This is a genomic window from Paenibacillus auburnensis (assembly GCF_927798115.1).
Taxonomy (GTDB): domain Bacteria; phylum Bacillota; class Bacilli; order Paenibacillales; family Paenibacillaceae; genus Paenibacillus_AQ; species Paenibacillus_AQ auburnensis.
In genome coordinates this window covers 115344-173014 of the sequence record NZ_CAKMMG010000004.1, presented here as the reverse complement: position 1 = coordinate 173014, position 57671 = coordinate 115344, and the positions used below count along the sequence as shown (strand labels likewise).

General features: G+C 47.9%; 49 protein-coding genes (1 of these 49 only partly in view). All 49 read left to right on the top strand.

The window, feature by feature from the left end:
• Positions 1-49, top strand: the end of a protein-coding gene (locus L6H70_RS16395) for a F0F1 ATP synthase subunit delta (protein WP_206102293.1). It extends 503 nt beyond the left edge of the window; the window shows 49 of its 552 coding nt (coding positions 504-552); its start codon lies off the left edge, out of view; the stop codon is at positions 47-49.
• 11 nt (positions 50-60) lie between these two features.
• Positions 61-1572 carry a F0F1 ATP synthase subunit alpha gene (gene atpA / locus L6H70_RS16390; RefSeq protein ID WP_236334942.1) on the top strand — a complete coding sequence of 504 codons (1512 nt, stop codon included), beginning with the start codon at positions 61-63 and terminating at the stop codon, positions 1570-1572.
• A 112-nt stretch (positions 1573-1684) separates the two neighbouring features.
• A complete protein-coding gene (gene atpG / locus L6H70_RS16385; protein WP_206102291.1) occupies positions 1685-2554 on the top strand; it encodes an ATP synthase F1 subunit gamma in 870 nt (289 codons plus the stop codon).
• A gap of 85 nt (positions 2555-2639) precedes the next feature.
• Positions 2640-4037 (top strand): F0F1 ATP synthase subunit beta, encoded by a 1398-nt coding sequence (gene atpD / locus L6H70_RS16380; protein ID WP_236334941.1) that lies wholly within the window; start codon positions 2640-2642, stop codon positions 4035-4037.
• Between the two features lie 103 nt (positions 4038-4140).
• On the top strand, positions 4141-4557 hold the full coding sequence (locus L6H70_RS16375) for a F0F1 ATP synthase subunit epsilon (RefSeq protein WP_206102289.1): 417 nt from the start codon (positions 4141-4143) through the stop codon (positions 4555-4557).
• A gap of 296 nt (positions 4558-4853) precedes the next feature.
• The gene (locus L6H70_RS16370; RefSeq protein WP_206102288.1) at positions 4854-5111 is read left to right on the top strand and encodes a DUF1146 family protein; all 258 of its coding nucleotides are present in this window, start codon (positions 4854-4856) and stop codon (positions 5109-5111) included.
• A 199-nt stretch (positions 5112-5310) separates the two neighbouring features.
• A complete protein-coding gene (murA, locus tag L6H70_RS16365) occupies positions 5311-6672 on the top strand; it encodes a UDP-N-acetylglucosamine 1-carboxyvinyltransferase (protein WP_236334940.1) in 1362 nt (453 codons plus the stop codon).
• Positions 6673-6830: 158 nt separating this feature from the next.
• Positions 6831-7982: a stage II sporulation protein D gene (spoIID, locus tag L6H70_RS16360; RefSeq protein WP_236334939.1), complete on the top strand. Its 1152-nt coding sequence runs from the start codon at positions 6831-6833 to the stop codon at positions 7980-7982.
• Between the two features lie 60 nt (positions 7983-8042).
• Positions 8043-8783 (top strand): stage II sporulation protein SpoIIQ, encoded by a 741-nt coding sequence (gene spoIIQ, locus L6H70_RS16355; RefSeq protein ID WP_236334938.1) that lies wholly within the window; start codon positions 8043-8045, stop codon positions 8781-8783.
• Positions 8784-9022: 239 nt separating this feature from the next.
• Entirely contained in the window at positions 9023-9310 is a 288-nt protein-coding gene (gene spoIIID / locus L6H70_RS16350; RefSeq protein WP_019915029.1) for a sporulation transcriptional regulator SpoIIID, read from the top strand.
• A gap of 128 nt (positions 9311-9438) precedes the next feature.
• Entirely contained in the window at positions 9439-10437 is a 999-nt protein-coding gene (mreB, locus tag L6H70_RS16345; protein ID WP_236334936.1) for a rod shape-determining protein, read from the top strand.
• 49 nt (positions 10438-10486) lie between these two features.
• Positions 10487-11362 carry a flagellar hook-basal body protein gene (locus L6H70_RS16340; protein ID WP_236334935.1) on the top strand — a complete coding sequence of 292 codons (876 nt, stop codon included), beginning with the start codon at positions 10487-10489 and terminating at the stop codon, positions 11360-11362.
• 43 nt (positions 11363-11405) lie between these two features.
• Positions 11406-12227, top strand: a complete 822-nt coding sequence (locus tag L6H70_RS16335; protein WP_236334934.1) for a flagellar hook-basal body protein — start codon at positions 11406-11408, stop codon at positions 12225-12227.
• Positions 12228-12235: 8 nt separating this feature from the next.
• Entirely contained in the window at positions 12236-12466 is a 231-nt protein-coding gene (locus L6H70_RS16330; RefSeq protein WP_236334933.1) for a DNA-directed RNA polymerase subunit beta, read from the top strand.
• A gap of 318 nt (positions 12467-12784) precedes the next feature.
• Positions 12785-13207: a 3-hydroxyacyl-ACP dehydratase FabZ gene (fabZ, locus tag L6H70_RS16325; protein ID WP_054942285.1), complete on the top strand. Its 423-nt coding sequence runs from the start codon at positions 12785-12787 to the stop codon at positions 13205-13207.
• Positions 13208-13254: 47 nt separating this feature from the next.
• Positions 13255-14973 (top strand): phospho-sugar mutase, encoded by a 1719-nt coding sequence (locus L6H70_RS16320; protein ID WP_236334932.1) that lies wholly within the window; start codon positions 13255-13257, stop codon positions 14971-14973.
• A 113-nt stretch (positions 14974-15086) separates the two neighbouring features.
• Positions 15087-17123 carry a DUF5693 family protein gene (locus L6H70_RS16315; protein ID WP_236334931.1) on the top strand — a complete coding sequence of 679 codons (2037 nt, stop codon included), beginning with the start codon at positions 15087-15089 and terminating at the stop codon, positions 17121-17123.
• A complete protein-coding gene (gene csaB, locus L6H70_RS16310) occupies positions 17099-18247 on the top strand; it encodes a polysaccharide pyruvyl transferase CsaB (protein ID WP_236334930.1) in 1149 nt (382 codons plus the stop codon). Before L6H70_RS16315 ends, csaB begins: the two co-directional genes overlap by 25 nt.
• Entirely contained in the window at positions 18248-19009 is a 762-nt protein-coding gene (locus tag L6H70_RS16305; RefSeq protein WP_423802837.1) for a WecB/TagA/CpsF family glycosyltransferase, read from the top strand.
• Positions 19010-19125: 116 nt separating this feature from the next.
• Complete coding sequence (locus tag L6H70_RS16300; protein ID WP_236334928.1) at positions 19126-20253, top strand: glycosyltransferase family 4 protein; 1128 nt, start codon at positions 19126-19128, stop codon at positions 20251-20253.
• Positions 20254-20418: 165 nt separating this feature from the next.
• Positions 20419-24363: an S-layer homology domain-containing protein gene (locus tag L6H70_RS16295; RefSeq protein ID WP_236334927.1), complete on the top strand. Its 3945-nt coding sequence runs from the start codon at positions 20419-20421 to the stop codon at positions 24361-24363.
• Positions 24364-24514: 151 nt separating this feature from the next.
• A complete protein-coding gene (locus L6H70_RS16290; RefSeq protein ID WP_054942279.1) occupies positions 24515-24856 on the top strand; it encodes a hypothetical protein in 342 nt (113 codons plus the stop codon).
• A 512-nt stretch (positions 24857-25368) separates the two neighbouring features.
• Positions 25369-28197 (top strand): Ig-like domain-containing protein, encoded by a 2829-nt coding sequence (locus L6H70_RS16285; protein ID WP_236334926.1) that lies wholly within the window; start codon positions 25369-25371, stop codon positions 28195-28197.
• Between the two features lie 83 nt (positions 28198-28280).
• Entirely contained in the window at positions 28281-28817 is a 537-nt protein-coding gene (locus L6H70_RS16280) for a hypothetical protein (RefSeq protein ID WP_236334925.1), read from the top strand.
• Between the two features lie 162 nt (positions 28818-28979).
• Positions 28980-29252, top strand: a complete 273-nt coding sequence (locus L6H70_RS16275) for an alpha/beta-type small acid-soluble spore protein (RefSeq protein ID WP_236334924.1) — start codon at positions 28980-28982, stop codon at positions 29250-29252.
• Between the two features lie 221 nt (positions 29253-29473).
• Entirely contained in the window at positions 29474-30676 is a 1203-nt protein-coding gene (metK, locus tag L6H70_RS16270) for a methionine adenosyltransferase (protein ID WP_236334923.1), read from the top strand.
• Positions 30677-30887: 211 nt separating this feature from the next.
• Positions 30888-34904 (top strand): Ig-like domain-containing protein, encoded by a 4017-nt coding sequence (locus L6H70_RS16265; protein ID WP_236334921.1) that lies wholly within the window; start codon positions 30888-30890, stop codon positions 34902-34904.
• Between the two features lie 347 nt (positions 34905-35251).
• Positions 35252-37969, top strand: coding sequence for a stalk domain-containing protein (locus L6H70_RS16260; RefSeq protein WP_236335186.1), 2718 nt, complete (start codon positions 35252-35254; stop codon positions 37967-37969).
• A gap of 58 nt (positions 37970-38027) precedes the next feature.
• Complete coding sequence (locus tag L6H70_RS16255; RefSeq protein ID WP_236334920.1) at positions 38028-39185, top strand: sensor histidine kinase; 1158 nt, start codon at positions 38028-38030, stop codon at positions 39183-39185.
• A 4-nt stretch (positions 39186-39189) separates the two neighbouring features.
• Entirely contained in the window at positions 39190-39912 is a 723-nt protein-coding gene (locus tag L6H70_RS16250) for a response regulator transcription factor (protein ID WP_236334919.1), read from the top strand.
• 335 nt (positions 39913-40247) lie between these two features.
• Positions 40248-40658, top strand: a complete 411-nt coding sequence (locus L6H70_RS16245) for a hypothetical protein (RefSeq protein ID WP_236334918.1) — start codon at positions 40248-40250, stop codon at positions 40656-40658.
• Between the two features lie 212 nt (positions 40659-40870).
• A complete protein-coding gene (locus tag L6H70_RS16240) occupies positions 40871-43126 on the top strand; it encodes an ATP-dependent helicase ComFA (RefSeq protein ID WP_236334917.1) in 2256 nt (751 codons plus the stop codon).
• Positions 43114-43989, top strand: coding sequence for a ComF family protein (locus tag L6H70_RS16235; RefSeq protein WP_236334916.1), 876 nt, complete (start codon positions 43114-43116; stop codon positions 43987-43989). The genes L6H70_RS16240 and L6H70_RS16235 overlap by 13 nt, the downstream gene beginning before the upstream one ends.
• A gap of 169 nt (positions 43990-44158) precedes the next feature.
• Complete coding sequence (locus L6H70_RS16230; RefSeq protein WP_236334915.1) at positions 44159-44569, top strand: TIGR03826 family flagellar region protein; 411 nt, start codon at positions 44159-44161, stop codon at positions 44567-44569.
• 104 nt (positions 44570-44673) lie between these two features.
• A complete protein-coding gene (flgM, locus tag L6H70_RS16225; protein ID WP_236334914.1) occupies positions 44674-44961 on the top strand; it encodes a flagellar biosynthesis anti-sigma factor FlgM in 288 nt (95 codons plus the stop codon).
• A 12-nt stretch (positions 44962-44973) separates the two neighbouring features.
• Positions 44974-45474, top strand: a complete 501-nt coding sequence (locus L6H70_RS16220) for a flagellar protein FlgN (protein WP_236334912.1) — start codon at positions 44974-44976, stop codon at positions 45472-45474.
• A gap of 56 nt (positions 45475-45530) precedes the next feature.
• On the top strand, positions 45531-47126 hold the full coding sequence (gene flgK, locus L6H70_RS16215; protein WP_236334910.1) for a flagellar hook-associated protein FlgK: 1596 nt from the start codon (positions 45531-45533) through the stop codon (positions 47124-47126).
• 14 nt (positions 47127-47140) lie between these two features.
• Complete coding sequence (gene flgL / locus L6H70_RS16210; RefSeq protein WP_236334909.1) at positions 47141-48058, top strand: flagellar hook-associated protein FlgL; 918 nt, start codon at positions 47141-47143, stop codon at positions 48056-48058.
• 19 nt (positions 48059-48077) lie between these two features.
• The gene (locus tag L6H70_RS16205; RefSeq protein ID WP_236335183.1) at positions 48078-48641 is read left to right on the top strand and encodes a DUF6470 family protein; all 564 of its coding nucleotides are present in this window, start codon (positions 48078-48080) and stop codon (positions 48639-48641) included.
• 123 nt (positions 48642-48764) lie between these two features.
• Positions 48765-49211 (top strand): flagellar assembly protein FliW, encoded by a 447-nt coding sequence (gene fliW, locus L6H70_RS16200; RefSeq protein ID WP_236334908.1) that lies wholly within the window; start codon positions 48765-48767, stop codon positions 49209-49211.
• Between the two features lies 1 nt (position 49212).
• The gene (gene csrA, locus L6H70_RS16195; RefSeq protein ID WP_236335181.1) at positions 49213-49455 is read left to right on the top strand and encodes a carbon storage regulator CsrA; all 243 of its coding nucleotides are present in this window, start codon (positions 49213-49215) and stop codon (positions 49453-49455) included.
• 233 nt (positions 49456-49688) lie between these two features.
• Positions 49689-51353, top strand: coding sequence for a flagellin N-terminal helical domain-containing protein (locus L6H70_RS16190; RefSeq protein WP_236334907.1), 1665 nt, complete (start codon positions 49689-49691; stop codon positions 51351-51353).
• 124 nt (positions 51354-51477) lie between these two features.
• Complete coding sequence (locus L6H70_RS16185) at positions 51478-51867, top strand: flagellar protein FlaG (protein ID WP_236334906.1); 390 nt, start codon at positions 51478-51480, stop codon at positions 51865-51867.
• Positions 51868-51883: 16 nt separating this feature from the next.
• Positions 51884-53494 (top strand): flagellar filament capping protein FliD, encoded by a 1611-nt coding sequence (gene fliD, locus L6H70_RS16180; protein WP_236334905.1) that lies wholly within the window; start codon positions 51884-51886, stop codon positions 53492-53494.
• Between the two features lie 27 nt (positions 53495-53521).
• The gene (fliS, locus tag L6H70_RS16175) at positions 53522-53914 is read left to right on the top strand and encodes a flagellar export chaperone FliS (protein WP_236335179.1); all 393 of its coding nucleotides are present in this window, start codon (positions 53522-53524) and stop codon (positions 53912-53914) included.
• On the top strand, positions 53907-54242 hold the full coding sequence (locus L6H70_RS16170) for a flagellar protein FliT (RefSeq protein ID WP_236334904.1): 336 nt from the start codon (positions 53907-53909) through the stop codon (positions 54240-54242). Before fliS ends, L6H70_RS16170 begins: the two co-directional genes overlap by 8 nt.
• A gap of 227 nt (positions 54243-54469) precedes the next feature.
• The gene (locus L6H70_RS16165) at positions 54470-54667 is read left to right on the top strand and encodes a cold shock domain-containing protein (RefSeq protein ID WP_019915069.1); all 198 of its coding nucleotides are present in this window, start codon (positions 54470-54472) and stop codon (positions 54665-54667) included.
• Between the two features lie 503 nt (positions 54668-55170).
• Positions 55171-56595, top strand: a complete 1425-nt coding sequence (locus L6H70_RS16160) for an S-layer homology domain-containing protein (protein ID WP_236334899.1) — start codon at positions 55171-55173, stop codon at positions 56593-56595.
• A 254-nt stretch (positions 56596-56849) separates the two neighbouring features.
• Positions 56850-57401 carry a ribosome hibernation-promoting factor, HPF/YfiA family gene (gene hpf, locus L6H70_RS16155; RefSeq protein WP_236334898.1) on the top strand — a complete coding sequence of 184 codons (552 nt, stop codon included), beginning with the start codon at positions 56850-56852 and terminating at the stop codon, positions 57399-57401.
• Positions 57402-57671: the final 270 nt, after the last annotated feature.

The window sequence follows — 57671 nt, the reverse complement described above, 5'->3', positions numbered from 1 at the left end:
TAAGCTTGCGCGTCTCGAGAAATCTTTTAACGATAAGCATAGAAGATAGGGGTGAGGGTATTGGGCATCAGACCTGAAGAGATCAGCACTTTGATCAAAAGCCAAATTGAGCAATATAAAACCGATATCGAAGTGGCCGAAATTGGCACCGTCATTCAAGTCGGAGACGGTATCGCCCGTGTCTACGGTCTGGAAAACGCGATGGCAGGGGAACTGCTGGAGTTCTCCAACGGCGTAGTAGGCATGGCGCTCAACCTGGAAGAAAGCAACGTCGGTGTTGTTATCCTGGGTGAGTACACGGAAATCCGTGAAGGCGATCAAGTAAAACGTACAGGACAAATTATGCAGGTTCCGGTTGGCGATGCTATGCTGGGCCGTGTAGTAAATGCACTGGGACAGCCGCTTGACGGCAAAGGTCCAATTGCAACCACTGAATTCCGTCCTGTGGAACATAATGCTCCCGGTGTTATCGACCGTAAATCAGTTCATGAACCAATGCAGACGGGTCTGAAAGCGATTGACGCCATGGTGCCAATCGGCCGCGGACAACGTGAGTTGATCATTGGTGACCGTCAAACGGGTAAGACCGCAATCGCAATCGATGCGATTATCAACCAAAAAGGCAACGGCATGAAATGTATCTATGTTGCCATCGGACAAAAGCAATCTACAGTAGCACAGGTAGTGGAAACTCTTCGCCGTCATGGTGCGCTTGAGTACACAATCGTTGTAACAGCTTCGGCTTCCGAGCCGTCTCCGCTGCTGTATATCGCTCCATACGCAGGCTGCGCAATGGGCGAATACTTCATGTACAAAGGCGAGCATGTCCTCGTTATTTATGATGACCTTTCGAAGCAAGCTTCCGCTTACCGCGAATTGTCCCTGCTGCTCCGCCGTCCACCGGGCCGCGAAGCGTTCCCTGGTGACGTATTCTATCTTCACTCCCGTCTTTTGGAGCGTGCGGCTAAGCTTAGCGATGAGCTTGGTGGAGGTTCATTAACCGCGCTGCCATTCATCGAAACACAGGCATCTGACGTATCAGCTTACATTCCTACGAACGTAATCTCGATTACTGACGGCCAGATCTTCCTGGAATCCGACCTGTTCTATTCCGGTCAGCGTCCGGCGATCAACGTTGGTATCTCCGTATCCCGTGTAGGTGGTTCTGCGCAGATCAAAGCAATGAAGAAGGTTGCCGGCTCACTCCGTCTGGATTTGGCCCAATACCGCGAACTTCAGGCGTTCTCCCAGTTTGGTTCCGATCTGGATAAATCTACGCAAGCCCGTCTGAACCGCGGTGCACGTATGATGGAAATTCTCAAGCAGGGTGTTAACCAGCCGCTGTCTGTAGAACACCAGGTAATCAGCTTGTATACAGCTGTCAAAGGCCATCTGGATGATATCCCTGTCAAAGACGTAAGACGTTTTGAGAAGGAATTCCTGGCTTTTGTGGACACCAGCGCTGCCGGAATCGTTAAATCCATCGCGGATACTAAAGATTTGACTGCAGATAACGAAGCTGCCCTCAAAGAAGCTATTGATAAATTCAAAAAAGGCTTCGCGACGAGCTAATCGTTATACACATACAAAGTTAGTCTGAACCGGAGCTTTGGCGCTGCCAAAGCTTTGGGATATGCTTACGAAGATAGCTTTGACTTCGTCAAAGCTCTAAGGTGGTGAAATCATGGCAAGAAGCATGCGTGATATTAAACGTCAAATCAAGAGCGTTCAAAACACCAGACAGATCACAAAGGCAATGGAGATGGTAGCCGCCTCGAAACTCCGTAAAGCGCAGGAGAAAGCGGAAGCTGCCCGTCCTTACTCGCAGAAGCTGAAAGAGGTCGTCTCGAACATTGCTGCCGGTACACAGGGTGTTACCCATCCGATGCTGGTGAGCCGTCCGGTGAAGAAGACCGCCTATCTAATTGTTACCTCTGACAGAGGCCTCGCCGGCGGATACAATGCCAATATTCTGCGGAAGCTCACGTTGCTGCTGGCAGAACGGCATGCATCCAAAGATGAGTATGCTTTGTTCGTAATCGGCCGGAAAGGCCGTGACTTTTTACGCCGCCGTGAATACCCGATTGTAGAGGAAATCACCGAGCTGTCCGATACGCCGAAATTCTCCGACATCAAGTCGATTGCTTACTCAGCGGTTCAGCAGTTCGAAACAGGCGTGTATGATGAACTGTATATTTGCTACAACCGCTTCGTTAATGCCATCAGCCAGGTACCGACGGTTGACCGTCTGCTGCCAATGGATGCTGTAAGCGGAACGGATCACCACGAAGCAAGCGCAAGCTACGAATACGAGCCTTCACCGGAAGGTGTACTCGGAGTGCTGCTTCCAAAATATGCGGAAACGCTGATTTACAGTGCAGTTCTTGACGGCAAGGCCAGTGAGCTGGGAGCGAAGATGACAGCGATGGGCAGTGCCACGAAGAATGCGTCAAAAATGATCGGTGAACTCAGACTTACGTATAACCGTGCCCGTCAGGCGGCAATTACACAGGAAATTACCGAGATTGTGGCCGGAGCGAACGCGCAGTCTTAAGAATTAAGAAACGGGTGCCGGATCAGAAGAGAAGGCATTTCCGTTTCTTCTCAATGCAACAGCTTTCGAGGAGGGAAATATTAAGATGAACAAAGGACGCGTTGTAAGCATTATGGGTCCGGTTGTCGATATTGAATTTGAACGCGGCCAGTTGCCCGAGATTTTCAACGCTATCAAGATTGAAACCAGCTTGGAAAACGGCCGCACTATTGATTTGACCCTTGAGGTTTCCAATCACCTGGGTGACAACCTGGTTCGTTGTATCGCTATGTCGTCTACAGACGGACTGGTACGCGGGCTTGAGGTTGTTGACCAGGGCGGACCGATTTCCGTTCCGGTTGGCGCAGCTACACTTGGCCGCGTATTTAACGTGCTGGGCAATCCTATTGATAACGGCGCTGAGGTAGTTGCAGAACGCAACCCGATTCACCGTCTTGCTCCGACATTTGATGAACTGTCGACGCAAGCAGAAATTCTGGAAACAGGAATCAAGGTTATCGACTTGCTCGCCCCTTATGCTAAGGGCGGTAAAATCGGCCTCTTCGGCGGTGCCGGCGTAGGTAAAACCGTAACCATCCAGGAACTGATCAACAACATCGCACAGGAACACGGCGGTATCTCCGTATTTGCCGGTGTTGGTGAACGTACCCGTGAAGGTAATGACCTGTATCATGAAATGACGGACTCCGGCGTTATCAAGAAAACGGCAATGGTGTTCGGACAAATGAATGAGCCGCCGGGCGCACGTCTTCGTGTAGCTCTGACCGGTCTGACCATGGCGGAGTATTTCCGTGATGTGGAAGGCCGCGATACGCTGCTCTTTATCGATAATATATTCCGCTTTACCCAAGCGGGTTCCGAAGTATCGGCGCTGCTTGGCCGTATGCCGTCTGCGGTAGGTTACCAGCCTACACTGGCTACGGAAATGGGTCAATTGCAGGAACGCATCACTTCTACCAAGAAGGGCTCGGTTACCTCGATCCAGGCGATCTACGTACCGGCGGATGACTATACTGACCCGGCTCCGGCTACTGCTTTTGCCCACTTGGATGCAACAACCAACCTTGAGCGTAAGATTTCCGAGAAGGGGATTTTCCCAGCGGTAGATCCACTGGCTTCCAGCTCGCGTATCCTGGCTCCGGAAATTGTCGGCGAAGAGCACTACAACGTGGCACAAGGCGTTAAGCAGCTGCTGCAGCGCTATACTGAGCTTCAGGACATCATTGCCATCCTCGGTATGGATGAGCTGAGCGAAGAAGATAAGGTTATCGTAGCCCGTGCCCGTAAAGTTGAACGCTTCCTGTCCCAGCCTTTCCATGTGGCGGAACAATTCACCGGCTTTAAAGGTAAATATGTACCGATCAAGGAAACAGTTCGCAGCTTCAAGGAAATCCTGGAAGGTAAGCATGATGATCTTCCGGAAGCAGCCTTCCTCTTTGTAGGCACGATTGAAGAAGCAGTCGAAAAAGCGAAATCAATGTAATTCTGTTTAGATCATGCTTTCGATAGCGAGCTTTACTTCGTAAAGCTAAAGCCTATGCTTTCGATGCGAGCTTAACGAAGTTAAGCTTTTAGGAGGAATGAAAGTGAATACCTTTCTGTTGGAAATTGTCACGCCGGAGCATCTCGTTTACTCCAAGCAGGTTAATAGCCTGACTGTAAAGGGAGCCGATGGCGACCTGGGTATTTTACCGGGACACATTCCGCTTGTGACTCCACTTCAGGTTGCTCCGATGTTCGTTAAGGCGGATGGTGTTACGACCATAATCGCTGTTCATGGCGGGTTCGTGGAAGTGCATAAAGACAAGGTGACCGTGCTGGCCGAAAGTGCCGAGCTTCCTAAGGATATCGATGTTGAACGTGCCGAAGCGGCTAAAGAACGGGCTCAGCGCCGTCTTCAGTCCCGCAGTAAACAGGATGATATTGATCACCGCCGTGCGGAGCTGGCGCTTCAACGCGCCGTTACACGGATTAAAGTGTCTACTGGAAAAGGACAACAGTAATCAAATAAGCGGTCAAGCCTCTGGCTTGGCTGCTTTTTTTTTAAGATAAGAATTCATATGTTTCAGATTCTACTTATCCTTCTCTTTCTCGCAGAAACGGATACAGTCCTTAAAAAGGACGGTAAAACCGTTTCTTCTTGGTTGGAGCAAAACTATTATTATGTGACTATCTAGTAACAACCCAAGCTATCTGAGCATGTAATGTTTAAAAATTTGCAAAAGTACTGGATTCTTTTCATCTACGCAAGTATGATATAAGAGTCGATTTCCAAGTAACATATACACGGAGGGGTTAGATGGATCAAATGTTGTATGATGATTTGTCCAGCGCGATCAGTACCAGCGGTTTGGTCTCGATGATCGTTTCTTTGCTCTGTGTAGTATTATCTTGGTGGGCACTTCAGAACCTTAAGCTCGATTTGGTCATAAGATATCCCAAGAGCCCACAGGGCAGACTGCTGCACTTACTGCTGGCAATCGTCCTCGGCCACTTCGTGGCGGGCTTCCTGCTGGATTACTTGAGCTGGAGCGGACAGATTCGTAACATGTTTTAATGACTAGGGGTTTGGTTATATCTGTCTTAGGCCAACCCAGTGAAAATGATGTCGAATAATAAGGTTTTATTATGTCAACACTGATGTTTAAGGAACGTGCCCGCACATCGGGCACACTGGCGGAATATCCGATATTTTAACAGCTGCATCTTACATTCAAAATTAATTTAAGAAATAATGGACGCGGAGGGAAACCGAAATGAGCAAATTTATCGTCCGCGGTGGCAACAGATTGACCGGGAGCGTGAAAGTAAGCGGCGCAAAAAATTCCGTACTACCGATCATAGCCGCCTCTCTATTGGCAGAAGAAGGAGTAAGCGTCATTGTGGACGCTCCTCCGCTAGACGATGTAATGACTATCAGCAAAGTGCTGGAATCTCTGGGTGCGGGTGTTACATACCAGAACGATATCATCGAGGTTGATGCTAGAAGCATTACTTCCTGTGAAGCGCCTTATGAATGGGTGCGGAAAATGCGGGCATCCTTCTTAGTAATGGGCCCATTGTTGTCCCGTATGGGGCATACGCGTATTTCCCTGCCTGGAGGCTGTGCCATCGGCACAAGACCAATTGACCAGCATCTCAAAGGGTTTGAAGCTCTAGGAGCTGAAATCAGTCTGGGTCAGGGCTACATTGAAGCGAAATCAAACGGACGGCTGCGCGGGGCTAAAGTGTATTTGGATGTAGCCAGCGTAGGAGCGACCGAAAATATAATGATGGCCGCAGCACTCGCTGAAGGTGTTACGGTCATTGAGAATGCCGCTAAGGAACCGGAAATTGTCGATTTGGCCAATTACCTGAACGGCATGGGCGGTATTGTCCGCGGTGCAGGAACAGGCGTTATCCGGATTGAAGGGGTTGAAAGCCTGCATGGCGTGAAGCATCACGTGATTCCTGACCGGATCGAAGCTGGTACTTATATGGCGGCTGCAGCAATTACAGGCGGTGACGTGTATGTGGAAGGCGCAATTGCCGATCACCTCGGTCCTGTTATTGCCAAGATGGAGGAAATGGGCGTTACTATCATCCCGGATGAGAACGGTATACGGGTTATCGGCGACAAGCCGCTGAAGGCTGTGGATTTGAAGACATTGCCGTACCCCGGCTTCCCTACTGATATGCAGTCGCAGATGATGGCGCTGCTGCTCCGCTCGGAAGGCACTGCAGTTGTAACAGAGACGGTATTTGAGAACCGTTTCATGCACGTGGATGAATTCCACAACATGAACGCTGAGATCAAGATCGAAGGACGTTCAGCCATTGTGACCGGAAATGCGCAGCTGGTGGGTGCTAAGGTATGCGCTACAGACCTGCGTGCAGGTGCTGCACTTATTTTGGCAGGGCTTGTTGCCGAAGGGACTACAGAAGTCAGTGGAACCCATCACATTGACCGCGGTTATGTGAATTTGGCCGAGAAGCTGTCGGGACTTGGTGCGGACATATGGCGGATTTCCATGGAAGAGTCGCCTGCTCCGGTTGTAAAGGAAGAGGTCCTCAAACCTGAAACGGCAAGAAGTGAAGAGCTGAAGCCGCGCTTCCAGGTTCAGCCGACCTGGGTATAATTATTGTAAATAACGACGAAGACTGCTCCGCATTTGCGGGGCAGTCTTTTTTTAGGTTCTGTTTTTTTGAACTCTCTCACTCTCAGAATAGCGTTCTAGCAGCACCCGGAAATTCATATCTATAAGAATCACCAGTGAATTACGGAAGGAGCATAGAAATGAGAGATTTTCGCTATCTGAAACGCCAAATGCAAAAGCGCCGCTCGGTGCGCCGGCCGGGCAGCGCACCGCGGCTCCGGCGGCTGGCCCCCGCCGCCTGGCTGGCAGCCCCGCTGCTCGTGGGGCTGCTGCTGCCGCTGGCTCTTGTCCCGCTGCGCGGGGGACATGAGCCGGTGCCACCGGCCGTGCCGCAGGCCACGGCCTCCCCGGCTGCGCCGGCAGCGGCTGCGGAAGCCCCGCAGCCGGAGGTCTCCGTCTATTTGTCGCAGAGCGGACAAATCGAGACCCTGCCGCTGGAGGACTACGTCAGCGGCGTGCTGGCGGCCGAGATGCCTGCCGACTTTGAGCTCGAAGCGCTCAAAGCGCAGGCCGTGGCCGCACGCACGTTCATTGTCCGCCGCCTGATGGCCGGCGACCACAGCGGGGTGCCCGTTCCGGAGGCGGATGTAAGTGATACGGTAAGCCATCAGGCTTACGTATCCTTGTCCACGCTGGAACGGGATTGGGAGCACGGCGGCAAAAGCGCCGCGCTGGCCAAGCTCCGCCGCGCGGTCCTGGAGACGCGCGGAGTGATCATGACCTATAAGGGGCAGCCGATTACGGCGTCCTTCTTCGCCTCCAGCGGGGGCTATACCGAAAATTCGGAAGACTACTGGAATTTTGCCGTTCCTTATTTACGCAGCGTAGCCAGCCCGTGGGAGCTAGCGATTACACCGAATCTCGCGGTAACAGTCAGCTTCAGCACCTCTGAGCTGCTCAGCAAGCTGGGCCTGGAGTCCAAAGCCCTTCCAGCCTCCGCGGGTTTGTCCGCAACCGGCAAGGTGAAGCCGGTATCCTCATCTTCCTCTGGGCTGCCCGCTGTGGTCCTGTCGCTCACTGACGGGCACCGGGTCAAGGAGATTTCCATCGGGGGGACCGTGTTTACCGGACGTGAGGTGCGCGAGAAGCTGGGGCTGCGCTCCAGCCAGTTCACCTGGAAGCGGCAAGGCAGTAAAGTTCTCATTACAACCTACGGAAACGGGCATGGTGTAGGAATGAGCCAGTGGGGAGCGAACGGGATGGCTAAGGAAGGCAGCACGGCCACCCAGATTCTCAAACACTACTACAGCGGCATCTCTTTTACCCAAGTCTCAACTCTTCTGAAAAAATAACTTAAAAGATACGTATAAAAGCGGATCGCCCGGTAACACTGGTTACTGAGGTGATAAACTATGAATGAACAAGACAAAAACAAGCAAACCCATGATGAATCTCTCAAAAACAAGCAGGGAGATTCAGGCGCTAAGCCTTCTTCATGGAACAGAGTATTATCGAGACGCTGGGTATTCCCGGCAGTCTACACGGCGGCAGCGGCTCTTATACTAACCTTGGTGTGGTTCTATCAGGATGCCGGCCAGAAGCCGCTGAATCCTGACACCGCCGCCGTAGTTTCACAGGACACCGCTGGTTCCGGCAATGAAGCCGGTACAGCTGGCGATCCTGCAGCAGTCGAAGTTGTCGCATCGGCAGAAAACCTGGCTTGGCCGGTGGCCAGCCCAAGTGATGTGGAAGTGGTTAAACCGTTCTACGATGAAAACGGGACCGAAGAAAATCACGTTGCAGCCATGGTACAGTATGACAACACCTTTGTAACCAATAACGGCATCGACATCGCCCGTGAGGATAACAAAACGTTTGATGTCAAAGCTGCACTCAGCGGTGAAGTGACACGGGTGGAAGATGTTGCGGTATTCGGCAAGGTTGTTGAGATTACCCATCCCGGCAATCTGAAGACCGTGTATCAGAGCCTCGGCGATATCAAAGTGAAGCAAGGCGATGAAGTGAAGCAGGGCGATACGCTGGCAACAGCGGGACGCAGTGAAATTGAGAAGGATCTTGGCAACCATGTGCACTTTGAAGTGTACGAGGATGGAAAGCCTGTAAATCCGTCTGATCTGCTGACACAACGCTAAAATGCATTTTTTCTCAGGGGGCTTAGGCCCCCTGTTTTTTGTGTGTGCTCCACTGTGGCGTAACTCTAAGCTTATTACTAAAAACACATCTTTAGTCCCATTCCGCGAAATCCGGGCTCTTTACGGTTGTCCACGAAATAAAATGAGCCTTCCCGGGCTTGTCACGTCCTGAAAGCGCGAATATATAGGCCCGCCCCTCATATAATGTACCAAACTATCCACAGTTGGGAGGCGGGAGCGTGCACGATTACATCAAGGAACGGACGATCAAAATCGGACGCTGCATCGTGGAAACCAGGCATACGGTCCGGACCATAGCCAAGGAATTTGGCGTATCAAAGAGCACGGTGCATAAAGATCTAACCGAACGTTTGCCGGAAATTAACCCGGATTTAGCGGATCAGGTGAAGCACATTCTCGAATATCACAAATCGATTCGTCATCTGCGGGGGGGAGAAGCGACAAAAATTAAGTATAAAAAAACGACCGGTAAAAAACGCGAGGTTGCTGTAGCCTCAAAGCCATGATATTTTTGGATTTTTAAGCTATTATTCAGTTTTATCGCATTGTATACTTCCCCTAAAGTATGGTATTTTTAAATTTGGTACTAACTAACTATTCTCATTTAAAATAACACTTTGGGGGCTCTTTCATTATGCTTAGCAAGGATATCGGAATCGATCTCGGCACTGCCAATGTGCTCATTCATGTCAAAGGGAGGGGAGTCGTTCTGGATGAACCCTCCGTGGTCACACTTGAAAGTGATACGAAGCGGGTCCTTGCGGTTGGGGAACAGGCACGTCGCATGGTTGGACGTACACCTGGCAATATTACTACCATTCGTCCTCTCCGGGACGGTGTCATTGCTGATTTTGCCATAACGGAAATGATGCTGAAGTATTTCATCGACCGCGTTGGCGGACGTACCTGGTACTCCAAGCCCCGCATATTGATCTGCGCCCCCACGAACATAACATCAGTTGAACAGAAATCAATCCGGGAAGCAGCCGAACGCAGCGGGGCCAAGGATGTTTATCTGGAGGAAGAACCTAAAGCCGCTGCCATTGGAGCGGGCATGGATATTTATCAACCAAGCGGAAATATGGTCGTCGATATCGGCGGCGGAACGACGGATGTAGCTGTCCTGTCCATGGGCGACGTCGTTACCGCCTCCTCGATTAAAGTCGCAGGGGACAAGTTCGACGAGGCCATTTTAAAATATATCAAGCAGAAGTACAAACTGCTAATCGGTGAACGAACCGCGGAGGATATCAAGGTTTCCATCGGCTCGGTCCGCCCCGGCGGCATGAAGGCCGAGATGGATATCAGAGGACGGGACATGGTAAGCGGACTACCCCAGACGCTCACGATTTCTTCCGGCGAGGTAAAGGAAGCGCTGTGGGACCCGGTTTCGATGATTGTGGCTGCGGCCAAATCGGTATTGGAGCGTACACCGCCTGAGCTGTCGGCAGATATTATTGACCGCGGTGTCGTCCTGACGGGCGGCGGCGCGCTGCTTAACGGGCTGGACGAGCTACTCTCTGAGCAGCTGCATGTTCCGGTCTGGGTGGCGGAAGATCCGATGCATTGTGTGGTCAAGGGAACCGGGATTATGCTGGATCATTTGGACAAGGTCGTTAAGAAAAAGTTCTAAGCTGCCGATATAAGGGATAACAGCAGATTCAGGAAGGAGAATTGCCCTCATGATTAGAGGATTATATACGGCCGCTGCCGGTATGGTTACGCAGCAGCGTAGACATGACACGGCGACGCAGAACATTGCCAATATGAATACAACGGGGTACAAGCAGGTCGACAGCGTCAGCCACGCTTTTCCTGATGTATTGATCTCAGCGATGAGCGGAGGCACTACGAAGCAGGTCGGCCGCCTCAATACGGGGGTATTTGCCGAGCAGTCGATTTCCCAATATTTGCAGGGCGATCTGATTGAAAGCGGCAAGCCCTATGATTTTGCGTTATCCACCGACTTGCTGGTGCAAGATCCTGCGACCGGAGAGAATATTGTTTTTGACGGCTCGGGTAAATATGTAAATGCCGACGGTGAGGTTATTTACCGGCCTCAGGCATTCTTTACTGTTCAAGATAATGAAGGCAACAATTTATATACAAGAAACGGCAGCTTCACTGTAAATGCAGCGGGAGAAGTATTAAGCTCTGGAGGGTTCAAGGTACTGGACGCTGCCGGCAACCCGCTGGTATTGACAGAGCCGCAGGATAATCTTAAAGTGGACGGGCAGGGTAATCTGCTGGATCCGGCTACAGGTCTTCCTTCCGGAACGAAGCTTGGCATCAGTGTAATCACCAAACCGCAGGAGCTGGTGCGTGACGGGAATGGTGTTTTCCACGCTGACGATGCAGATGCTGCTGAAATCCGGTATGCGGATGCCGGGGATAATCTGCAGGTGCGCCAGGGTTATCTGGAAGGCTCCAACGTCGATGCTACCCAGGTAACGGTTGATTTGAACGCAGCCTACCGGGCTTATGAGGCCAATCAGAAGGTCATCCAATTTTATGACACCAGCCTGCAGAAGACAGTGAATGAAGTGGGCAGAGTATAGGCCGCAGTAGCAACGCTTACTAAGCTTTTGGGAGGTTTGATCTATGAACAATTCAACAATCGGTGCAGCCGTCTCGATGTCCAGTCTTCAGGCACGGCTTGATATCATTGCAGATAATATTGCCAATATGAACACGAATGGTTACAAGAGCAAGGAAGGTTCTTTTGAGGATGTGCTGACCCGTGTTCAGCAGCAGTCCAAGGAGTACGACCAGCCTGGCCGCAGTACGCCGCTCGGCTTTAATATGGGTTTTGGTGTCCGTGTCGCTACGGTAACAAGCAATTGGGAAGAAGGCACCATGCAGGAGACCGGTAATCCGACAGATCTGGCGCTGCAGGGGAACGGATTGTTTGGGGTTCAAGTCAACGGGGGCACTGCCTTTACACGCCAAGGCGATTTTCACTTCACTCCTGATCCGGCTGACGCTAAACGTATGATGCTGGTGGACAATGCGGGGAATCCGGTCCTGAATACAGAAGGCAATCCGCTTACTGTGCCTGCCAATGTAAGTGCGGCAATCGATGAGAAGGGCCGGGTACTCACTAAGAGCGGTGAGAACGATCCTGTACAGCTAGCGGGCACAATCATGATTGTGGAGCCGCTGAGCAAGACTGCGCTGCAGGCTGTGGATGGTAATTTCTATGTGCTTCCTGAAGGGGTTACGGCGGATCAGGCTTTTCTTCAAAGAGCACCGGGTGAAGCTTCGGCAGTAGGCGTGCGTTCCGGTTATCTGGAGCAGTCCAATGTGGATCTCAGCAAGGAAATGACGGAAATGATGCAGATTCAGCGTACTTATCAGCTTGCCGCCCGGGCGCTTTCTTCCAGTGACCAGATGATTGGCCTGGCCAATAATATGCGCGGGTAGGTGAAGGAATGAGTGTTCAGAGTAAACATAAGCCCGAAGAGGAAACCCAGCAACCGGTGAAACGGCGCGGTGTATCCAAATGGACGATCGTTCAATGGTTTCTGATTCCTCTGCTGCTGATAGCTGCACTTGCAGGAGGGTTAGTTGCCGGATATGTCATCCTGGGCAAAAGAGAATTAAGCGATGTACTCCAGTGGAGCACATGGAAGCATGTATATGATCTGGTGTTCGCACCTTAATTTAGAGCCTTTTTAGAACTCCCTTGTTGTACAGGGGAGTTTTCTTTTTTATACTGGAAAATGTATAATGATTGGGGACTAAGGGGGCGCCCGGATATATGCTTTCTGATAAGTCCAAAAAGGGCCCTCTCCGCCATGCTGCCGCGTGCGGCGGAGAAAGCCCCTTATCTCAACCTCCACTGCTGCAGGTCGTGAAGGATAATTATAGTTTTTTCCGAAGCAGTCCATATTTATGCAGCCATTAGCAAAGAATAATGCTGAAACCTGTAGCAAGGATTGTTTGAACACGCGGTTATATCCGAAAGGAGCTTTGCCAACATGCTTAATATCAATGAAATTCAAGAAATAATCCCCCACCGGCCTCCATTTCTGCTGGTGGACAAAATTATCGAAATAGAAATGGGCAAACGGGCAGTAGGCATCAAGAATGTTACGGTGAACGAACCGTTCTTCGCCGGCCATTTTCCGGGATATCCGGTTATGCCGGGTGTACTAATCACGGAAGCGCTGGCTCAGGTCGGTGCTGTGGCTATTCTAGGGGTTGAAGCCAACCGCGGGAAGATTGGTTTCCTGGCAGGTCTGGACGGATTCCGTTTCCGTGGTCAGGTAGTGCCGGGGGATACGCTTACGCTTGAAGTGGAGATCACCAGACTTAAAGGCAGCATCGGAAAAGGCCAAGCTACTGCCAAAGTGGATGGCAAGATCGTAGCTTCCGGAGAAATTATGTTCGCACTAAGCTAGTACGTGTTATAAAATCATATATCATAGATGGAGAAGGAGAGATTCATATGACTCAATTAAGCCCGAAAGCCGAAGAAACTTTATCACGCTGGCTGCAGGACCCTTCTGTGGACGAGAACACCAAGGCAGAACTGAACCTTCTTGTGAATGAACCGCAAGAGCTGGAAGAACGCTTTTACAGAGATTTGGAATTTGGTACAGGCGGTTTGCGCGGTGTAATCGGTGCCGGCAGCAACAGGATTAACCGTTACACGGTAGGCAGAGCCACTCAAGGGTTCGCTAATTATATTTTGGAACAGCATATCGGGGAAGGCAGACCATCCGTCGTAATCGCTCATGATTCCCGCCGTTTCTCACCGGAGTTCACTTTGGAGGCTGCACTCGTACTGGCTGGTAACGGTATTGAAGCGCATCTGTTCCCTTCGCTGCGGTCCACACCACAGCTGAGCTTCACTGTACGCCACTTGAAGGCTACTGGGGGCGTAGTAATTACCGCAAGCCATAACCCTCCGGAGTACAACGGCTATAAAGTTTATAATTCCGAAGGGGGACAGCTGGTTCCGCATGAAGCGGAAAAGGTTATTTCCTACATATTGGAGGTTGATTCCTTCAATGGTGTAAAACGTATTTCCCGTGAAGAGGCCGAGAGCCAAGGCTTGCTGCATTGGCTGGGAGAGCAGGAAGATGAGGCCTTCACAGATACGGTGGCGGCTGTCAGCGTTGCCCGGGAGCAAATCACTTCTACACTTGGCCGTGATTTCAAAATTGTCTACACTCCGCTTCATGGAACGGGGAATCTGCCGGTCCGTAGCGTTTTGAAAAAAATCGGATTTACCGAGGTTCATGTTGTACCGGAGCAGGAGCAGCCGGATTCTGAGTTTTCTACCGTGAAGTCTCCGAATCCTGAAGAACGCGAAGCATTCACCCTTGCCATCAAGCTGGGTGAGGAGCTGGGCGCTGATCTGCTGATCGGTACCGATCCGGATGCCGACCGTATGGGAGCAGTTGTGCGCGACAATGAAGGCAAATTCGTGGTTCTGTCCGGTAACCAGTCCGGTGCGCTGATGATCCATTACTATTTGAGCCGTCTGCAGGAACAAGGTAAGCTGCCAAGCAATGGTGCAGTGGTTAAGACCATTGTTACCAGTGAAATGGGGGCGGCCGTAGCTTCCCATTATGGTGCTACCGTATTTAATACACTGACCGGATTCAAATATATCGGGGAGAAAATGACCCAATTCGAGCAGTCCGGGGAGTATACCTACCTCTTTGGATATGAAGAGAGCTACGGTTATCTTGCCGGCAACTATGCCCGCGACAAGGATGCCGTGCTTGCCTCCATGCTCATTGCGGAAGCGGGTGCCTATTACAAGGCGCAGGGCAAGACGCTGTATGATGTCCTCCAAGAGCTGTATGAGCAGTTTGGCTACTTCCTGGAAAGCCTGGAGTCCCGCACGCTTAAGGGCAAAGACGGTGTAGCGCAAATTCAGGAAATTATGAATGACTGGCGCACTAGCCCGCCGCAGGAAATTGCCGGTGCCTCTGTAACCGAGGTCCTTGATTACTCGCTCGGCCTGAATGGCCTGCCGAAGGAAAATGTTCTGAAGTACCTGCTGTCTGACGGATCCTGGTTCTGCCTGCGCCCATCCGGCACAGAGCCGAAAATCAAAGTGTATTTTGCCGTTCGCGGTGAATCGCTCCAGAATGCAAAAGACAAGGTAGCTGCGCTGACGCAGCAGGTTATGTCCCGCGTGGACGGGAAATAATATATCCTACAAGATATTAAGTTTTCTACAGAAACGGATACTGCTCCTCACAGGACGCACGTCCGTTTCTGCTTGAGTTTAGAGGTTTTGAAGTGAAAGAGGAGGTACTTTTGGTGCAGCAGAAATGGCAACGATGGAATATAGCTTCGCGAAAGTGGTTGTGGATACTCGTGGTGATTGGTGTTTTGGCCGCTCTCCCGGTTGTTTACGACCGCCTGCAGACGGAGAAGTCTTCCAAGACGGTTGAATTTGTATTTGATTATCGTGATCTCGTAGAGGTAGCCAGCTACCGTGTAAATCCTAAGGATTATATATCTGAGCAGCTTGACCGCTTGAAGGATGCCGGTGTGCAGAGTATGGCCATTTATGAAAGCACGCTTGAGGATTACCGCAAAACCCGCCGTCTGATGTTATGGGGCGCGGCTGACATTGCAAATTTGACAGACACGGTGATTCCGGAAAATGAGAACTATACATACGTCCTCTTTACGAGCACGGAGAATAGTTCGGTGCTCGCGCCGATCATACAGGAAGCCTTCAATCGTCTTGATATCGCAACTGAAAACTGGAGCTTCCGCGGACAGCAGGGGCTTATCATCAAAACTCCATTGGAGGACGCAACACTGAAGCCGCTGCAGCCGGACCCGTTTAATCTGGAAATGCTGCATGAGAAGGGCTTCAATATTGTGCCCCGCCTAGTTGATTCTTTAACCTACAACCAGGAGGCTGTTACGAAGCTGCTGGATCGTTATCAGGAGCTTGGAGTTAAACGGATTCTTTTTGAAGGGGAATCTGTTAAGGGATTCAATGATGATGCTTCCTCAAGCAGTCTCTCTGCATTCGCAGATCTTCTTAAGGAACGCGGAATGGGAATTGCTGCAATTGAGAACATTAAAGTACAGCAAAAAGGATTTAATAGACTAGCTTATCTGCTCGATTATAATGTGACCCGGCTATATTCTCTCAGTGAAGGGGATTCCGGACTATCTCCGGAAGTAATCGCTGACCGCTTTGCGCTGGCCACTAAGGACCGTAATATCCGGATGATCTATCTCAATACCATTCCATCACGGGATACCACCAAGGCTCAGGTTACCGACACCTTGGACAACCTGGTAACCAGCCTTAGCGGCCCGGATGGGGCAGTGAAGAAAATCGAAGACAACGGCTTTACTCTGGGTCAGGCCACGGCTTTTGAAGTTGTGGATTCCTCCTATCAACGTTACTTTAAGCTAGGAGCTGTGATTGGCGCAGTATCCATGGTTGCACTTCTTGTCTCCTACTTCATTCCTTTGCTCACCCTTGCGGCCTGGGCACTGGGTCTGGTTGGAAGCGCAGGCCTGATGCTACTGAAGCCGGAGCTCTTTGAACAGGCGCTGGCACTTGCAGTGGCGATCAGTGCCCCGACGGTTGCAACAGTGCTGGCCGTCCGCAAAATCAATGAACAAGGCCCGCCGCTGCGGAAGAGTACACTAACTTATGTGGTTATGAGCCCGGGGCGCCGGTTGGCGCACAGTCTTGTGCTTTATATAAAGACTGCTCTTATCTCACTGAGTGCCGTACCTTTTGTCATCGCACTGCTAAACAATATTACCTACAGTCTGGTGCTCAATCAGTTCCGCGGCGTCAGCCTGCTGCATCTGGCTCCAATTGCCCTGACCGGGCTTTATGTACTCTTATATCGCGGAGAGTTTGCGTTTAACAAAACAGGCAAACTACTGCGTACCCCAATTACGCTTGCCTGGGTCATTGCAGCCGGTGTTCTTGGCGTGATGGGAATGTATTACTTAAGCCGTACCGGCAACGGCGGCAGTGTAAGCTCGCTTGAAATGTCGTTCCGTACCTTCCTGGAGAATACTGTTGGCGTGCGGCCTCGGAATAAGGAATTCCTGCTTGCCCATCCGCTGTTTATTCTGGGAGCCTTTATGGCCTATAAGTACCGGAACGCTGCCTTTATCATGATTGTCGCGGTGATTGGCCAGCTATCGATGGTGGATACTTTCGCCCATATTCATACTCCGGCATTAATCTCAGTCATCCGCGGAGGGCTTGGCTTGGGACTTGGCCTCATTATTGGTCTTATCGCCGCCTTGGTATGGCAGATTGCGGAAGGGTGTTGGAAACGATGGTCGCCACTGCTCAGAAAATAATCATTTCCGGCTACTACGGTTTCCGTAACAGCGGGGACGAGGCGGTGCTGCAGTCTATTCTTAACGCATTGCAGAAACAGTCTCAAGCTGCCGGGATCACTATTGAACCTATTGTGTTATCCATTGATCCGGAATGGACGACCGCCACCTATGGGGTGAAATCCGTCCACCGGATGAAGCTGGGCGAAGTCCGGCGTGCTATCTCGGAAAGTGACGGACTTATCAGCGGGGGAGGCAGCCTGCTTCAGGATGTAACAAGCAGCAAGACTGTTCCTTATTACCTGGGTATAGTCAAGCTGGCCCAGTGGCTGGGTAAGCCGACCTTTATTTATGCCCAAGGCATCGGTCCGGTGAACCGGAAGCTGTTCCATCCGCTGATCAAATCCGTATTCCGCAAATGTGCCTATGTGTCTGTGCGGGATGAGAAGTCCCGTCTGCTGCTGCAAAGTATGGGACTTGACGAGAGTAAGATTGAGGTTGTTCCCGATCCTGTTATGGGTCTGGAGCTTCCAGGGGCACCCGGGACGCTAGCCCTGGATCCTCAATCTCCTAATCACTCAGCTTCTGGACTGAAAACTGTAGGCGTATCAGTGCGGTATTGGGAGGAATCGCGGCGGGAGCTGGATGCGATCGCTGAGGGGCTGGTTCAGGCGTGTGGCACAACGCCGCTTCACTTGCGGTTCCTGCCTTTTCACCATCCGTTAGATAATGAAGCCTCAAGATATGTAATGCAGAAGCTGGAGAAGAAGATAGCAGCGCTTGGAGGAGCGGTTAGTCTATGTGAGGATGCGCTTCATCCCCAACAGATGCTGCGTGAAGTTGCAGAGTGTGGCGCTCTGATCGGTATGCGCCTGCACAGCTTGATCTACGCCGCCGGCAGACGTGTACCTCTAATGGGTATCTCTTACGATCCCAAGATTGATCATTTTCTGGAGCGAATCCGCTGCACGCCGGTAGGATCGACTCAAACATTGGAAGGCAACATGGTTGCAGCTGAAATTCTGCATCTTCTGCAAGAAGAGGAAGCATGGAAACGGGAGCGGGAGCCGTTAATCGCAGCCTTAGTTGAAGCAGCCGAGGCTCCGGCCCGGCAGATTACCGAATATTTCCGCCGCAAAGGATGATTGAACGTGAAAGCAGATAGTGTTTTGCCTACTGTGCCAATTTTTGGTATACGGGTATCCAAAGTCGACATGAAAGCTACGGTTTCCTATTTGACCGAGGCTGTACGTAACCGGGAGCCGCATCAAGTGATTACAGCCAATCCCATTATGGTTATGACTGCCCTGGATAATCCGGCCTATATGGAGATTATGAAGTCAGCAGAATTGGTCGTCCCTGACGGAACGGGTGTTGTCTGGGCAGCGGAATATTGCAAAGAGCCAGTGGCTGAGCGTGTAGCAGGATTTGATCTTTTACATGAATTGCTGCGCCAAGGCGAAGTCTATAACTGGAGGGTCTATCTTCTCGGTTCTGCACCGGATGTGATTCGGGAGACCGCTTCAAGGTTACAAACTCAATATCCGCGTATCGTAATATCCGGCTATCGGGATGGTTACTTTGGACCCGAAGCAGACGAGGAGATTATTGAGGATATTACCCGCTCCCAGCCAGACCTGCTTTTTGTCGCCAGAGGTGCAGACAGCCAGGAACCATGGATTGCCAAGTACAAGTCCCGGCTGAATATACCTGTGATGATGGGGGTGGGCGGGAGCTTTGATGTGATCTCAGGCAAAAGCAAACGGGCTCCTAAAGCTTTCCAAAAACTCCGGGCAGAGTGGTTATATCGCCTTCTCAAAGAGCCGACCCGATACAAAAGAATGCTTGCGCTGCCGAAATTCGCAGTAAAAGTGGTGCGCGAGAAAGATAAAGTGACAAAAGTTTAGTGAAAAGCGTGAATTTACCGGGAAAATCCGAACAACAGCCTAAAAACGGAATTGGAATTTACTTTTAGTTCAGCGTATAATTCAATGCGGTAGAGAAATGGGGGTCGACTTTTCAAATGTTAATTATATACATCGCCGGATTTGTTGTGTGCATGGGACTTGCGCTCCTGTTGACGCCACTGGTGAAGAAATTCGCTATTAAGATTGGTGCTACAGATGTGCCGAATGCCCGTAAGGTGCATACGAAGATAATGCCCCGCCTTGGTGGGCTAGGTATATTTCTGGCGTTTGTGTTAGGCCTGCTTGCCGTATTGCCAATTATTCCTTACGATTTTACTCCGCGGGAGGCTAACTTCATCAAAGCGCTGCTGTGCGGCGGCGGACTGATCGTTCTTATCGGGGGATTTGATGACCGGTTCGAGCTTTCAGCTAAAGTGAAGCTGCTGGGCCAAATTGCCGCAGCCTGCATCGTAGTTTTCGGTTTTGGCATTACTGTTGATTTCGTGAATATTCCTTTTAACAATACGTATTCTTCACTGGAAAGCTGGATCGCTGTTCCGCTGACGATCTTCTGGATTGTCGGTGTCACTAATGCCGTTAACCTGATTGACGGGTTGGACGGGCTAGCAGCCGGTGTATCCGGAATTGCAATTGCTACAATCGCTGTAATGGCGTTTTTGATGGGTAATACGATGGTTGCGCTCCTGTGCCTGCTGTTGCTTGGCAGTATACTAGGTTTTCTGTTCTTCAACTTTCACCCGGCAAAAATCTTCATGGGCGATACAGGCTCATTGTTCTTAGGTTTCTGTCTGGCACTCTTGGCGCTGCTAGGATTTAAACAAATTGCGGTGGTATCTTTTATTACTCCACTCCTGATCATAGGCGTTCCTTTATCAGATACGTTCTTCGCCATCGTGCGCCGCAAGCTGCAAAAGAAACCTATCTTTGCACCTGACAAAGGGCATCTGCATCACTGCCTGCGCGAACTTGGTTTCAGCCATCGTCAAACGGTTCTCATCATTTATGGTATTGCTGCTTTCTTCGGTATACTGGCAGTTATACAAACGTCCGCTTCGCTCTATGAAGCGAACTGGGTAACCTTCGTAGTGATTTGCGTTATGCTGTTCTTCCTGCAGATTGGTGCTGAAATAACCGGCGTCATCAGTAAGACCAAACGGCCTTTAATTGATTTTCTGCTAAGAATGCGAATGAAGGTTAGTCCGGAGCGCGGATCGAAGTCATAAAGGCACTAGAAACTGTGATCTGCTATTATATTCCTTTAATTTACAAAGCTCATCCTTTTTAGGATGAGCTTTTTTATTGTATTCCTAAAAAAAACTGCCGCTATGACCGATAAAGAACAAAGTGAAGAATATCGAGAACATATACTCAAAGGAGAGATATAACACATGTTACGCTTTAAGAGAGCATTCGTTTGGCTGCTGCTGGCGGCTCTGATCGTTTCCATGTTTCCTGGTAAATACACGCCGCAAGCAGCGGCAGCAACCACGACCTACTTCAGTCCGGATGATCTCACGCTGCGGAATACAGCAAGTCTTGACCAGACAGCGACCACTGGTGCAATGGCAATCACAAGAAATACTGTATATAAGACAAGCGCTCCCAACTTCTCCATAACCGGTACCTATGCACAGGTAACTGCTTCCACTATGAAGGTTACTGTGCAGCAGATGACGCAGAGTGGGGGGAAATGGGTTACAGATGATACCCATACTACTACTGGTGCGGTAACTACGGACACCCTAAATCCGGATAACCGGTTTATAGCAAGTGGCCTAACCCTCTTTGCAGGATATAATAAAATTACTTTTTCAGGCATGCAAGGCTCCTTACAACGCTCCGAATCGTTTTATGTACTTTACGATAAGGTCCCTTATATTTCTTCTCTTCAAGTACTTGGAGGAGGACCCACTGCCATTAACTTAAATGAAGGTACCAAGGTTGTTGTACCTAACCAGCAGATCACGCTCCAAGGTAATGTAACGAATGCAACCAAGGTAGGGGTATCCCTAAATGGTGGTTCTTCGCTGCAAACCTCGCTTCTTGAGGATGGAACCTTTTTTACACCAGCGCTCACTTTGAAATCTGGGGAAAATACGCTGGACATCATAGTGCAGAATGCAGCTGACTCCATTGCAATTAAACGTTCGGTGTATTATTTTGACAAGAACAAGCCGTTTACCGATCTGTACATTACCCACGGCGATTCTACGCTGACGACACCCGTCTACAAGGCTTATAGTATTTTGGACAATATCCCTACCCTGACAGCTAAAGATACCACAGCTGAGATTATGGGACAGGTACTTCTTCCTTATAACGCCAGCCCTAAGACTTTTGAAGATAATCATGAAGTGAAAATTAACGATCTGGTCGTTCCAATCGATGTGCTGGAGTCCTATACGATTAACTCAGACGGTACATTTAATACAAAGACTGGTACAACAGCACAGAAAGAAATCATTATCCCGGCCCCAGATGGGGTGACGCCTCAATACCGTTTAATCACCTTTCGGACTAACGGTTCATTCGCGCTTACTGCGGGAACTTCTAACGTAATCGTAGGAATTACGTACGGGACTTATACTACATCGGTCAAAGAAACCTATAAGTTCCTGGCGGGTGAGAACGTCATTACGGATATGTACTACCTTTCAGGTTATAAAGAAGTTTCTACAGGTAACATTGACGCTTCAAAATTATCAAAGCTTCCATTAAACGGAGCTGAAGTCGAAACACCTGACTTTTTCATTATGGTGAAGTCAAGCGCGGCACCCTCGGATTTATTGGGTTCTTACCTCCCCTTGGGGGCATCGCTGGAGCTAGAGAAACAAACTAATCTCGATAATCTAGGCTCCAATGAGGCTGTCTATAAGGTTGTTGGTTTCTCCAACGGACAGCAGAAGGTGAAATTTCAATTTAAAGGTTCACAATCCTTTTATAATGCAGATATTGCTTATGTCTCCAAGAACTATATTTATGTAGCTAACTTAAATGATGGTCAGACCTACACATTCAGTTCAGCCAATGCTGCCAATACTATGTCAGTATCAGGTGAATATATCGGGTTCGAGAACATCAGCAATGCCCAATTTTTTGTCAACGGGACTTCAAATGACAAACTGAAACCAGGACTACAGGATAGTGATACTTTCGATCCGACGAAGAATCCAAAATTCTCATTTGTACTTAATATTTCAGCTTCAGGCCCCCTCGTATATGGAGAGAATAAAATTGTATTCACCGGAACCTCCATGGACAATGTGGGGAATAAGAGAGAAATACGCAAGGAACTCAAAATCTATATTGTAGATACCAATGTATCCAACCTGTCACAGTTCCATCCCAAGCTGCCTAAAGGAAGAGCTGCGCTTAACCATACGAATATTAAGGACTATACGGATAAAGAGCTTAACGATATTCTTGGATTGACTTCTGAGTTCATCTATAAGGATGAAAAGTATGTCACCAGCCAAACCAGCTACGATTTGGTACTCAGAGGAGGAGCAGCGAATAAGCTTAACCTGTATCAAGGTTCTGAACTGTTCCTTTCCCTGGGTAGTGCAACACTGGGTACAGACTCGGTTAAAAAAGGACCAGAATCATTCACTTACAGAGGAAAGACCTATTACTATGATTTTGTGGGCAGCAGCACAGATTTCATTCTGCGGATCATGGATATTCCTGCGGAAACAGCGGGAAGTATTGTATACAACCTGGAGTTAATCAATGAAACCGGTGCTCGCACGAATCAACGTTTGGAGGTAGAGCGTGAAGTCTCTCCATACCGCATCTTATCTCCAGTAGAAACGGTTGGAAAACAGATTGTCGTCAATAAAAACTTTGTCCGTTTTGATATTGAAGCTGAAGGGGCAACAAAAGTTATAATTGATAAATTTGAAGCTGTGCCACGTACAGATTTGCCGAACAGATTTACGCTGGATTATGTAGGTTTGAAACCAGATAAAGCAACAACAATAAAAATCCAGATTGTTCGTGCTGCGGCAACCATAAATGATACAATCACCGTCTATTACGCTAGTGCCGTACAAGTGGATACACAATTCATGGCTGAAAAGGTTGCGGCTAAGTATAGTGTATTTAACAAGGGACTTGAGCTTTCGTTTCCAAAGGGTACATTAATGAAGGGAAACACTAGTTCCGGCGCGGCAAAGTACTATCCTGATACCAAACTGCTTTTCGGGATTGCAGATCCGGTAGATGGTGTTGTTGAGCGTAAAAATGATTATGGCAACACAATCAACGTAGATGCAGATGCACGCACACCAGGAGGTCAAAGCACATTGCTAATTCCTTCTGATTTGGTATTGCGGTTTAACTCGACAGTAGAAACCAATAACTTCTCCCGGGTATCCGACATTTACTGGATCAGTGGAGGTCTTGGGGAAAAAGGTACTAAGGGCACTGCGCTTTATAAACCGGCTACAAATGGTATTGCGCCATATTCGGTAGAAGGTAATTTCACACAAATTGAAGCCGAACGCAAAATTGTTCCTTCACAGCGTGGGGAACTGACTCTTACGTTTAGTCCCAATATTGTGGATGAGGTTGGATCAACGATAACAGTGTACCGGTATACAGACTCAGGACAATGGGAGAACATTGGCGGCGAGGTCGATACGAAGAAACATACGATCACTGTTGCTTTTGATCAATTTGGGTATTACACAGTAATGAAGCTCCGCCGTGGATATACAGACATCACGAATCACCCATGGGCAAGAAATATCCTTAACGGATTATATTCCAAGGGTATTATGAAAAATCTTAGGTTCGATCAATTTGGAGCCGACGATACGACTACACGTGGTGAATTTGCTACCCTGCTGGTGAAAGGGCTGAATATCCCTTTAAGCTACAATAATAGCCAGCAAACCTTCTTTGATATTGTGCCCGAGGCAGTTTCGACAACATGGGACTTCAAGCATATTGAGACCGCTGCAAGAGCAGGTATCATAACAGGCTTAAGCGATGGGTTCTTCGGCCCGGATCAGCCGTTAACAAGAGAACAGGCGGCCGTGATGATTGCAAGAGCTCTGAAGCTTAAAATGGCGCTCAACGATGACAAGCTTCTGACCACTCTTACCAAGTCGTTTGTGGATTCGGGAAGTATGGACTTTTACTCCAGACCAGCCATTGATGCGGTATCTAAAGCCAAAATCATGTCAGGCAGTGCAGTGACGATTACGGGCCAAACTAAACCCGTATATAATTTCAATCCGAAGGGCAAGCTGACTAGAGCGGAAGCCGGAAAGATTGCTGTATCACTCTTGCAGAAGAGCACGAGCATCTTCCCGAAAACCTTCAATTAATGTAGCAATGGAACGGCAGGTCCGCGAAAACTGTTCGCGGACCTGTTTTTTTAATGGAAAATACATGCTATCGACATTAACTTTGTAATCTGCACTGTTTTACGTTACAATAATTTAGAAAATAATTTTTTCTGAAAGGTGAAAGCCATCGATGAAACCGATTTTATCAAAAGCGCAATTGGATTACACGAAAGCAAAGAATTTGTTTGAGAATAGAGCAAAAGTTTTGGAAAGAGAGATCGCCGCAAAACGGGCGTTGCAGGAGATTACACAAGAGGTAATGGAAGAGCTTGTACAAGCTACAGGGTTCCATGATGCATACAATGATCTTGTTATCGCTGAGAATGCCTTGATTGAATGGTCCCACACTACAATTAAACATGAGAAGACCTACCGCGAGAACCGTGAGGCCATTGATGCCATGTACGAGAATGTAAATGCCAGTCCTGAGAAACGCCAGGAATTGATTCAACTATCGATGAAGATCCGTTAGTTTATATGTTATATAAGAAAAGCGCCGATCCCGGCGCTTTTTTATTTTCCAGGATGAGGAAATGGAAAGGTTTGAAAAAGGATAATTATGTTTATTTACTTAACAAATATTGCTTAATGACGATACCAAACCTCCATGCTATACTAATTCCCGTAGCAACCCAACATTAACAATAGTTAGTAGAACATACATATCTATCTTCTATTGGAACGGGGAGCGGGATACAGCGGTTTAAAAATTATTTTTGAACAAAGCGCAACTTTTCCGGAACTCCTGCGTTTAAGGTGTAGAGTCATTTACACCAGGCATTTGCTGATTAACACTAATAGCTAGGGCAATGCCGAATGGAAAAATTAGCTTTACGTGACTTGAGGCACATTGTATAATACTTAGGTAGAATTAGGAATCTAGTATTACTATGCCTTAAACCTGTTTACAAGTTTCTGTGATACCCGTCACAGACATTATTTATACTTAATATGCTCAACTCGGGAAAGGGGGTGCATCGGCTAATGAGTGACATGAGCTACCCAACTAAAGAAAAATCTCAGTTCATGAACGTCCAAGGAGGAGAAAAAAAGGTTATGAAGAAAATTTTATCCGTAGCATTATCTACAGCAATGGCATTCTCGATGTTTGCCTCTGTAGCGTTTGGTGAAACTGCAACAACTCCACAAGCAAAATTTGATGCTTTGGCAGCTAAAGGTGTTCTTAACGGATACCCAGATGGTCAAGCTCACCTTGAAAAAGATCTGACTCGTGCAGAGTTCGCTAAGATCGTTACTAAATTGTTCGGCCTTTCAGAAGTAACTGGTAAATTGTCTTACAAAGACAAAGGTTACACAGCTACTAACTGGGCTGTTCCTTACATCGAAGCTGTAACTGCAGCAAACTTGATGCAAGGTAAAGATACTGTTAAAGGTATCTTCGACTACAACGGTAAAGTAACAGTTCAAGAAGTAGCAGCTGTATTGTTCCGCGCTTTGAAACTAGAAACTCCGGCAACAACTGATAACTCCGCATCTGCATGGGCTAAAGGCTATGCACAAGCAGTTATCAACGCTGGTCTGGTTGCTCAAGGCACCAACTTCAAAGCTAACGCTACTCGCTCTTTGGTAGTAGAAGCAGCTTATGCAGTTGACAACATGACAACTAAAGTAGCTGTTGCTAGTGCAGAAGCATTGACTCCAACAACTGTGTTGGTAACTTTCGCTGACAAAACAACTACTACACTGACATTGACAACTGCCCTGGTTGAAGGCGTAGAAACTACAATTCCTACGTTCAAATACAAAGGCTTTGACTATGCAGGCGTTAAAGTGACTTTGGCAGCTCCTAAAGTAGTTTCCGTAACTGCTCCGAACTCCAAACAACTGGTTGTTAAATTCAACCGTGCTCTGGATTCCAAAACGGTTATTGGAACAACTTATGGTACAGACACACTGGCTCCTGGAGCAATTGCTGTTACTACGTTGACAGATGCTCAGCCTGTTGATATTCGTTATGCAAATGCTACTCTGTCTTCCGACAAGACAGAACTGGTACTGACTCCAGCGGGTAGCGCATACTTCAAAGGTCAATACACTGTAACAGTAACTGCAGATGTTAAGACTGATACAGGTGTTAAGGTAACTCCTTACACAACTCTGCTGACTGTTGCTGATACAACTGCTCCAACAATTGTATCCGTAACTTCCACAGCTAAAGCTACTACTAACAAAGTGGTTGTGAAATTCAGCGAGCCAGTTCAAGATGGGGCTGTTGCTTATGTTGACGGTGTATCCGCTACAGTGCCTACTGGATCTGCAAGATCTTCACTTGATGAAGTAGTCCTGACAACTTCGACAACTCTGGTTACTGGCAAAACTTATGATGTTTCATTCCTGAACGTTAAAGACTTTGCTGGAAACTACATTACGCCGAACCCAACTAAAACTACAGTAACTGTTGTAGCTGACGTTGAACTGCCAACAATCTCCAGCTTTGCCGTATCCGGTGAAGACACAATCAAAGTTGTATTCAGCAAAGCAGTTGATATCAACTCCCTGAACGGTGTATTTACATTGTTGAATTCTAACGGTGTTAGCCAAGGTACCCTGGTTCCTTCCAAAGGTAGTGATAGCAAAACCTTCACTCTGAAAACTCCGGCTGTTCCAGCATTCACCAATGGTGTATTCAACGGAACTGTAGTAATCGGCGCTGGAATCAGAGACCTTCTGGGCAACGTAACAACAGCTACTTCAACTCAAGCTGTTACTTTCACTAAAGATAGCGTAGCTCCTACAGTATCAAGCGTGACTTACACATCCACTGGTCTGGCTGTGAAGTTCTCCGAAAATGTTGAAGTTAAGGGAAGCAACTTCACGTTGGTTAATGATGCTACAGGCGTTCCAACTCCGGTAACTGTTGCTACTTACAAAAATGAAGATGGCGTTGTTACATTCAACAATGTTACAGGCCTTGCAACAGGAACCTACACTCTGCGTCTGCCAGCCGGATTTGTTGTTGACTTGTCTTCATCTGCTAATAAGAGTGCTGCAACGGTTCAAGCTGTAACAATCACTGCTACAACCTCTACAGATTCCAAAGCACCTGTATTCATTAGTGCGCCTGTAGTTGTTCCAACTCCGAAGAGTGCAAGTGACCAACAAGTTACTTACACAATTCAAGATGCTAGCGGCTTGAATCTGAATACTGTTCGTGATATCAATAACTACACCCTGGATTCTAAGGCTCTGCCAGCTGGTTCTTATGTAACAACCAACTATACTGGTAAGGCTAGTGATAACCTGGTGGTTAATGTTTACATTCCATCGAGCGGAATCAGTGCATCCAAGGGCTTTGACTTCTTGATCACTGGAGTCCAAGATGCAGCTGGTAACGCAATCACTCCACAGCTGGCAAAACTTGCTTTGGTTGATGGCGTTGCTCCTAAGCTGGCTACTGCAACAATCTCAGCTGATGATGCTACTAAGTTGATTGTTAACTTCACTGAGCCTGTTAAAGGCATTGACGCAACTAAATTTGTAGTCAAAGTGAACGGTGTTGAAGCTACAAACGGAGTGGCCATTGCATCTGTTTCCGGAAGCAAGTACTTCATCACAATTAGTGCGATTCAAGATAAATACAACGGCGCTGATGTACTGTACTTCGACAACAACAAAGATGGAAAAGTTCAAGCTAGTGAAATCGTAGCTTACACTTCCGCTAAAACTGGTGTGATTGATCTGAGTTCTTCATTCGTTAATGCAATCTCTGTAACGATCGCTGACAAGTCCGGTGTTACTGACATGGATGATAACGCAATCGACAACAGCGTAACTGTAAACGTAGTTAAGTAATTCGGTTTTACCGAAGCCCAGAATAGCCTCTTCGGAGGCTATTCTTTTTTTTAGCATTTTTCGAATTCTGGAGGAGGAAGCTGATGAAAACCGTTTGGAAAGTTTCCATGGCAACCGTACTGCTTGCTGGAAGTGTATGGGCTGGTTCCGTACTGAATATCACCGCTGAAGGCGCAAGTGTCGGCTCGCAGCCAGGTACAGCTGATGATCCCGTTGTAACGAAAAGTTATGTGGATCAGCAAATTCAAAAGGCACTTCAAGGCGGATCTATAGCTACTCAGGCACCAACGGCAACCGCAACACCTGTCGTAACTGCTGCACCATCATCATCACCTGCTCCGAGCAATAATGAAGCTATAATTGTTGACGTGAAACCGGGTCAGACTTTAATTGCCGGAGCGGGTGCTGAATTTATTGTCCGGGCGGGTAAAGCTGTAATTTATTCACAGGACAGTAATGGCGTCGCTGATTTAACGGATGGCACCGATCTTACCAATGGCCTTGCAGCACCTTCCAATCATTTATTATCGTTTCCCCGTGATGGACGGGGGATAACTGTTCAAGAAGGTCAAACCTTAGGGCTTGTAGTTATGGTACGAGGTTCGTACACATTGAAATAAAGAAAAAATACTTTATTAATATTAAGGATACCCTGTGGGAGGGATCCTCATACACCGGAACTCTTTCCCACTGCTGACAAACATTAAACGGACTCAAAGCTATGGATCAGGCGCAGAATACTTCCTGTAATCTTTAAAAATAATTTCAGGAGGTGCTGTAACATGGCACGTACTAATCGCACAGTGGTACCGGAAAGTCGGGCAATGCTAAAACAAATGCAATATGAAATTGCAGCAGAATTCGGTCTATATGGTGCTTCCTATGGTGGAGGAGCAGATACTGAATTTGCTTCTGAACTTGGAGCGCTTGGTGGGGTAGGAGGAATTGGACGGAGTCAGTATCTTGGCCATTTAAGCTCCAGAGATAATGGTTCTGTTGGCGGAGAAATTACCAAGAGGCTTGTGAAACAAGCTGAGCAGTCTCTTTTCACATAACTTAGCAAGTGCCGGTTGAGACTGCCTTTAATTGACACCATCCGGCAAATAAGATAATATGACTTTTGAGGAAAGCCTTAAACCTTTTCCATATGGAAAAGGTTCATTTTTTGAAGCCGGCATCTATAATTTCTTGATATTATTCTTATTTTATTTGGCCTGTTATTACTAAGGAGCCCCCTTATACAGTGTCAGACTAACAATATGGGAGGTTGTTGTACGTGTCTATTAAAGGACGTCATTTGTTTACTTCCGAGTCCGTAACAGAGGGACATCCGGATAAAATCTGTGATCAGATTTCTGATGCAGTGCTGGATGCTTTTCTGGCCAATGATCCAAATGCCCGTGTTGCCTGCGAGGTAGCTGTAGCAACGGGTCTTGTGCTCGTCATTGGTGAGATTAGCACTAAGTCGGAGTATGTCGATATTCCTGCTATTGTACGCAATACCATTAAAGAAATTGGCTATACCCGCGCAAAATATGGTTTTGACTATAATACTTGCGCTGTACTTAGCTCATTGAATGAGCAGTCTGCTGATATCGCGCAGGGTGTAAATGCGGCTCTGGAGCATCGTGATCCTGCACAGGTTGCTGAAGAAACAGCAAATATTGGCGCTGGTGACCAAGGCCTAATGTTTGGCTTTGCAACAGATGAAACACCTGAATTAATGCCTTTGCCGATCGCTTTGTCGCACCGGATTGCCCGCCGTTTGTCTGAAGTCCGTAAAGACGGCACTTTGGAATATTTGCGTCCGGATGGCAAAACCCAGGTAACAATTGAGTATCAGGATGATAAACCGGTACGAGTAGATACAATTGTAGTATCGACTCAACATGCGGAGGAAATTTCACTTGAGCAGATTCAGGCGGATATTAAAGAACATGTTATTCTGCCGGTTGTTCCCGCTGAATTGCTTGACGAGAAAACTAAATACTTCATTAACCCGACAGGCCGTTTTGTCATTGGCGGTCCGCAGGGGGATGCCGGATTAACCGGACGCAAGATTATTGTAGATACATATGGCGGATATGCCCGTCATGGCGGAGGCGCATTCTCCGGAAAAGATCCAACCAAAGTCGACCGCTCTGCTGCCTATGCAGCCCGTTATGTAGCGAAGAATCTGGTGGCTGCCGGCCTTGCTTCCAAATGTGAAATTCAATTGGCCTATGCAATTGGGGTCGCTAATCCTGTGTCGATTAATGTGGATACATACGGAACAGGAAAGATCAGTGAAGAAAAGCTGGCTGACCTTATCAGCAGTAATTTTGATCTTCGTCCTGCCGGAATTATCTCCATGCTGGATCTGCGCAAACCGATTTACAGACAGACCGCGGCTTACGGCCATTTTGGCCGTACCGATGTCGATCTTCCTTGGGAACGTGTGGATAAAGCAGAGATGCTTAAAGCTCAAGCTGGAATCTAATTTATACATCAATATAGACAAGCCTGCAGACAGGTCTTCTTTTATAAGAAGACTGAAGTCTTCGGGCTTTTTTTTGCTTTCTACTGAAGAAGTTGAAGATATGGGAGTGATCTGAACCGGGAAGTCTTCTAAACTTTGGAAGCCTTTTAGCCGAAATATAAGAATATGTATAAAGACGAGATAGTATGGCTTGAGAGGAGTCTATCACCGCATGAAAAGGAAAATTTCAATATGGACGGCACTCATTCTGGCAGGAAACCTGGTGCTCGGTACAGGGTATTCATCTATCGGAATCGGAAGCTCGGCAGTGCATGCCGCAAATGAATTTAGTATGTCCACATCCCCTGTCCAGGGAGAGGTGAATGTGAGCGTAGCGTCTTCCATCAAACTAAGCTTCGATCGTCAGGTAACTCCGCAAAGCGGAGACATCACCGTTACAGCACTAGGGTCCAGTCAACCCTATGTAACTATCCCCGTGGGGAGCTCAGGCCTAATCAGCAGTTCAACACAATATCAGCTTAAATTAGGTAAAGACCTTGAGTACAATAAGACCTATACCGTTAATGTGCCCCAAGGCATGTTTAAAGACGGACTGGGACTGGAATCAGCGGCAGCCTCTTGGACATTCACGACCGCGCCATCCATCAACCCAGCGATCACTGCAAGTGATTATTCTCCTGCGAATTATTCACGGGTGGATAGCAACCTTTCTCAGCTTAGCTTTAAGCTTAACAAGAAACTTCAGCGGGGTGGAGGTTCAATTAAGCTTATCGCCTCAGCTGACAACTCTGTAGTGCAGGAGTTTAAGCTCAAAGACGGAGAGGGTTATGTCAATTTACAAAGTGATGCCTCCTCAACTACGGTGACTTTGATTTTGGCAAGTAAACTGATCTCTGGCAGCAGCTACTACGTGCTGGTTGATCCATATGCACTTAAAGATGATGACAACAAATCCTTTGCAGGGATTTCTACAGGGAATGTCTGGAGTTTTTCAGTCAAAGGATCGGCTGTCTCATCTGTAAATGTATCTCCAGCTAACGGAGCGGGTGCCGTCTCGACAACAGGCAATCTCCAGCTGACCTTTGACCAACCGATGATGCCGGCTACGGGAGTAATCAGTTTATCTCCAGGTAGTTCAGACGGTACCAGGTATTTCAACGTGAACTCCTCTGCAGTTACGGGAGGGGGAACCCGTTTTATTACTGTGGCTGCTGCTTCTGCAGCGAGTCCGTTGTTAAGCAATACGCAGTATACGGTGACTATTCCGCAAGGGGCCTTTTATGATCAGGACGGAAATATTTTCCCTGCCTCTGGAGCTTATACCTGGAGCTTCACGACCACTTCGCTTACGGGATTTGGCGTAACAGCGCTTAGTCCGGCTGACCGTAGTGAGTCTGTAGGTATGAGTCAACCCATTAAGATTGCATTCAATCAGGCGGCAACTTTAACCGCTGAGAGTGGAGTAGCTCTGTATAAAAGCAGCGGAACGAAACTTACAACAGCTGTATCGGTAGTTCCAGGTACTAATTCCAAGGAATATGTGATAGTACCTTCCACAACACTGGAGAATGACACTACCTATTATATTGATATCGCCAAAGGGGCATTTGTTGACAGCAACAATAACCAATACGAAGGCATTAACGGTAAAAACGCATGGAGCTTCAAGACGATTGCTTTGGATAAATCGGCTCCTGTACTCTCTTCAGCAGTGCTCGAGAATAATCGTACAATCCGTTTAAAATATGATGAACCGCTGAATTCATCGGTAGCACTGCTTATGAGCAGTTTTTCAGTAACGGTCAATGATGAGAAAAGAGCGATCGAAGGTATTTACATTCAGGGAGACAGCGTATATGTGACGCTCAGCACGGGTGTAGCTGTAGGGCAAATTGTTAAGATCTCCTATTCAGGCGGCTTGAGAACGATTCAAGACTTGAGCGGAAATACGGCAAACAGTTTTTCATCGCGGCAGGTAACGAATTCGGTTCAATCAGCATTGCCTACACCCAAAGACGGAACGTTGTCTGGAAAGACTGTAATTTTGAATTTTAATGATTCGCTGAGAACTGCTTCTACAGCTGGCTATGGCCAGTTCTATGTATATGCAGACGGCGTTTCATTGGGCGTTAATTCTGTTAGCTCTAGTGGTTCTTCAATTACTTTAGGCGTAAACAATGTAGCATCCAGCGGTCAGGCAGTCCGGATAACCTACATCGCCGGCTCTTACCCGCTGCAGGATCAGTACGGTCAGAATATAACAAACTTCAGCGATTTCTATATTCGCAACACCAGCGACACGACCGCTCCGGTATATCAGAGCGCAGTCGGTTCAGGCAAGCAGATTATACTTACTTATAATGAAGGATTATCCCCGGGCAATCTGCCGATGATCAGTCAGTTCTCAGTGCTGGTAGGAAGCACGCCTAACTATGTAACCAACGTAGCCGTAAGCGGAAATCAAGTAACACTTACTGTAGAGAGCACGCTTACCACGACCAGTTATACCACAATCTCTTATGTTCCGGGGACTGCCGGAATCAGCGATCTCAATGGCAACAGGGCAGCCTACATTAATCTACAACCTGTCTCTATCTCGGGAAGCAGTGTAACGACAGTGCCGAATATCAGCTCAGCAACCATCACTGGTGATGAGCTTACCGTTACTTTCAGTAAAAGTATGCAGGCCAGTACGTCACTGTATGCCGGGCAATTCGCAGTCAGAGTAGACGGAAGTATGGTAGGGGTACAATCTTTCAATGTTTCCGGAGCAACCCTGAAATTGGTGCTGTCTACAGTAGTTAAAACCGGACAAGCCGTTGACCTGTCCTATATGACAGGAGCTGGAGGCATTTTTGATGTTAGCGGGAATGCTCTTGCGTCATTTACAGCACTTTCCGTTCAGAACCTGACTGGGGGAACCACCACAACGGGTAGCCGTCCTTCCTATCTGGGTACGCTCACTGCAGGTGAATTTGGGAAGGAATATCCGCTGCTCAAGAGCGACTCCGCTTCTGCGGCAGATGATCGTTCTGTTTACAGCCAGTCGCTCAAAAGATATACGCTAACCACGGATCGCCTGGTTGCCAGCTATGAATATCTTAATAAGCTGGGTACGCCATCCTTAGTATTTGAAGTTCCTTCAACAGAGCTAGCCGCCTATGTGTCAGTACCGCTCAAGCCGCTGTTGGATGCCGTAAACCGTAACAGTAAATCGACATTCGGGGTTCGCTACGGTGACAGCATGTTTACGCTGGCGCTGGATGATATCAATATGAACAGCCTTGCCGCAAACCTTATCGCAGACAGCAACACGATATCGCTTGTACTCCGGCTGGAGAAGGTTCCAACCGGCACATACACGCCTTTCGAGCAAAAGCTTAGAACACAAGGATTGCAACCTGTAACCAGCTTGACCGATATCCGATTGAGCGCTGTGGTCAGCGGCAATTATTCCAATGGTACTGTTCTTACTGTACCGGGAGAGTATTCAGTGCGCACGACTTCAACATTGAATAATGACCAGGTATCAGCGGCCCGATTAGATCTTGCCTATTATGATGCTGCTTATCTGCCTACCAAGATCAGCACCGCCGGAAGTTATACTGTAATCAAGGCCAGTACAACAGGCAATCAGGTAGTCGGCACGTTCCTCTCAACACGCAGCTTTACCGATATGAGCAAGCACTGGGCAAAGTCGACTGTAGATTTACTTGCTGCCAAAAATATTATCGACAGCAGTTACGGTACCGCGTTTAAGCCTGAACTGAAGATAACCCGCGCTGAATTTGCAGTAATGCTCAGCAGGGGACTGGGGCTGCTGGGGGACAGGGTGACTGCACAGCAATTCAGAGATGTTCAGCCTTCCACCCAGACAGGTGATTATATTGGGGCAGCGGCTAAAGCGGGTATTATTACAGGGAATACAGACGGTACCTTCCGGCCGAATGATAATATTACCCGTGAACAGCTGGCAATCATGATTATCCGCGCTATGGAATATACGAAGAATCCGATCACACTAAGCGGCTCTACTTCATCTGCGTTAAGTGCCTTCAAAGACAGAGGTAAAATCCAGAATGCAAGTGCTGAATTTGTCGCCAAGGCTGTACAGGAAGGAATTATACTGGGAATGACTACCACTGAATTTCAGCCGCAAGGTAACGCTACCAGGGCCCAGGCGGCGGTGATGCTGCAGCGTATGCTCGGTATGGCAGGTTTCCTATAGATAAAACAAGATATCAAGCTAAAGCCCCGCTTTGCGGGGCTTTTTTTGTGCTAAGATAAGCACTTATTTGTTTAGCCCAATAAACTCTATTTCTCTTTCAAGCAGAAACGGATACCTTCCCTAATAGGATGGCACAGCCGTTTCTTCTTATATCTGCATAGACTTACCAGGCTATTAAATCGGGCGGAATCTAGCAAACTTCGCAACTTTTTGGCTTCATTTCAGTCTATTAAAGTGTTAAGGAAAAATGGAAGCCTGTTCTTTGACTGGAAAAATAGATGCGGATATCAGAGAACTTATATTAAAAAAAGAGATGGGAGAGTTACACTGAAATGAATGAAGTTTCCATGGAAAAGAGAAACGAAGAGCATACACAGGGGGGAAGAAGGTTACCTGCCAAACGCTGGATTGCGGCATCATTGGCCGGTGTACTCTGGATCATGCCGGTAATCGGAAGCGAAGGACTGCCTGGATGGGGATCCACTACTATACCAGTAGCCCAGGCAGCAGCGAGTTCTTTTACAGTGACCAAGCTGGGTGAAGAAGTAATCACTTCTGGTGCGATGATGATGAAATATAAGTTCACAACACAACGTTCGGGCATAAACGCTACCGGGCTGGCTGATGTCATCCGTGTAGACTTGAGTAATCCTTATGTATCCCTTGATGTAATGACCGGAAAGGGCGGCAACCTGACTACCCGTCAAAGCACTGGCGGTATGGCAGCTGAAACCGGGGCAGTAGCTGCAGTTAACGGTGATTATTTCAACACCGGCGGCGAAGGTGCGCCGATAGGGGGACAAATTTCAAGCGGGGTTGTGGTTTCTACACCCTCACAGCTTGATGGAATGTACGCTTTTGCAGTGACCAAAGACCGCCAGCCGGTGATCGACGAGTATACTTTTGAAGGACTGGTCACAGCTGAGGACGGTGCACAGTTTCCGCTGTCAGGTATTAATAAAGGGGCTTACAGCCCTGAAGGCGGCAGTTCTACATACAGTCACGCCAATGCTGCCTATCTCTATACGGATGCCTGGACCGCACTGGCCCGGCCGAAGAATAGCTCTACCACACCAACGGAGGTACTGGTAGAGAATGATACGATCACTCAAATCTCATTAGATGCAGCATTGCCGATGGCAGTTCCAGAAGGGGCATACATCCTGCGGACACACGGGCTTGCAGCACAGTTCGTCAAAGCTCATCTGGCAGTAGGTCAGAAACTGAGCAGTGTGTATTCCTTAAAATCAAAAACGACACAGCAAACTGTTGATCCGGCAAGCCTGCAAATGATGATTGGCGGGCATACCATCCTGGTCAACAACGGTAAAGCAGCCACCTTCTCGCGGTCGACGAGCAGTATCGGCGGCTACCGGGCCCGTACAGCACTTGGTTATTCCCAGGATGGCCGTTACGTATATGTCATTGCAGTGGAGGATAATGCCAATAGTGCAGGTATGTCGCTGACAGAACTACAATCATTCATGACAAACATCGGTGTCTGGAAAGGATTGAATCTGGACGGAGGGGGCTCTACGACCATGGTAGACCGTCCGCTGGCTGAAACGTCGACTAAGCTTACCTTTAATACGGAATATGGCACGGAGCAGCGCAGCATTGTCAACGGCCTGGGAGTCTACACATTAGCTCCTCAGGGAGAGGTAAAAGGAATAAAGATCAGCGGCAGCTCAGCACTTCTGATCGGGCAAAAAGCAACCTTTACGTTAAAAGGCTATGATACGTATTATAATCCGATAGATTTAGCGTCGGCCAATCCGGCATGGGTATCCAGCGGTGGCAGTGCTACAGTGAGTGCAGGCGAAGTTACGGGTGTCAAAGCAGGAACAGTTACACTGACCGCGACCAGCGGCGCTGCAAGTGCCTCTGCGAAGGTTACCGTTTTAGGCGGCGACGATCTTGCCAGCCTGACGGCAGGGACGGCTACAGCTCCTCTGGCAGCTGGTGCCTCGGTCTCCGTACCCGTAACAGCAACTGCTAAAAGCGGTGCGACACTGGCTGTGCCGAATTCAGCGTTGAAATGGGAATTTGTCGGGTTCAAGGGTAATGTGCAGGATGGCAAGCTGACGGTTGAATCGGTGAATGCCGGGGTCACCACAGGGTATGCGATTGCCCGGTACGACGGGTTCAGTACTGCGGTTGTTTTATCGACTGCAGCGGCTACACCATGGGAGAACTTTGATAATGTAACCTATCCGATCGCCTTTACTTCGAACGTGAGTAGTGTCACTGGAACGGCCGCAATCGTGGCTGGAACGGCGGAGCGGGCAGGTTCCAAAGTGTTGTCACTCAGCTATGACATGACTGCCGGCAGCGGTAAAATGTATGCCTATGCCCAGCTTAACGGATCCTCCGGCAAGAGCATTCCGGCAGCTGCCACTTCGATGTCACTTGATGTGATGGGGGATATGAGCCTTAACTGGCTGCGGGCAGAAGTTGTGGACAGCGCTGGAGCAACAGCCTATATTGATCTTGCTAAAGTCATTGACTGGAACGGTTGGAAGAGCCTGAACATTGATTTGTCAGGATCAGGAATTAAATTCCCTGCGTCGCTGAAAAGAGTGTACGTAGTGAATGTAGAAGAAGGACAGGATGAACGGGCTAAGACAGGTACTGTTGCTTTCGATAATCTTTCCTTCGTGATGCCTTCGCTGTCCAGCGAAGCCGGGCTTCCAAATGGCTCCGCAGCAATGATCATCGGCTCCAAAGCAATGATGGTCAATGGGACTAAGAAGTCGATTGATGTAGCTCCGATCGTCAAGAATGATACCACATATGTGCCGATAAAATATGTGCTGGATGCTTTTGGCGGAAGTGCCGCCTGGGATCAGAGCACTAAGAAAATCATGGTGCTGCGTGGTGCCAAGGCGCTTGATCTGACAGTAAATAAGAAGGAATTTATTCTAAACGGGAAGCGTCAAAGCGCTGAAGTAGCTCCTTTAATCCTAGATGGCAGGACTTTAGTACCTCTTCGCCTCGTCTCAGAACAGCTCGGATTGACTGTAAAATGGGAACAGAAAACGAAGACCGTAACTATCGAATCGTGATATGGTAATATTAAAGGAAAGCCTTTAATACGATCCGATAGAAATGGGGCAAGCATCCGTGGAATTTCAAGCCGATGCGATAGATCGCGTCATTAAGAATACCATCGACGTGATGGAGAGCAGCAAGTATCAGATTTTTGAAATATTGCAGGTTGCACGGGATGAGCTTGTTGCACTCACCAAAGAACTGCAGAGGGTCATGGAAGAAACGGATGAAACATTGCAAAAGGTGGACAAGCTGGAGCTGCAATACCACCGCTCCCGGATCCGGCTGACGGAAGTCAGCCGTGATTTTGTCCGCTATTCGGAGAAAGACATCCGGATTGCTTATGAGAAGGCCACTGAGCTTCAGCTTGAACTCATGATGACAAGAGAACGGGAAATCTATCTTCGAAGCAGGCGGGACGAACTGCAGCTGCGGGTGCGCAGTGTCGAAAATTCGGTAGAGCGTGCAGAATCGATCGGTTCGCAAATGAGTGTTGTTATTGAATATCTGTCCGGAGAAATGGGACAAGTGACGAGAATTGTCGAAACTGCGAAGAATAGACAAATGATCGGACTTAAAATAATTTTGGCGCAAGAAGAGGAACGGAAAAGAATTGCCCGGGAAATTCATGACGGTCCTGCTCAAATGCTGGCGAATTTAGTCCTTAGGACGGAAATTGTAGAAAGAATGCTGGTGAAGCAGGAATTTGGGCTAGTGCAGGACGAAATAATAGATTTAAAAGGGCAGGTTCGTTACAGCCTGGAGGAAATGCGTAAAGTGATTTTCAACTTGCGTCCGATGGCGCTCGATGATCTTGGCTTGATTCCAACGCTGCGGAAATATGTGCATGATTATGAGGAGAAGACGAAGATCCGAACCGCCTTTGAAACGAGAGGTAAGGAGCATCGTTTATCTTCAGCCATGGAAGCCGCAGTCTATCGCCTTGTTCAGGAAGGCTTGTCGAATGCCGCCAAGCACGCATACCCGAGTTATGTGCTGGTAGAAATCACTTATCAGGCGCAGCTGATCAAAATTGTGGTGAAGGATAACGGAGTAGGGTTTAATGTGAAGAAGGTAAGTGAGCAGGGCAGCCGTGAAAGTTTTGGGCTGGTAGGTATGCGGGAGCGCGTAGAGTTACTCGAAGGAAGAATGGAAATAGAGTCTGCAGAAAATCAAGGCACAACAATCGTAATTCACATTCCGACGAATGTGGAAAAGGGGAAGGAGTAATGTGATGGAGAACCAAATCTCTGGTAAATCGCCTATAAAAGTTCTTTTGGCCGATGATCATCAATTGTTTCGTGAAGGGCTTAAACGAATTTTAAATATGGAGGATGACATTGAAGTCATCGGGGAATGTGGAGACGGCATCCAGGTACTGGAGTTTTGTAACGTCAATAAGCCTGACATCGTACTGATGGATATCAACATGCCTATCGAGAACGGTGTAGAGGCTACACAAAAGCTGCGGGAGATGTTCCCGGATGTTAAGGTCATTATTTTATCGATTCATGATGATGAGAGTTATGTGTTCGAAACGCTGCGCAAGGGTGCCAACGGCTATTTGCTCAAGGATATGGAGGCGGAGTCGCTCATTAATGCCATACGCTCTGTCTGCGAGGGTCATGCCTTCATTCATCCGAAGGTTACAGGCAAGCTGATTAACCAGCTGCGCCGCATGACCTATCTTAATGAGACAGGGGCAATGGCCGAAACCCCGGTGAAGGAAGCGGGCGTTAAATTTGTCGCTGGTGACAACAATCCGCTGACCCGCCGTGAAGCTGAGGTTCTGCGGCTGATGGCCGAAGGCAAGAGCAATAAGAATATTGGGGAATACCTCTTTATCAGCGAGAAAACCGTTAAGAACCATGTCAGCAGCATCCTGCAAAAAATGGAAGTGGATGACCGTACACAGGCTGTAATCAATTCGATCAAATATGGCTGGGTCACGCTGTAACCGGCTTAATTTTAACTGAGCGTTTTGGAGAATCCAACTGATCCGGAACAACATTACATAACGTAAGGGCTGCAGTCTGGCTCAAGCCAACGTATTGTTTCAGTCGCAGTTATATAAAATGAACTTAGGGCGTTTTATATATTCGAATTTTGCAAAATGCTGATTTAATTATGTACCCGGCTATAGAGAATTTGACCCCGTGTGCGCCTGGAAGATATTAATTATCACACTGGGAACAGAGCAGGCGGGGCTTTATCGGCTTCAAGAAACCATGGGCAGTCACCGACCTTGTAACACCGGCATATAGTGTCGGTATAAAGAGGAGGTGCATCTCCATGGTAGCCCAGTTAATATGGATTGTGGCTGTTTACGCATCTGCGGTGATCCTCATTCACATCCTGCATTACCAGGAACAGACCCGAAGGGTCATGCGGTCCGGTAAGCGGATTCATTATTTTTTGATCACACGCAATCATGAAGCAGTTATTGAAGGGTACATTCGGATGCTGGCTTTTCATGCTTTTTGGACTGGAAAACTGCATCAGGTGACTGTGCTGGATGATGAATCGAAGGATGAGACATTAGCAGTAGCCACTAAGTTGGCATACAGCGGTTCTGCAATTGATATTGCACCATTGATGCATTTTCGCCCCATAGCGGGCGAGGATGAATACCAGCGGGAGATCGTTATCGATTTGCGGATGCCGGGAAGAGGGGGATCGCAATCAAGACGCGGCGAATGCTGACTAAATATGCAAGGAACGGGTGAAGCACACTCTCCAGCAATAGGGGAGTGTGCTTTTTTGTGTTGGAGGAGGGATTGTAAGGTCATAAGGATGGAGTAACTCAGCAGACAAGCTGCGGCCGGAAGTTGAACATTTACTATGGTCATGGCCAATTTCAAAGTAGAGAGTTTATATGTGGATGTATGTTACATAGCCAAGCAGGAGGTGTTGTGATGAGAGTCAGCGTGTATGCAGTTGAAATTGACGGGCGCTTTAAAATATGGATTTCATTGAATCTGGCTATCGACCTCTTGTGGTGGAGTGCGGCAGGAGAACGTGGCTGGCGTGGAAGAGCAGCAGAGAAACTGGTCCTTCTCTCCTCTTCACTCCCCCTCGGTTGGGCGGTAAAGCTGCGGGAGTGCTTTCGTTTCCATAAAATGATGTGCCGGTGGTCATCTGAGGAGTGGGCAGCTTATCTGAGAGATTCTCTTCAGGAAGAGATGCGAAGAGAGGAAGAGTCAGGGGGAAAGCAGCAAGGAACATGGATGAATAGCGTTGAGGTAATCACGGAGCCGTTGAGGAATCAGGAGCAGCAGAATTGCTGGGCCAGGATAGACTCAGGGTGTGATAAAGGTGAATCAGAGTCGTACTTCAGCAGCGGGTCTGGGGATGGATTGCTGGATCGAAGTGAATCACTTGGTATTGCAGCCGACCGGTTGGTAGAGATGCTCTCCGGCCGCTCGCTGCTTCAGCCGGAGGTTGAAGGCTTGCTGACGGAGCAACTCGCTGGAATGGAGCGGGACTGGCGGTCTGCTGCCCAGCTTGCCCATCTGCAAGGGCGATTGAAGTTGCAAGCTGCCGTTAGTGCCGGGATAGGGGGCAAGGGGGAGGGACGGAGCAACAATAATAGCGAGAAGGCTGAGGGTAAGAAAGGTGATCACAGCAACTCTAGTAGCAGGAGGGGGGAAGGAGATAGGGAGTATCCTAGTAACTCCAGAAGCAAGTGGGCTGAAGGAGATAGAGAGTATCCCTGCAACTCTAGTAGCAGGAGGGGCGAAGGAGATAGGGAATATCACAGCAACTCTAGTAGCAGGAGGGATGAAGGAGGCAGAGTTTGCCTCAGCAGGGCAGGCTTAGCCGCGGCGCTCCGCTTGCCGCTGCTGCTCTGGAGGCGCGGCGCTGCCCGCCGCCGCGCGGTAGAACGCTGCCTGCGCTGCGGCAGCGTGGCCACGGGCCGCACGCCATGCGCTGCGTGCGGCCTGGCCGGCTGCGCCTACTGCGAGGCCTGCCTCGCGCTCGGGCGCAGCCGGGCCTGCGCGCTGCTGCTGCGCAGCGCGGCGTCTCCGGCCGTGCGGGGCACGGCCGGAATCAGCCCCACCGTAGCGGCACGCCGGTGGGGGCTTAGTGCAGCTCAGGCGGGGGCCGCCGGCGCTGCACTGCAGTTCTTGACGGCGCGGCGCCAGCACGCCGCCGGCACAGGCCCAGAGCGGTTCCTGCTCTGGGCAGTCACGGGAGCGGGGAAAACGGAGATCACGTTCCCGCTCCTGGAGACAGTGCTCGCTGCCGGAGGCCGGGCACTGGTGGCGACGCCGCGCCGCGACGTCGTGCTGGAGCTTGCCCCGCGGCTCGCCCGAGCTTTCCCGGCGGAGACGCTGGCCGTGCTGTACGGCGGCAGCCAGGACCGCTGGGTAGCGGGTCAACTGACGATTGCAACCACGCATCAACTGCTAAGGTTTCATCATGGTTTTGATCTGGTCATTATCGATGAGCTGGATGCTTTTCCTTACCATAACAATCCCATGCTGGCTTTTGCTGCTGAACAGGCCTGCAAGCCGGATGGCGTGTTTATCTTCTTGTCGGCTACACCGCCGCAGAAGCTGCAGCGGCAGGCGCATTTTGGCAAGCTGCCTCATGCCAGAGTGCCCGTACGGTATCATGGACATCCGTTGCCTGTGCCCCGCCTGTTAACGATGAATCCCGTTCAGTTGTGCATGAAGCGCGGGGCTCTGCCGGCAGTGTTCCTGAAAGCCCTGCACAGGTCACTTGCACGTGAAGCGCAAATTTTTATCTTTGTGGCAAGGATCGCTCATATTGAAGGGTTGCTGACTCTTCTTCGCCGGAAAATCCCCGGTGTGTGCATAGAAGGCACTTCATCCAAAGACCCGGACAGAACCGATAAGGTTACTGCCTTCCGTAACCGGGCAATTACCATCCTGGTCACAACAACCATCCTGGAAAGGGGTGTTACCGTTCCCCGCAGCGATGTTTTTATTTTGGATGCGGACAGTAAACTGTTTGATGAAGCTTCGCTGGTTCAAATGGCTGGCCGTGCAGGCCGCTCCAAAGATGACCCCGCCGGCAGGGTATACTTCTTATCACCAGAGTGGACCCAGTCACAGCGCAAAGCCATCGGGCAGGTCCGTACCATGAACTCGATTGCCCGCAAGCAGGGATATCTGAACAGGAGGGAACCTTCATGGACACTTTAACCGCATGGCTTACCAAAGTCCGCTCCTTGCTGGCGCCTGCTTTGCTTCATTGCCTGATTTGCGGCAAAACCAGCCGCCCGGCAGCAGGTCTACACGGTATTTGTGCAGGCTGTGAGGAAGCTATTCCTTGGATCCGGCAACCCCGCTGCCAGAAATGCGGACGTCATGTCGGCTGTCCCGACTGCAGCCGCAGTGGGCAAGCCGTACCGATAGTCTGCAACCGGAGTGCTGTAGCTTACACAAGTGTGATGCGCGAAATGCTGGGTCAATATAAATATCGGGGGAACGAGCAGCTCGCTCCGCTGTTAGGCTCGATGCTGGACAGAGCCTACATCCGGCTCAAAGCAGAAAGGGAACGGGGACAGCAGGGGACTGCAGAAATTCAAAAAGCAGAGAGCGCATTTACAGGTCCCTTCTTCCCCGGCATTCAATCTGCTAGAAACCGTCGATGGCAGGCAGATCTGCTTGTTCCGGTGCCTGTCTCAGAATCCCGGTTTGTTGAGCGGGGATTCAATCAGGCGGAGCGGCTGGCGGATGTGCTATCCGGGCGCAGGGGGATTCCGCAGCTCCCGCTTTTGGTCCGTACCCACCATACCGGCAAGCAAAGCTTTAAGCACCGGGCGGAACGAATCGCAGATATGAAGCATGCTTTTGCAGGAAATCCGGATGGAGCTGTCCTATTGCAGTTTGAGGTGTGGCTGGAAACCTTGGGGAAACGGACGCGGCCTCTGCAGATTATTATAGTAGATGATATTTATACTACAGGGAGCACCATACGAGCCTGTGCGGAAACTATAAGAACACTTTGTAACGACTATGGTAAGGTGGCTGAAATATACAGCCTGACCTGGGCCCGGTCATAGGCGGTGTATGAGTTATTTGAATGTGATTCCTGACAATTTTGTCCGTATAATATAACTAAAATCCTCCTCTAGCCGATACTAATCATAGACTATGCTTGTGCAATCATGTAATCTAAGCATAAGTTAATTCTATGCTGCACAAAATGTAAGGAAAGGAGCCGCTGCTGAAATGAATGTAGATAATTGTCCAAGATGCGGCCGTCTGTATGTCAAAAACATTATGGATCTATGCCAGCCCTGCATCAAAGAGCTTGAGCATCAGTATGAAATCTGCGTGGAGTATTTGCGGAAGAATAGAGGCACTAATATCCAGGAGCTGTCCGACGCCACGGAAATTTCCATTAAGGAAATCACCCGTTTTATCCGTGAAGGCCGGATTTCAATAGCAAATGCACCCAACATGATGCTGCCCTGTGAGGTGTGCGGAACATTAATCCGTGATGGGCATATGTGTGACAGCTGCCGCGCCCGTTTGAGTAAAGATCTTACTAGAGCTGTTGAGGAAAGTGCCGCTACAAAAACCCCTCCTAACAGCGGCAATAAATCGGCCTACCGGGCTGTTGATAAATTCAGGGACTAATAAATTCTGGAAAAACGGTTTCAGCTATAAAGAATGATTCATTAAAGGCCGATAAACTTAGTAAAGATTATCGGCTATTTTATTTTATAAGGAAGGTGGAAGTTATGAAAATTAACGAGACCGGACGAATCAATCCAATTAACCCGTATCAACGCAATGCGGAAGCGCAGCGCCAGGATCAAACCAAGAAGAGCACCCGTAAGGATGAGGTTTCGATTTCCGATGAAGCTATTAAGCTCCTTCAAGCACAGAAAAGCGGCACCATTGACTCAGCACGTGCTGATAAGATCCAGAGCCTGAAACAGCAAGTTTCCGCAGGTACCTACCAAGTTGACGCAGCCAAACTCGCAGAGACACTCGCCCCTTACTTTAAGCAATCCTCCGAGAATTAGGTGAACCCATCCATGGCATTAACGAGATTACTTGAACTTCTTGAACGGCTGGACGAGACGCATCTTCAAATGCTCGATCTGGCCGCCATCAAGAAACAGACAATTATGGACAATAAGGTGGATGGTCTGATTGACATCATGAACCGTGAGTCCAAGCTGATGAAGCTGATTGGGCAGCTCGAGGAGCAGCGTGCAGAGGCGGCGTTTACCTTTTTACAGGGTGTAGGCATCCGTTCGAATCTGAACCTGAATCTGACCGAGCTGTCCCGGCTTGTATTTGACCCTGAAGACAAATCGCGGCTGCAGCAAGTTCAGCAGAAGCTTTCTAATACACTTCACCGCTTGAAAAAAGCCAACGAACTAAATCAAAAGCTGATTGAGCAGTCGCTTACCTTTATAGATTATTCCCTGGATTTGCTTGTCGGTAGACCAAACCAGGATTTCACCTACCATCATCCATCCGATAAGGGATATAGCAGCACTCGGCCAGGACTTTTTGACGCCCGCGGATAGATCGATCTTTCTTGCATTCCGTTTTGCCGGAGCATTCATAGGGAGGAATTAGCAGTATGACATCCACATTTCATTCAATTGAGACGGCAAGACGGAGTCTTTTCACTCAGACCGCTGCACTCAATACAACTGGGCATAACATCGCTAACGCGAATACAGAAGGATACACCCGTCAGCGGGTGAACATGAAAGCTGCATTGCCTATTGAGGCATATGGTCTCAATAATTCTACGGTTCCGGGTCAGATGGGGACCGGTGTAGAATTCACATCCATTGAGCGAATCCGGGAAATGTTCCTGGATGATCAGTACCGTGGTGAGAGCTCGGCGAGCGGCAATTGGAGCATCCAATCGGATACGCTGGACAAACTGGAGGCTATCGTGAATGAACCTTCCGATACAGGTATCCGTACTGTGCTTGATAACTTTTGGAAATCCTGGTCGGACCTGAGCAAAAATCCGGAAGACCCTACAGCCCGCAAGATTGTAGTGCAGACCGCACAGTCACTTACGGATGCTATGAATTATATGAGTAACCAGTTAAGTAACCTGGACCGGGATCTCAATACAAATATCGATGTTAAGGGAAAAGAGATTCAGAGCTATCTCAGTTCAATCGCCGATTTGAACCAGTCTATTGCCAAGATTGAAGGCATGGGTGACCGAGCCAACGATTTGCGGGATCAACGCGATCTGATGACGGACAAGCTCTCCAAGATTGCCAACATCACCGTTTTGGACACGGATGCCGGTTATAATATCTCTCTCGGCAGCCAGCAGCTTGTTCAAGGGCCAGCAGTAACCGCAACTGTGGACACTGCTTTTCTCAATAGTGCATATGCCTCGGGCGATTTGAAGGCCGGTGAGGCGTACGGGATGATTTTTTCCCGCAAAACGTATGTAGCGGATTACAAAAAACAGCTGGATGATATGGCCAATACGATCGCCACTGGCGAGGTGCAGGTTACCATCCCGGCAGGCTCAACTCTTCCTGCAGGGACGACAGTCCTGAAGGATTCTGAAATCATTAATTCCGATGGAACCAAAACTACACTCCTGGCAGGTGCAGCAGTCCCGATACCGCTTAAGGGTGATTTGAAGACTACAGTCAAAGGTCTAAATGGACTGCACCAGCTGGGTTATGCCATGGATGGTAGTTCGGGCAGAGATTTCTTTACACCTTTAATGGCCGGTGAAACGATCACTGCTGCTAATCTCCGGTTAAATCCGGAAATTGCCGCTGATCCTACCTTGTTCGCGACTTCCCTTCGGGCTACCACGGACACTGCAGGAAATGTAACTGTCATAAAAGGAAATAACTCTCTAGCGCTTTTGTTCAGCAATATGAAAGATAATAATACATTCACTACACCGGATGGCTCCAAGACTGGTACGGTCGGTTCATACTTAAGCTCTATGGTCGGTCAATTGGGTATTCAGTCGCAGGAAGCCGCACGCCAGGCGAGCAATGCGGATTATTTGGTGGAACAGGTGGATTCCAGACGCCAATCGGTAAGCGGGGTTTCGCTGGATGAGGAAATGTCGAATATGCTGGTGTTCCAGCATGCCTATAGTGCTGCTGCGCGGTTTATGACAACTTATGACGAAATGCTCGACAAACTAATTAATTCTACCGGCACAGTCGGCAGATAAAGGAGGAATAGATTATGTTGAGGGTCACCTCCAATATGATGAATTCACAGCTGCTGCTTAACATAAACCGTAATGCGCGTACCATGAACGACACGCAGCTTCAGCTCTCAAGCGGCCGCAAAATTAACAAACCCTCCGATGATCCAGTAGGCATTACTTATTCCCTGCGTTACCGTGCCGAGCTGTCATCCAACGAGCAGTACACCAAGAATGTAGACAGCGCTTTGTCGTGGCTTGATTATAATGATACTGTTCTAGGGCAGGCTGGAGATGTGGTTCAGCGATTGCGTGAACTCACCGTGAAGGCTTCCACAGGCAGTAATCCTCAGTCGGCGTTAGATAGTATTAATGAAGAAGTAGCACAGCTCAAAGAACAATTGGTGGATATCTCCAACAGCAAGCTTAATGGTAAATATATTTTTAATGGCGAGCAGTACAATGTGAAACCTTATGATTTTCCCAAGGGTGCTGATGGTACCTACGATGTATCTCAAGCTGTTACTACAGATACAGGCCAGATTCAGTATATCGTCGGCGAAGGTGTCCAGATGCCGATTAATATGACTGGAAACGACGTGTTTGGTAAGACCGGAGAAGCAGATAACCTGTTCTCTATTATTAACAGTCTTTCCACTGCCCTGAAGGCGGGTAATATTACAGAGATATCGAACCAATTGGATAAAATCGATACACGAAATGAGACGATTCTGTCAGCCCGCTCCGAGATTGGCGCTAAGACTAACCGTGTAGAGTTAATGCAGGATCGTCTGAGTGATTTGAACATCAATCTAACCGATCTGCAAGCCAAAACTGAGGATGCTGATTACGAAGGCCTGATTATGCAGTCCAAAATCCAAGAGAATATTTATAATGCTTCTCTTTCAGTTGGAGCTAAGATTATCTCTACAACATTAGTGGATTTCATCAGATAACGGGGGGTGATACTTGTTGATGCAGCCTATTCTGCAAATTCGACAGACACCTGCACTGATTGGCATAGATGCTGATCTTGGCACGTTCTCCATTACTCAGCCAAAGGCTGAGGTTAACATCACGACGACTCCCGGAGAGTTAACTGTTCAGTCTACACGTCCGGAGCTAACCATTGATCAGACCCGGGCACGTGCTGCCTATAATGGCGGTAGTGTGTTAGATATGAATAAAAGGATATATTCAGGTATTCAGCAGCTGTATCTTCAAGCGATTGCCCGCAGAGTCGAGCAGGGGACGCGAATGGCGGAATTCTTTAAGCCCGGTAATACCATTGCTGAAGTATATGGGATGGATACCGAACCGAATTCTTTTCCTGAACCGTGCGGCCCGGCATCTTATGATAATGTGGATATTCATTTTGAGACAAGGGCTCCACAGATCAATTATCAAGCGGCGCATGTAGATATTCAGGTAGAGAGACATGATCCTACAATTGAATATACTAGAGGTAAGTTAAATATATACATGCAGCAGTATGCTTCCGTTCAATACATCCCGCCGGAAGTAAATGTCCAAATGTAACTCTTAAGCTATAGATGTGCAAGATAAGCGCCTCTATAGCTTTTATTCTATTTTTCGGTAGATAATTTTATTATTATCTTATAAGTTAGTTTTGCTATGCAGAACTTTTGAGGAGTGAAGAACTTGATTATAGAAACATTGTCCTGGGGCAAACTTGAAATAGAGGAGCAAGAGTTGTACCATTTTTCTAAAGGTCTGCCAGGTTTTGATGAGGAAACAGATTTTGCACTGATAGCAATGGCTGAAACCCCATTCTGGGTACTTCAGTCCGTCAAGGAAAAAGGCTTGTCTTTCTTGCTGGGTGATCCGTTTGTGTTCTATCCTTCATACGAATTTGAATTGCCGGATGATGAAGCGGAGGAACTGAATATTCATTCAGACGTACTTGTCAGATGCATCATTACGCTGAAGGAGCAGGCCGAACAATCAACGATTAATCTTCTCGCTCCAATTGTACTCAATCCTGAGAATCGGGCCGGCAAACAGATCGTTCTGCATAGAACCCCATATCACACTAAGCATAGCCTGCTGCAGGAACAGACGGCTATAGACGGAAAGGATGGTGGATAACATGCTCGTATTGTCCCGCAAGAAAGGGGAATCCATTGTCATTCAGGATCAAATAGAGCTGACAATCTTAAGTGTTGAGGGTGACACTGTGAAGGTAGGAATCTCGGCACCGAAGCATGTGGACATTTTCCGCAAAGAGGTATACCTCTCCATACAGGAATCCAACCGTGAGTCTGTCGCTCCTCAGCAGGCTGATCTGAATGCATTGATTCATCGGCTGCGCGGCTCCAATTCTGTCGAATAATCATAAGTATAGAACACCTAACCTGAGTCTGCTTAACGCAGCTCGGGTTTTTTGTTGTTATAAGCAACTTCTCAGGAAACTTTTTTTGAAAAAAGATAAAACAGCTATAAACAGTTGACGACAAGCCGTCGATATATGTATTAGACGCTGATCCGGCAGGGCGGCCGACCTTAACGGTTCGGCGTTTACCACATGGATGTGGAACTAACTTAATTTCAGGGAGGAAATATCAAATGATTATTAACCACAATATCACAGCGTTGAACACTCACCGTCAATTGTCCAGCAACTCTGCTGCAACTAGCAAGAACATCGAGAAGCTGTCTTCCGGTCTTCGCATCAACCGTGCAGGTGACGATGCCGCTGGTCTGGCAATCTCCGAAAAAATGCGCGGTCAAATCCGCGGTTTGGATATGGCTTCCAAGAATGCTCAAGACGGTATCTCTTTGATTCAAACAGCTGAAGGCGCGCTGAGCGAAACTCACAGCATTCTGCAACGCGTTCGTGAGCTTTCCGTACAATCCGCTAACGGCACTAACACTGAAGAAGACCGCAAAGCGCTGCAAAGCGAAGTTGGTCAGCTGAAGGAAGAAATCGACCGTATCGGTAACACTACTGAGTTCAATACAAAGAAATTGCTGAACGGTGCTTTGAAATCTGCTGGAGCAGTAGTAGGGGCTAATAGTACAACTAGCTCTGTTGTAGCTAAATTAACCTCAGGAAGTATGACTAGTGCTGGTTCACTGAAAGCTAACCAATCTACAGTCACATTTGAAAAAGACACTTTTGAAATTGATGGTCATCACATTGATGTGAACTGGGATACACTACTGACGCAAGCGCAAAAAGATTCAATTGATACAGACTTAACTAATGCTGGCGCTGCATCATTGAAAAACATTAAGGATACACTTGTTGGTGCGCTAAATACAGCCATTGACAACTATAACTCTACTAATGCTGCAGGCGCTACGGTTGGACATCTTAATGGATATCTGGATGCCTCTAATAAGATCGTTTTGGAAAGCAGCTCGACAGGTAAAACTTCTACCGTTGGTTTGTTTACTTCTGGAGCAGCAACTTCCGTAGGTTCACTTATCCTCTCTAACACTGCTGGTGCCGTTTCGGGTGGAGCAGGAACTTACGCCGCTAATGCAGGTACTATGAAATATAGTGGACAGACAGTTACTGCTAAGAAATTGGACTTTGAAGTTAATGGAGTTAAACTGCAAACTGCTGCTGTAACCATTACAAATGGTGCTGATATGGATGCTCAAGCAACGGCTCTTCAAACAGCATTGCAAACTGCTATCACTAAATATAACACTGATAATGGCTTGACTGGTAAAGCTGGTTACATTGAAGATGTAAAAGTAACTGCATCACAAGATGGTCGTTTTGAGATCACGAATGAAACAGGTGCTTTGACTTTCAATGAGCAAGAGGGCGAAACATCGATTAAAGATCTCGGCTTGACACAAGCCCAAACTGATGCTTCAGGCAACGGTGGAGTAACTTTCCAAATTGGTGCAAACAAAGGCCAAAGTATTACTTTTGGTGTTAGCGACATGCGTTCTGCTGCTCTAGGTATCGCTGGTGTAGACATTTCCACAACTGCTGGAGCTTCTGCTTCCATCACTTCCCTGGACAAAGCTATCAGCTCCGTTTCCAGCGAACGCGCTAAACTGGGTGCGGTTCAGAACCGTCTGGAACACACCATCAACAACTTGAATACATCTTCCGAGAACTTGACTGCAGCTGAATCCCGTGTACGTGACGTGGATATGGCTAAGGAAATGATGGAACAAACTAAGAACAACATCCTTGCACAGGCTGCACAAGCTATGTTGGCTCAAGCTAACCAACAGCCACAAGGCGTTCTTCAATTGCTTCGTTAAGATTTACTGTACTACCGAAAGCTCCAGGGTATCCTGGAGCTTTTTTTTATTTGTATATAGCTAAAAAAAGACTTGACGAAAGCCGATATATATAATAAATCAAGCGTTGTTGGAGGATGGGCTCATGAATGTACAGCTATCTCTTTCGGCTTCTGGTCCAATAAGTGGACAGACCAGACCGGAACCGGTTACGGTGAAAGGCAGCGGAGAATCAACTAATACGGTATCAGATATAAAAAATTACAAGGATATGAGCGTAAAGGAAAGTCAAGGTGTCAAGGTATCCGTAGCCGATGAACAATTGATAAGAACGATCGAACGTGCTGTGAAATCTCTTCAGGGCCCCCAGACAACATTAGAGATCAGCGTACATGAGAAGACACATGACATCATGGTGAAGGTAATGAATAAAGACACAGGCGAGCTTATTCGTGAGATCCCGCCTGAGAAAACTTTGGATCTGGTAGCCAAGATGATGGAAATCGCAGGAATCTTAGTAGACGAGAAAATATAATGTCAGGAGGGGTAATGTGGTAACTCGTGTTAATGGATTTTCAGGTATCGATGTAGATACAATGGTTAAGAACTTGATGACTGCTAAGCGTATTCCGCTTGATAAGCTTTATCAGCAGAAACAGACCCTGGAGTGGACCAGAGATAGTTACAGAGAAATCAACAGTAAGCTTGTTGATTTTCGTAATAATAAGCTTGTAGATAAATATGGAAAAGGCGCTGCTCTAAATACCCAGAAAGCTGTAGTTAGTGGAAATACAGATGCGCTTAAGGCAGAAGCTGGTGCTACAGCAAATGGGATTGATATGAAGGTTAGCATCACCCAGGTAGCAACCAAAAAAACGGTTGAAACGCGCGGATCCAGCAATCCGGTTGCCAGTACTAAAACTCTTGCTGATATTAAGATTATTAATACTGTTCCAGATCCTGCTATTCTTACAGATGCGGATAAGAAAGCTCTTAATGAAGAGGAATATAAATTTACCATTAACGGTGTGAGTTTCGTAGACAGTAATGGCAAATCTCTGTTCAATGGTACTACTTCAATTGCTACAGTTGTTTCGACAATTAACGGAAATTCCAAAGCTAACGTTACAGCGAAGTATGATGAGATCACCGGGAAATTAATCATAAGCGCGAAAGATACCGGCAAAATCAATACTACGACCGGGAGTGGAAAAGCAGAGATTGTAGCTACAGATGATAACAGCCTGCTTGATCTATTTAATCAAAAATATAATGCGGCGGATCCAAGCATGACGACTAAATATGTTACCACTGATGGTCAAGATTCCTACGCTTATGTTAATGGTAAGCAGTACACACAGGCTAGCAATACCTTTACAGTTAATGGTGTTCAGCTCACCCTTCAGAAGAAGACAGTTGATCAAGCAGATCCTACTGTTGCACCAACAACTGGTGACACTCCTGTTAGTATCACAACAACAAGTGACACTGAAACTGCAATGCAGACAATTAAGGGGTTTGTAGAGGATTACAACACCCTGCTGGGACTGTTAAACACCAAAGTGGATGAGGCGAAATATCGTGACTTCGCACCACTAACCGATGAGCAGAAGACAGCGATGAAAGATACAGATATAGCTAACTGGACGGAGAAGGCCAAAAGCGGCTTGCTTAAAAATGATGATATCCTTAGATCAGCTTTGAATCAAATGAGAAGCGTTATTTCGGGTGAGGTCGTTAAGTTAGGCAACCTTGGGATTACTATGGGGGCTTATAACTCCGGTGGTAAAATTGTGCTGGATGAGACTGTATTAAAGAAGGCATTGACTGATAATCCACAAAATGCGATCGATCTGTTCCAGGGGACTGGAAGCGATTCAACCAATGGAGTTTTTGATAAATTAGCAGATAAAATAACTGTTACTTTAGATAGTCTGGTAAAGAGAGTCGGAACAAGTAAATTTTCCACTGACCTTACTGTCAGCTTTAAAGAAGAAAGTGTAATGAGTAAGAAGCTTAAAGAATATAACAGCCGAATTAGTACAATGTTAACGAATCTAGAGAACGCTGAGACGCGTTATTATAAGCAATTTACTGCAATGGAAACTGCAATGAACAAGATGCAGTCCCAATCCTCCAGTCTTTTCTCTACGGCCAGCTAAGATAATTAATAATAGAGGGTGACACAATTGCTAAAATCTCCTTATGAGAAATACCGTCAGTCTTCAGTACAGACGTCTACACCTGCACAATTGGTAATTATGTTGTATGACGGAGCAATCCGTTTTATACGGGCTGGTATGGATGGAATAAGTAAACAAGATTATGAGAAAACGAATCTTAATCTTGGAAAGGCTCAGACCATTATAAGCGAACTGATGTCTACATTGGATCATTCCATTGAAATATCTAAGAATTTGTTCTCGCTTTATGAATATGCTAATCATCTCCTGATCGAAGCGAATATTCATAAAAGTGGGGAAAAAGCCGAAGAGGCTTTAGGCTATCTGATCGAACTCCGCGAAACCTGGCTCCAAGCCTCCAAGCTTGCGGCAGGCCAAACTGAGATTGCTAATGGATGAATTAATCCGCACGCTGGATCAGCTTACCCGTGAAATGTTGGGCAGGCTACAGGAAGCAACTTATGAGGAACTTGTGAGCTTTGTGGAGGAACGGCAGAAACTTGTCGATTCGATTGCAGAACAAGTCGAATTACGCCCATCTTCACCTGCACAAAAGCAAGAAATCAATCGAATTCTAGAGCATGATAATGTGCTGCTGGATCGGATGAATGCTTTGCGGGTGGAGGCTCAAGACTGGCTGATGAAGCGTAACCAAGCCAAGACCCAGCGCAACGCATACGAAGCCAAATACGCCCCCGACAGCATCCTAATGGACCGCAAAAAATAAATAATTTCCTGATGTTTCATCTCAGGAGCAGACGGGTATTATAAAGCGTCTGCTCCTTTTTTGATGAAATTATCACAGTTTAAGCTACTTTATTTTTAAATTAACGAATGGTAAATTATTGAAAGTAAACATTTACTTTTCCAATTGACAATAGAGAAGCAGCGGTGGTATAGTCGAGTTGTGAGCAAGACTCACGTTCATCTGATGACGAAGGGAATGTTTAATCAATGGAAGGTAAAGTTAAATGGTTTAACGCAGAAAAGGGTTATGGTTTCATCGAAACTGCCGACGGTGGCGACGTATTCGTACACTTCTCCGCAATCCAAACTGACGGTTTCAAGACTTTGGATGAAGGTCAATCCGTTGAGTTTGATATCGTAGAAGGCGCACGCGGACCACAAGCAGCTAACGTCATCAAATTATAATCATCCGGCGCAGCCGACCTACATATATGGTAGATGGTTAGCAATTGAGACTACGCTAGCACAGACCTTGGGATTTTCCCAAGGTCTTTTTTTGTTGTGCGGAAAGAGGTGTGTAAAGCGAAAACCTAACATGAATTTCCATATTTCTGTTAGAGTAATGCAAAATCTGGGTAATAAAAGACGTTGGGCCTACGTTCTTGCCTCGATGCAGACTAATCGCAGCTTAGGCGTATAGTTGAAAATGATGTAATTAGCGATAGATGTATAGTGATGCTAAAGCCCATGTACTACGGATAATGGTTCCAAAATAAGCGTTCCTGAGTTATTCATACTGCCTAAGCTGACAGAACTAACAGTATGCTTCCGAAGCAGGTTTTGGACAAGTGTTTTTACAAAGCGGAGGCTCACCAATTTTAAGCATACGCTTCCAGTGTCGCTTTTGTACGATACTAATCGGCAGGCTATGCTCACAAACTATTAGGAGGATGGACAGCAGAATGAAGATGAAGAAAGCATTGCGCGGTTTGATGACTGGTTTGCTTGGGGTTAGCATGTTGTTCGGAGCTTTGGGTAGTGTATCAGCAGCGCCGGCTGCCAAGGACATTCAAGGGCACTGGGCACAAAACCAATTGCAGGATTGGCTCAACAAGGGTTATTTGCAGGGGTATGCTGACGGCACTGTAAAGCCGAATAAGCCCATCACCCGCGGGGAATATGTTGCCCTGGTGAATCGCCTGTTTGGATTCACGGAAACGGCATCTATTGCGTTCAAAGATCTAAAGAGCTCTAATTGGGCTTATAGTGAAGTGGCAAAAGCCGTAAAAGCCGGATACATCGGCGGATATGAGAACAATACATTCCGCTCGTCCAGTCCGCTTACCCGTCAGGAAGCTGCAGTAATTACTGCCAAGCTCCTTAGCTTGAATACCAGCAACACCTCGCTTACGTTCAAGGACAGTGCCCAAATTGCTTCATGGGCTAAAGGTGCAGTCGCAGCCGCGGCCGCTAAGAACATCATTAACGGTTACCCGGATGGAACCTTCGGGCCTAAGAGACCACTGACCAGAGCTGAGGCGGTAGGTATTATTGGGAACTCAGCGGCTAACAAGCCGAGCGGTTCAGGTAATCCGGCGACGCCTACACCTACTCCATCAGCAACAGCTACGCCAACCCCAACACCAACGCCTACAAGCACAACGGGTGGAGGAAGCGGCGGTGGAGGTGGAGGTGGAAGTACCACTGCACCATCGGTTAGCAATGTTACTTATGGGCATGTCGGTTCGGTTACGGCAGATGTGTATCTGACACCGTCAGTGACGGGGGCAGTGTATTATGTGGTCGCTCCTTACACCAGCACTGCTGCAGTGCCAAGCACACTGCAGATTACAAAAGGCCTGACCAGTACAGGAACTGCAGGAGTAAACTATGGAAAAGTAGCAGCAACTGGTAATACGACGGTTGCCTTCTCCGTCTATGGTCTGCAGGCTAACACCGAGTATACGGCTTATATCGCGCTTTCGGATTCTGTTGGAAGCTGGTCGGCTGTGTCAACTCTGCGTTTGACTACAGCCTCAGGTGGTGCTACGGCGATTACAGAGCTTAGTCCGGGCTCCATGGGTACTGTTACTGCCGATGTCTATGTAACCTATGGTCAGGCAGGAGGCGCATCTGCCCCGGTAAGATATGTTGTATTACCGGCTAATGCTGCCGATCCTAGTGCAGCGCAGGTTGCTGCCGGTCAAAATAGCAATGGCGTTCTGTTGAGTGCTCCTTGGACAGGCACTATTTCGCCGGCTCCAGCTCCAGGAGTTAGACAAACGCTGACGTTAAGCGGACTTACTGCCCACACTGATTATAAGGTATATGTCATCACAGGCAGCGGCAGCTCATGGTCGCCCGTAGAAATTCTGCGGATTCATACCAAATAGCCATAAGAAATAGCGGCTGTGAGGAAATGAATACGCGGTAAAAGTGATTTTATAATTAAAGGGTATCAGCAATAATATATTTAGCCAGACTAGGTCCGGATAAGGGAAAAAGGATTGCCCTTTCCGGACTTTCTGTTTGTAAAATAAAAGAAAGTTGGACATATGTAAGGTAAATGTAAAGTCTGTAATGAATTGCTTTTTACTTAGGCCTGACAATTTGGTATAATGAGAACGTAAACAAAGGAGGAGTGCCCATGCAATTCAGCATTCGAGGTCAACAAATTGAAGTGACCGACGCTTTGAGAGACTATGTTGATAAGAAGCTCAGCAGACTTGAGAAGTATTTCGATGCACCCCCTACCTCAGAAGGATTTGTGACGCTTGGCGTTGTTCGTGGCCTTCATACGGTGGAAGTAACCATTCCACTGGCGGGTGTTACGCTTCGTGCCGAGGATCGCAGCGACGATATGTATGCTTCTATTGATGCTGTCGTGGACAAGCTGGAACGTCAAATTCGCAAGCATAAGACCAAACTCAATCGTAAGTTCCGTCAGGAAGGCAGTCTGAAGACCCTGTTTGTGGAAGGATCCCCAAGTGCTGTTGCTGTAGAGGAACAAGATTACGATGATTTGGAAGTTGTGCGGAACAAGCGCTTCACCTTGAAGCCTATGGATGTCGAGGAAGCGATTCTGCAAATGAACATGGTTGGACATAATTTCTTTGTATTCTCCAACATTGACACTTCTGAAGTGAGTGTTGTTTACAAACGGAATGATGGGAAGTACGGCCTGATCGAACAGAACTAGACCTGTATATACTCAAATGTAGAGATACTGGGAATGTTTTCTTCGCATCAGTATGACTAAGACAATTAACCGAGCCCCTATTCGCTTGAAGCGAATAGGGCTCTTGTGCGTATATAAAGGGGAAGAAAGCTCAGCTTCTTATATTTTGCCAAATAAGGTTACAGCTACTCGTATTGCGGCTTCTCTTACAAACTGTTACAATTTATGAAGCAGCGGAATCGAAATAATATATGGCCCTTTCAATATTAGTGAGGATGGGCTCGATTCCAC

Coding starts and splice junctions, on each gene's coding strand:
- atpG (WP_206102291.1), top strand. CDS start 1,685: ATGGCAAGAAGCATGCGTGATATTAAACGTCAAATCAAGAGCGTTCAA.
- atpD (WP_236334941.1), top strand. CDS start 2,640: ATGAACAAAGGACGCGTTGTAAGCATTATGGGTCCGGTTGTCGATATT.
- L6H70_RS16370 (WP_206102288.1), top strand. CDS start 4,854: ATGGATCAAATGTTGTATGATGATTTGTCCAGCGCGATCAGTACCAGC.
- murA (WP_236334940.1), top strand. CDS start 5,311: ATGAGCAAATTTATCGTCCGCGGTGGCAACAGATTGACCGGGAGCGTG.
- spoIID (WP_236334939.1), top strand. CDS start 6,831: ATGAGAGATTTTCGCTATCTGAAACGCCAAATGCAAAAGCGCCGCTCG.
- spoIIQ (WP_236334938.1), top strand. CDS start 8,043: ATGAATGAACAAGACAAAAACAAGCAAACCCATGATGAATCTCTCAAA.
- mreB (WP_236334936.1), top strand. CDS start 9,439: ATGCTTAGCAAGGATATCGGAATCGATCTCGGCACTGCCAATGTGCTC.
- L6H70_RS16340 (WP_236334935.1), top strand. CDS start 10,487: ATGATTAGAGGATTATATACGGCCGCTGCCGGTATGGTTACGCAGCAG.
- L6H70_RS16335 (WP_236334934.1), top strand. CDS start 11,406: ATGAACAATTCAACAATCGGTGCAGCCGTCTCGATGTCCAGTCTTCAG.
- L6H70_RS16330 (WP_236334933.1), top strand. CDS start 12,236: ATGAGTGTTCAGAGTAAACATAAGCCCGAAGAGGAAACCCAGCAACCG.
- fabZ (WP_054942285.1), top strand. CDS start 12,785: ATGCTTAATATCAATGAAATTCAAGAAATAATCCCCCACCGGCCTCCA.
- L6H70_RS16320 (WP_236334932.1), top strand. CDS start 13,255: ATGACTCAATTAAGCCCGAAAGCCGAAGAAACTTTATCACGCTGGCTG.
- csaB (WP_236334930.1), top strand. CDS start 17,099: ATGGTCGCCACTGCTCAGAAAATAATCATTTCCGGCTACTACGGTTTC.
- L6H70_RS16300 (WP_236334928.1), top strand. CDS start 19,126: ATGTTAATTATATACATCGCCGGATTTGTTGTGTGCATGGGACTTGCG.
- L6H70_RS16295 (WP_236334927.1), top strand. CDS start 20,419: ATGTTACGCTTTAAGAGAGCATTCGTTTGGCTGCTGCTGGCGGCTCTG.
- L6H70_RS16290 (WP_054942279.1), top strand. CDS start 24,515: ATGAAACCGATTTTATCAAAAGCGCAATTGGATTACACGAAAGCAAAG.
- L6H70_RS16285 (WP_236334926.1), top strand. CDS start 25,369: ATGAGTGACATGAGCTACCCAACTAAAGAAAAATCTCAGTTCATGAAC.
- L6H70_RS16280 (WP_236334925.1), top strand. CDS start 28,281: ATGAAAACCGTTTGGAAAGTTTCCATGGCAACCGTACTGCTTGCTGGA.
- L6H70_RS16275 (WP_236334924.1), top strand. CDS start 28,980: ATGGCACGTACTAATCGCACAGTGGTACCGGAAAGTCGGGCAATGCTA.
- L6H70_RS16265 (WP_236334921.1), top strand. CDS start 30,888: ATGAAAAGGAAAATTTCAATATGGACGGCACTCATTCTGGCAGGAAAC.
- L6H70_RS16260 (WP_236335186.1), top strand. CDS start 35,252: ATGGAAAAGAGAAACGAAGAGCATACACAGGGGGGAAGAAGGTTACCT.
- L6H70_RS16250 (WP_236334919.1), top strand. CDS start 39,190: ATGGAGAACCAAATCTCTGGTAAATCGCCTATAAAAGTTCTTTTGGCC.
- L6H70_RS16245 (WP_236334918.1), top strand. CDS start 40,248: ATGGTAGCCCAGTTAATATGGATTGTGGCTGTTTACGCATCTGCGGTG.
- L6H70_RS16240 (WP_236334917.1), top strand. CDS start 40,871: ATGAGAGTCAGCGTGTATGCAGTTGAAATTGACGGGCGCTTTAAAATA.
- L6H70_RS16235 (WP_236334916.1), top strand. CDS start 43,114: ATGGACACTTTAACCGCATGGCTTACCAAAGTCCGCTCCTTGCTGGCG.
- L6H70_RS16230 (WP_236334915.1), top strand. CDS start 44,159: ATGAATGTAGATAATTGTCCAAGATGCGGCCGTCTGTATGTCAAAAAC.
- flgM (WP_236334914.1), top strand. CDS start 44,674: ATGAAAATTAACGAGACCGGACGAATCAATCCAATTAACCCGTATCAA.
- L6H70_RS16220 (WP_236334912.1), top strand. CDS start 44,974: ATGGCATTAACGAGATTACTTGAACTTCTTGAACGGCTGGACGAGACG.
- flgK (WP_236334910.1), top strand. CDS start 45,531: ATGACATCCACATTTCATTCAATTGAGACGGCAAGACGGAGTCTTTTC.
- flgL (WP_236334909.1), top strand. CDS start 47,141: ATGTTGAGGGTCACCTCCAATATGATGAATTCACAGCTGCTGCTTAAC.
- L6H70_RS16205 (WP_236335183.1), top strand. CDS start 48,078: ATGCAGCCTATTCTGCAAATTCGACAGACACCTGCACTGATTGGCATA.
- csrA (WP_236335181.1), top strand. CDS start 49,213: ATGCTCGTATTGTCCCGCAAGAAAGGGGAATCCATTGTCATTCAGGAT.
- L6H70_RS16190 (WP_236334907.1), top strand. CDS start 49,689: ATGATTATTAACCACAATATCACAGCGTTGAACACTCACCGTCAATTG.
- L6H70_RS16185 (WP_236334906.1), top strand. CDS start 51,478: ATGAATGTACAGCTATCTCTTTCGGCTTCTGGTCCAATAAGTGGACAG.
- L6H70_RS16170 (WP_236334904.1), top strand. CDS start 53,907: ATGGATGAATTAATCCGCACGCTGGATCAGCTTACCCGTGAAATGTTG.
- L6H70_RS16165 (WP_019915069.1), top strand. CDS start 54,470: ATGGAAGGTAAAGTTAAATGGTTTAACGCAGAAAAGGGTTATGGTTTC.
- L6H70_RS16160 (WP_236334899.1), top strand. CDS start 55,171: ATGAAGAAAGCATTGCGCGGTTTGATGACTGGTTTGCTTGGGGTTAGC.
- hpf (WP_236334898.1), top strand. CDS start 56,850: ATGCAATTCAGCATTCGAGGTCAACAAATTGAAGTGACCGACGCTTTG.